At 42.1% G+C, this 57,671-nt stretch carries 50 protein-coding genes, 2 pseudogenes and 2 riboswitches (1 of these 54 cut by a window edge); of the genes and pseudogenes, 42 read left to right on the forward strand and 10 right to left on the reverse strand.

Translation table 11 applies throughout. The annotated features are described in order from the left end of the window. On the forward strand, positions 1–1,217 hold the 3' portion of the coding sequence (locus ACOMA8_RS03125) for a zinc-ribbon domain-containing protein (protein ID WP_421368430.1). Its footprint begins 133 nt before the window's first position; only the last 1,217 of its 1,350 coding nucleotides appear in the window; its start codon lies beyond the left edge, outside the window; its stop codon occupies positions 1,215–1,217. 282 nt (positions 1,218–1,499) lie between these two features. On the opposite strand, the gene ACOMA8_RS03130 is transcribed toward ACOMA8_RS03125, so the two are convergent. Together ACOMA8_RS03130 and ACOMA8_RS03135 are read right to left on the reverse strand one after the other, a co-directional pair. Beyond that, on the reverse strand, positions 1,500–3,254 hold the full coding sequence (locus ACOMA8_RS03130; protein WP_421368432.1) for an ABC transporter ATP-binding protein: 1,755 nt from the start codon (positions 3,252–3,254) through the stop codon (positions 1,500–1,502). Then, positions 3,251–5,005, reverse strand: a complete 1,755-nt coding sequence (locus tag ACOMA8_RS03135) for an ABC transporter ATP-binding protein (protein ID WP_421368434.1) — start codon at positions 5,003–5,005, stop codon at positions 3,251–3,253. Before ACOMA8_RS03135 ends, ACOMA8_RS03130 begins: the two co-directional genes overlap by 4 nt. 396 nt (positions 5,006–5,401) lie before the next feature. Here ACOMA8_RS03135 and ACOMA8_RS03140 point away from each other — a divergent pair, with 396 nt between their 5' ends. From ACOMA8_RS03140 to ACOMA8_RS03240, 21 genes and pseudogenes are all read left to right on the forward strand, one after another. Beyond that, positions 5,402–6,178: a putative ABC transporter permease gene (locus tag ACOMA8_RS03140; RefSeq protein ID WP_421368437.1), complete on the forward strand. Its 777-nt coding sequence runs from the start codon at positions 5,402–5,404 to the stop codon at positions 6,176–6,178. 259 nt (positions 6,179–6,437) lie between these two features. Next, entirely contained in the window at positions 6,438–7,670 is a 1,233-nt protein-coding gene (locus tag ACOMA8_RS03145) for a 3D domain-containing protein (protein ID WP_421368439.1), read from the forward strand. A 523-nt stretch (positions 7,671–8,193) separates the two neighbouring features. Then, entirely contained in the window at positions 8,194–9,132 is a 939-nt protein-coding gene (locus tag ACOMA8_RS03150) for an LCP family glycopolymer transferase (protein ID WP_421368442.1), read from the forward strand. Positions 9,133–9,139: 7 nt separating this feature from the next. Further along, positions 9,140–10,456, forward strand: coding sequence for a CDP-glycerol glycerophosphotransferase family protein (locus ACOMA8_RS03155; protein ID WP_421368444.1), 1,317 nt, complete (start codon positions 9,140–9,142; stop codon positions 10,454–10,456). A gap of 80 nt (positions 10,457–10,536) precedes the next feature. Further along, positions 10,537–11,349, forward strand: a complete 813-nt coding sequence (locus tag ACOMA8_RS03160) for a WecB/TagA/CpsF family glycosyltransferase (protein WP_421368447.1) — start codon at positions 10,537–10,539, stop codon at positions 11,347–11,349. A 304-nt stretch (positions 11,350–11,653) separates the two neighbouring features. Then, positions 11,654–12,520 (forward strand): annotated as a pseudogene (gene galU, locus ACOMA8_RS03165) (UTP--glucose-1-phosphate uridylyltransferase GalU); the annotation flags it as partial. A gap of 611 nt (positions 12,521–13,131) precedes the next feature. Then, a complete protein-coding gene (locus tag ACOMA8_RS03170) occupies positions 13,132–14,520 on the forward strand; it encodes a sugar transferase (RefSeq protein ID WP_421368449.1) in 1,389 nt (462 codons plus the stop codon). Between the two features lie 15 nt (positions 14,521–14,535). Further along, positions 14,536–15,573, forward strand: a complete 1,038-nt coding sequence (locus tag ACOMA8_RS03175; protein WP_421368452.1) for a glycosyltransferase family 2 protein — start codon at positions 14,536–14,538, stop codon at positions 15,571–15,573. Positions 15,574–15,653: 80 nt separating this feature from the next. Further along, a complete protein-coding gene (locus ACOMA8_RS03180; protein ID WP_421368454.1) occupies positions 15,654–16,475 on the forward strand; it encodes a LicD family protein in 822 nt (273 codons plus the stop codon). A gap of 774 nt (positions 16,476–17,249) precedes the next feature. Continuing rightward, positions 17,250–17,951, forward strand: coding sequence for an IspD/TarI family cytidylyltransferase (locus ACOMA8_RS03185; protein ID WP_421368457.1), 702 nt, complete (start codon positions 17,250–17,252; stop codon positions 17,949–17,951). A gap of 10 nt (positions 17,952–17,961) precedes the next feature. Next, entirely contained in the window at positions 17,962–19,023 is a 1,062-nt protein-coding gene (locus ACOMA8_RS03190; protein ID WP_421368460.1) for an NAD-dependent epimerase/dehydratase family protein, read from the forward strand. Beyond that, positions 19,016–19,993, forward strand: coding sequence for a glycosyltransferase family 2 protein (locus ACOMA8_RS03195; RefSeq protein ID WP_421368462.1), 978 nt, complete (start codon positions 19,016–19,018; stop codon positions 19,991–19,993). Before ACOMA8_RS03190 ends, ACOMA8_RS03195 begins: the two co-directional genes overlap by 8 nt. 198 nt (positions 19,994–20,191) lie before the next feature. Beyond that, positions 20,192–21,703: an O-antigen polysaccharide polymerase Wzy family protein gene (locus ACOMA8_RS03200; protein ID WP_421368463.1), complete on the forward strand. Its 1,512-nt coding sequence runs from the start codon at positions 20,192–20,194 to the stop codon at positions 21,701–21,703. After that, on the forward strand, positions 21,700–23,109 hold the full coding sequence (locus tag ACOMA8_RS03205; protein WP_421368466.1) for a lipopolysaccharide biosynthesis protein: 1,410 nt from the start codon (positions 21,700–21,702) through the stop codon (positions 23,107–23,109). The genes ACOMA8_RS03200 and ACOMA8_RS03205 overlap by 4 nt, the downstream gene beginning before the upstream one ends. A 21-nt stretch (positions 23,110–23,130) precedes the next feature. Then, complete coding sequence (locus tag ACOMA8_RS03210) at positions 23,131–24,003, forward strand: hypothetical protein (protein WP_421368468.1); 873 nt, start codon at positions 23,131–23,133, stop codon at positions 24,001–24,003. Positions 24,004–24,009: 6 nt separating this feature from the next. After that, the gene (locus tag ACOMA8_RS03215) at positions 24,010–24,834 is read left to right on the forward strand and encodes a LicD family protein (protein ID WP_421368470.1); all 825 of its coding nucleotides are present in this window, start codon (positions 24,010–24,012) and stop codon (positions 24,832–24,834) included. A gap of 124 nt (positions 24,835–24,958) precedes the next feature. Next, complete coding sequence (locus tag ACOMA8_RS03220; RefSeq protein WP_421368472.1) at positions 24,959–26,776, forward strand: aminotransferase class I/II-fold pyridoxal phosphate-dependent enzyme; 1,818 nt, start codon at positions 24,959–24,961, stop codon at positions 26,774–26,776. A gap of 332 nt (positions 26,777–27,108) precedes the next feature. Then, positions 27,109–28,179, forward strand: a complete 1,071-nt coding sequence (locus tag ACOMA8_RS03225; RefSeq protein WP_421368474.1) for a DUF1015 family protein — start codon at positions 27,109–27,111, stop codon at positions 28,177–28,179. Beyond that, a complete protein-coding gene (locus ACOMA8_RS03230; protein WP_421368477.1) occupies positions 28,176–29,300 on the forward strand; it encodes an NAD/NADP octopine/nopaline dehydrogenase family protein in 1,125 nt (374 codons plus the stop codon). The genes ACOMA8_RS03225 and ACOMA8_RS03230 overlap by 4 nt, the downstream gene beginning before the upstream one ends. A 31-nt stretch (positions 29,301–29,331) precedes the next feature. Further along, entirely contained in the window at positions 29,332–30,291 is a 960-nt protein-coding gene (locus tag ACOMA8_RS03235) for an NAD-dependent epimerase/dehydratase family protein (RefSeq protein WP_421368479.1), read from the forward strand. A gap of 41 nt (positions 30,292–30,332) precedes the next feature. Next, positions 30,333–30,806 carry a GtrA family protein gene (locus ACOMA8_RS03240; protein WP_421368481.1) on the forward strand — a complete coding sequence of 158 codons (474 nt, stop codon included), beginning with the start codon at positions 30,333–30,335 and terminating at the stop codon, positions 30,804–30,806. A gap of 146 nt (positions 30,807–30,952) precedes the next feature. Here the strand turns inward: ACOMA8_RS03240 and ACOMA8_RS03245 are convergent, their stop codons facing one another. Then, positions 30,953–31,783, reverse strand: coding sequence for a hypothetical protein (locus ACOMA8_RS03245; RefSeq protein WP_421368483.1), 831 nt, complete (start codon positions 31,781–31,783; stop codon positions 30,953–30,955). A 1,123-nt stretch (positions 31,784–32,906) separates the two neighbouring features. Here ACOMA8_RS03245 and ACOMA8_RS03250 point away from each other — a divergent pair. From ACOMA8_RS03250 to ACOMA8_RS03280, 7 genes are all read left to right on the forward strand, one after another. Beyond that, positions 32,907–33,398 carry a hypothetical protein gene (locus ACOMA8_RS03250; protein ID WP_421368485.1) on the forward strand — a complete coding sequence of 164 codons (492 nt, stop codon included), beginning with the start codon at positions 32,907–32,909 and terminating at the stop codon, positions 33,396–33,398. A 140-nt stretch (positions 33,399–33,538) separates the two neighbouring features. Beyond that, entirely contained in the window at positions 33,539–33,745 is a 207-nt protein-coding gene (locus tag ACOMA8_RS03255; protein ID WP_161898943.1) for a hypothetical protein, read from the forward strand. Between the two features lie 50 nt (positions 33,746–33,795). Further along, a complete protein-coding gene (locus ACOMA8_RS03260; RefSeq protein WP_421368487.1) occupies positions 33,796–34,014 on the forward strand; it encodes a DUF2922 domain-containing protein in 219 nt (72 codons plus the stop codon). A 368-nt stretch (positions 34,015–34,382) separates the two neighbouring features. Beyond that, entirely contained in the window at positions 34,383–34,628 is a 246-nt protein-coding gene (locus ACOMA8_RS03265) for a GlsB/YeaQ/YmgE family stress response membrane protein (protein ID WP_161898945.1), read from the forward strand. Positions 34,629–34,660: 32 nt separating this feature from the next. Continuing rightward, on the forward strand, positions 34,661–35,221 hold the full coding sequence (gene amaP / locus ACOMA8_RS03270; RefSeq protein ID WP_421368490.1) for an alkaline shock response membrane anchor protein AmaP: 561 nt from the start codon (positions 34,661–34,663) through the stop codon (positions 35,219–35,221). Between the two features lie 12 nt (positions 35,222–35,233). Next, entirely contained in the window at positions 35,234–35,425 is a 192-nt protein-coding gene (locus ACOMA8_RS03275; protein ID WP_010730999.1) for a DUF2273 domain-containing protein, read from the forward strand. Positions 35,426–35,455: 30 nt separating this feature from the next. Then, positions 35,456–36,073 (forward strand): Asp23/Gls24 family envelope stress response protein, encoded by a 618-nt coding sequence (locus tag ACOMA8_RS03280; RefSeq protein WP_161898946.1) that lies wholly within the window; start codon positions 35,456–35,458, stop codon positions 36,071–36,073. Positions 36,074–36,457: 384 nt separating this feature from the next. On the opposite strand, the gene ACOMA8_RS03285 is transcribed toward ACOMA8_RS03280, so the two are convergent. Further along, on the reverse strand, positions 36,458–37,765 hold the full coding sequence (locus ACOMA8_RS03285; protein ID WP_421368494.1) for a PTS sugar transporter subunit IIC: 1,308 nt from the start codon (positions 37,763–37,765) through the stop codon (positions 36,458–36,460). Between the two features lie 225 nt (positions 37,766–37,990). Then, the gene (locus ACOMA8_RS03290) at positions 37,991–38,608 is read right to left on the reverse strand and encodes an AAA family ATPase (RefSeq protein WP_421368496.1); all 618 of its coding nucleotides are present in this window, start codon (positions 38,606–38,608) and stop codon (positions 37,991–37,993) included. A gap of 41 nt (positions 38,609–38,649) precedes the next feature. Here ACOMA8_RS03290 and ACOMA8_RS03295 point away from each other — a divergent pair, with 41 nt between their 5' ends. From ACOMA8_RS03295 to ACOMA8_RS03340, 10 genes and pseudogenes are all read left to right on the forward strand, one after another. Further along, positions 38,650–39,342, forward strand: coding sequence for a MurR/RpiR family transcriptional regulator (locus ACOMA8_RS03295; RefSeq protein WP_421368498.1), 693 nt, complete (start codon positions 38,650–38,652; stop codon positions 39,340–39,342). 692 nt (positions 39,343–40,034) lie between these two features. Next, complete coding sequence (locus ACOMA8_RS03300; RefSeq protein ID WP_421368500.1) at positions 40,035–41,228, forward strand: trans-sulfuration enzyme family protein; 1,194 nt, start codon at positions 40,035–40,037, stop codon at positions 41,226–41,228. 254 nt (positions 41,229–41,482) lie between these two features. Beyond that, positions 41,483–42,871, forward strand: coding sequence for an L-cystine transporter (locus ACOMA8_RS03305; RefSeq protein WP_161898951.1), 1,389 nt, complete (start codon positions 41,483–41,485; stop codon positions 42,869–42,871). Between the two features lie 135 nt (positions 42,872–43,006). Beyond that, positions 43,007–44,398 carry a CoA-disulfide reductase gene (locus ACOMA8_RS03310; RefSeq protein ID WP_421368502.1) on the forward strand — a complete coding sequence of 464 codons (1,392 nt, stop codon included), beginning with the start codon at positions 43,007–43,009 and terminating at the stop codon, positions 44,396–44,398. A 337-nt stretch (positions 44,399–44,735) separates the two neighbouring features. After that, positions 44,736–46,025, forward strand: a pseudogene (wecB, locus tag ACOMA8_RS03315) (non-hydrolyzing UDP-N-acetylglucosamine 2-epimerase). Between the two features lie 531 nt (positions 46,026–46,556). Next, a complete protein-coding gene (locus ACOMA8_RS03320; protein WP_421368505.1) occupies positions 46,557–47,180 on the forward strand; it encodes an alpha/beta hydrolase in 624 nt (207 codons plus the stop codon). Between the two features lie 308 nt (positions 47,181–47,488). Next, positions 47,489–47,908 (forward strand): MarR family winged helix-turn-helix transcriptional regulator, encoded by a 420-nt coding sequence (locus ACOMA8_RS03325; RefSeq protein WP_421368507.1) that lies wholly within the window; start codon positions 47,489–47,491, stop codon positions 47,906–47,908. A 19-nt stretch (positions 47,909–47,927) separates the two neighbouring features. After that, positions 47,928–48,497 (forward strand): hypothetical protein, encoded by a 570-nt coding sequence (locus ACOMA8_RS03330; RefSeq protein ID WP_161900029.1) that lies wholly within the window; start codon positions 47,928–47,930, stop codon positions 48,495–48,497. A 13-nt stretch (positions 48,498–48,510) separates the two neighbouring features. Beyond that, on the forward strand, positions 48,511–48,720 hold the full coding sequence (locus ACOMA8_RS03335) for a hypothetical protein (protein ID WP_421368509.1): 210 nt from the start codon (positions 48,511–48,513) through the stop codon (positions 48,718–48,720). Between the two features lie 313 nt (positions 48,721–49,033). Beyond that, positions 49,034–50,089, forward strand: coding sequence for an LPXTG cell wall anchor domain-containing protein (locus ACOMA8_RS03340; RefSeq protein ID WP_421368511.1), 1,056 nt, complete (start codon positions 49,034–49,036; stop codon positions 50,087–50,089). A 312-nt stretch (positions 50,090–50,401) separates the two neighbouring features. Here the strand turns inward: ACOMA8_RS03340 and ACOMA8_RS03345 are convergent, their stop codons facing one another. The 5 genes from ACOMA8_RS03345 to ACOMA8_RS03365 all read right to left on the reverse strand — a co-directional run bounded on the left by ACOMA8_RS03345 (position 50,402) and on the right by ACOMA8_RS03365 (position 55,380). Beyond that, positions 50,402–50,596 carry a hypothetical protein gene (locus ACOMA8_RS03345; RefSeq protein ID WP_161900026.1) on the reverse strand — a complete coding sequence of 65 codons (195 nt, stop codon included), beginning with the start codon at positions 50,594–50,596 and terminating at the stop codon, positions 50,402–50,404. A gap of 30 nt (positions 50,597–50,626) precedes the next feature. Continuing rightward, entirely contained in the window at positions 50,627–51,901 is a 1,275-nt protein-coding gene (gene eno / locus ACOMA8_RS03350) for a phosphopyruvate hydratase (RefSeq protein ID WP_421368514.1), read from the reverse strand. Between the two features lie 107 nt (positions 51,902–52,008). After that, positions 52,009–52,068, reverse strand: a riboswitch (Fluoride riboswitch). Between the two features lie 181 nt (positions 52,069–52,249). Continuing rightward, on the reverse strand, positions 52,250–52,696 hold the full coding sequence (locus tag ACOMA8_RS03355) for a hypothetical protein (RefSeq protein WP_421368516.1): 447 nt from the start codon (positions 52,694–52,696) through the stop codon (positions 52,250–52,252). 1 nt (position 52,697) lies between these two features. After that, complete coding sequence (locus ACOMA8_RS03360) at positions 52,698–54,161, reverse strand: chloride channel protein (RefSeq protein WP_421368518.1); 1,464 nt, start codon at positions 54,159–54,161, stop codon at positions 52,698–52,700. Positions 54,162–54,291: 130 nt separating this feature from the next. After that, a riboswitch (Fluoride riboswitch) is annotated at positions 54,292–54,363 on the reverse strand. A gap of 141 nt (positions 54,364–54,504) precedes the next feature. Continuing rightward, on the reverse strand, positions 54,505–55,380 hold the full coding sequence (locus ACOMA8_RS03365; protein WP_421368520.1) for a LysR family transcriptional regulator: 876 nt from the start codon (positions 55,378–55,380) through the stop codon (positions 54,505–54,507). Between the two features lie 369 nt (positions 55,381–55,749). Here ACOMA8_RS03365 and ACOMA8_RS03370 point away from each other — a divergent pair, with 369 nt between their 5' ends. From ACOMA8_RS03370 to ACOMA8_RS03380, 3 genes are all read left to right on the forward strand, one after another. Further along, complete coding sequence (locus ACOMA8_RS03370; protein ID WP_421368522.1) at positions 55,750–56,316, forward strand: chromate transporter; 567 nt, start codon at positions 55,750–55,752, stop codon at positions 56,314–56,316. After that, positions 56,283–56,876 (forward strand): chromate transporter, encoded by a 594-nt coding sequence (locus ACOMA8_RS03375; RefSeq protein ID WP_421368524.1) that lies wholly within the window; start codon positions 56,283–56,285, stop codon positions 56,874–56,876. The genes ACOMA8_RS03370 and ACOMA8_RS03375 overlap by 34 nt, the downstream gene beginning before the upstream one ends. A gap of 206 nt (positions 56,877–57,082) precedes the next feature. Further along, the gene (locus ACOMA8_RS03380; protein WP_421368526.1) at positions 57,083–57,574 is read left to right on the forward strand and encodes a flavodoxin family protein; all 492 of its coding nucleotides are present in this window, start codon (positions 57,083–57,085) and stop codon (positions 57,572–57,574) included. The last annotated feature ends 97 nt before the right edge of the window (positions 57,575–57,671 follow it).

The raw sequence follows: 57,671 nt of genomic DNA on the forward strand, positions 1-57,671 counted from the left end.
CAGCGATTGAGGTTAGGCCCACTGACGACGAAACATCGTCAGAAATCAGCACTGCTACCTCAGAGACACCTAATGATTCCTCAAAGGCAGCAAAAATGGCGGGGGTTTCTGAAAGTGGGGAGCTGATTGATGCCACCGATTCCTCAGAATTACCAGTAGAAACTAAATTGACCGAGGAAAAAAGAGCGCCTGCCACTGATTCAACTCCACCAGTGCAAGCTGCATCGACGGTCACTTTTGCAGGCGACTCATCAGTAACGACAACCACGGCTGAGTTGGCAGAGATACCAAGTGACGAAAAACTATCAGAATCGGCTGCTACTGTCGAGCTGAAAGAAGGAGAACCCACGTCAGAAATTTCTACAAATTCCACAAAAGACACTGAACAGACGGCAACCACGGAATCCACTGAACCGAGGAATCAGGGGCAATCCGATACAGCTGCTGAACTAGACGGCCAACCCACTACCGAAGCGGTTGCCAACGCTAAGGAGGTGTCATCAGAAGAAGTCGCTACTCCTATATGGGGTTCCTTTGAGTATTTGAAAGGCTATCTGCGCTATTTAAAAGAGCATGTCAAAGAGCCGCGACTCAATCAGAAGTCGCAACAGCCGGGTTTTGCGGCGGCCAGTTTGGTGATCGTAATTTTGACCAATACGCTGGTTCTCAGCGGTTCTGCGACGGCAGCGCTACAGCAGATATTGGCACAATTGGATCTTTTCGGGCTTCACTATGTGTATGAAGGACCAGGCCTGGTGTTCTTTTTTGAAATTCTGTTGGCGCTGATTGCCGGTTTTGCCATCACATTTGGCGCGTACTATGTGGCAGCAACGCGAATCTATCAACGACCTCTGACTTGGTGGCAAGCTGTCGAAGAGCTCATGGCACCGGCTTCTTTAGCGGTCTGCACCAGTTTAGTTTCGGTCTTGTTGGCACCGGTTTTTGTACGCGTGCCGGCGGTGGGACTGATGGCGGTGATTATCAATCTGTTTTTAATGCTGGTTTCTTTTGTGGGCAATCTCTGGCACATGCCAAACCTCAGTGGCCGCGCCAACCGCTATTACACTGCGGGTGTGACGATGTTGGTCGTCTTGCTTTTACTGATTCTGGTGGGGCGGATTTTTGTAGCTGGCGTGTTGCCGGATTTGCCGATTCGCCAGCAACTACCTACCGGCTATGAAGATTTCTTCAATCAAAACAATGCACCATTTTATTGAAAAAGACCGCAGGAAAAATAATCTGTGCTGGGATACAAATCAAATTTCCATGATAAATGATGAGTACTTAAATCGAAAACGGCCGCTAAAAAACAGCCGCGACGATTGTTGACTCTGGGGCCACAAAAGAAAAAGACCTGATTTTCCTTGAGAGAATCAAAGTTAGTCAGGACTGTAATTTTTATAAAAAAACAGACAAGTAACCGCCACTAATCGTTAATGGAAGCTGCTTGTCTGTTTGTTTTATCCGCCATTTTCTGAAGGAATTTTTCATCTGTTGGTTTACTGTTCAAATTGGGCTCGATACAAACGGGTATAGTAGCCGTCTTTTGCCAATAATTCTTCATGGGTTCCTTGTTCTACGATAGCGCCGGCATCCATCACAAGAATGTGATCGGCTGCTTGGATTGTTGCCAACCGATGAGCGATGACAAAGCTAGTCCGACCTTTCATCATTTCCAGAAAGGCCGCTTGGATATTGCGCTCGGTGAGGGTATCCACGGAGCTGGTGGCTTCGTCTAAAATCAGCATAGCTGTCTTAGCAATCATCGTACGGGCAATCGTCAGCAACTGTCGCTGCCCATCAGAAATTTTGATGCCCTGCTCACCGATAACTGTGTTCAGTCTGTCCGGCAGGCGCATGACGTATTCATACATATAAGTCTTTTTCAAGGCAGTCCAGACTTCATCATCGGTAGCCGCCGGATTGCCGTAAGTGAGATTGTCCCGCAGTGTACTTTCAAAAAGCCAAGTGTCTTGAAGGACCATGCCAAAACTTTGGCGTAGGCTATCGCGAGTAATTTGCTGGATGTCGTGGCCGTCAACGGTAATCCGACCGCGGTCAGCATCGTAAAAACGCATCAGCAGATTTACCAGTGTCGATTTACCGGCACCAGTTTTGCCCACGATTGCTACGGTTTCGCCAGGTGCTGCTCGGAAGCTGAAATCAGTAATCAAAGGCTGTGCGGAATCATAAGCGAAGTCCACCTGTTCAAAAGCCACTGCCCCTTTGACTTGTTTCAAGACCACAGCATCTGGGCTATCCGGAGTTTCCGATGGTTGATCCAAAATTTCAAAGGCCCGTTTCATCCCAGCAATGGCGGTCTGGATTTGCGTAGTAATTCCAGACAGCTCAATGAAAGGCTTAGTAAACTGGCTGGCATAAATGGTGAAACTGGAAATCATTCCCACCGTCACCAGTGTACTGCCGCCAAGTAACAGCAAAGCACCGACAAATCCGACTGCTACATAGGCCAAATGGTCCACAAAACGCGACATGGGATTGGTAAGGGAAGAGGAGAATTGCGCTTTTTGTCCCCGCTGGTAAAGCTCTTGATTCAGAGCTTCAAAGGCCGCCTGATTGGCTGCTTCGTGACCAAAGGCTTTAACAATCTTTTGGTTTCCTACCATTTCGGTGACAAAGCCGGAAATCTGTCCGACGATTTCTTGTTGGGCGACGAAATCCGCCTGGGAGTTGCGGGCAACCCACCAACTCACTAAAAAGATTATCGGAGTTGCCAACAAAACGACCAGTGTCAGTACCGGACTCATCTTCAGCATGACAATCAATGCGATTATCACCACAGCCAATCCAGAGAAGACTTGATTAAAGACGGCTGACACCGCGACGGAGATGTTGTCCATGTCGTTGGTAAAACGGCTGACGATATTGCCGTGAGATGTCTGGTCGTAATAACGCAAAGGCAGTGTGTTCAAATGACGAAAAGCTTCCTGACGCAGGTCAGCCGCCGCCAGATAGGCCACCTTGTTTCCCAGCCGTTGAATGAATAGCTGACTGATTACCGTGAGCAACACGACACTGGCGAACTGTATCAGAACCTGATACAAAACGGCAAAATCGACCTGGCCGGCTCCTACCAGCTGATCAATTCCATGACCAATCTGCCATGTCATGAAGACAGAAGTCCCACCGGCCACCACGCCTAAAATCATAGCCAAGACAAAGTACACGGGGTAGGAAAGGAGATAAGGCATAAAACGCCGCAATGAGGGCCAATCCATTGATCTCGTTTTCATGAAAGACCACCTTCTTCCTGCGATGCCACAATCGCTTGATATTCGCGGCTGGTTGCCAACAGCGAATCATGAGTTCCGCTACCGACTAGCTGGCCTTCTTCCAACACGAGAATCTGTTGTGCTTCTTGAATGGAGCGCACCCGTTGAGAAATAATCAAAACCGTGCCTTGCAACTGTTGCCGCAGCGCTTGTCGTAGTTGCAGGTCCGTCTGGTAATCCAAAGCGCTTAGAGAATCATCTAAAATCAATAGTGATGGTTGGGCAATCACTGCACGGGCGATAGTCAAGCGCTGCTTTTGACCGCCGGAGAAATTTTTACCGCCTTCAAAAATAGGGGTATCGAGACCTTGGGGCAGTTGTTGGACGAAATCTGCAACTTGGGCTAAAGTCAGTGCTTGCCAACATTCTTCATCTGTAGCATCTGCTTTGCCCCAACGGAGATTGTCTCGAATTGTGCCGGTGAATAAAACCGCTGTCTGAGGCACTAGTGCGACTTGCTGCCGCAGTTGCTCAAGGGGCCAGTCCCGCACATCCACGCCGTCCATTTGCACACTGCCACCAGCGACGTCGTAGAAGCGGGGAATTAATTGGGTCAAGGCTGATTTGCCGCTGCCGGTGGGACCAATAATTCCCACAGTCGTGCCAGGTGTTATGGTGAAGTTTAAATCTTTTAGCACCAGCCCATAGTTATCCGCAAAGCGAAAATCTACATGAGAAAAGCGAATGTCAGCCCCGGCAGGATTCGTTTGTGGTAATGGGTGTTTAGTAGATGACGTGGAAGCACTTGTAAGCGGGGAGTCCGCAATCGCTGGGACTACATCTAAGACTTCGTTGATCCGTTGTGCGGAGGCTGCCGCCCGGGTGAAGATGATTACCAGATTGGAAACCACGATTAAGGCCAAGAGCATTTGGTTCATATAGTTGACCAATGCTAGAATTTGTCCCTGTTCCAGGCGGCCGGATTGGACTTTGAAGCCTCCCAGATAAAACAATACCAAAATCCCCAGATTCATAATCAAGGTAGTGGCCGGCGTCAGCAGTGCTGAAATGTTGGAGACCCGAATGTAAATCCTTGATAATTCATCGGTACTTTCGTCAAACTGGCCCACTTCCCGTTGGCGGCGGGCAAAGGCTCGAATCACTCGAACACCACTGAGATTTTGAGTCACCAGTTCATTTAAGCGATCGAGAGTTTGCTGCACTTTTTTATACAATGGTACTGTAGAGCGAATGATGAAAAATAATACGAGGCAGAAAACCGGTAACGTGATCAAAAAGACCACGCCTGCTTGCCAGTCGATCACAAAGGCCATGATGACTGCCCCGACACTGAGAAAGGGAGCTCGTACCACTAGCCGAATCAGCATCGCCAAAGCCAGCTGCAGTTGATTGATGTCGTTAGTGGTGCGGGTAATCAGCGTATCGGTACCAAATGTATTCAGTTCCCGGTGAGACAACTGGTTGATTTTTGCCATCAACTGGTTGCGGAGTTCGGTGCCGAAGCCTTGCGAAGCCACTGAAGCAAAATACTGACAGATGACAGCGCATATTAGCCCAACCACCGACAAAGCAAGCATGGCAGCCATCATACGCCAAACCTCGCCGGCGTCATTGGCCCGGATGCCCTGGTCTACTAATCGTGCCATCAAAAGCGGTAAAAATAACTCAAAGACCGCCTCGAGAAATTTAAAAAAAGGCCCTAAGATGATCTGCTTACGATAATCTTTGGCATAGTTCAACAATCGGATCATGTCGCCACTCCCTCATTTTGCGACTGATAGAAAACACCAGCCGTTTGTTATGATCTTCTTCATTCTAGCGGAAAAACGGGATAGAAAAAAGAGTGGCGTCCTTGAATTTTGCCAAGTTTGCTCAAAGAACGGCGCTTACAATCGCAAAAAAAGTGTCAGAAACCAGTGTCGTGGAAAAGTTGCATTCAAGAGGAGCACTGATTTTGAGAAAAAGCCTGTCTCAGTGTCTCTTGTCGGAAAAGTACGTTATACTGAAAGCAGTGCCGCTGTTTCTAATGGCAGAAGACTACTATATAATTATGATAATTATGCGAAACCGTCAGTTCTCACAACATAGCGCTTAGCTGGCTCATACTAGCAGGTTGTGAAAACTGACAGACAAGCGGGAGGGATTTTATGGAAGAATTTATTCGCGTCGTGCTCTTATTTTTTATCTATTCATTTATTGGCTGGTTGTGGGAGACGGTTTTTTGCTCCATCAAAGCCAAGCACTTCGTTTATCGAGGTTTTTTGGTGGGACCAATCACCCCTATCTACGGTTTCGGAATTTTAGCGGTGCTGTATTTTTTACGGCCATTTCATGACAATCTGGTGGTCTTGTATTTTGGTGCGGCTCTCTTGGTCACAGTTTTGGAATATATCACCAGCTTTGCATTGGAAAAACTGTTTCATGCATCCTGGTGGGACTACAAAGGCGTGCCACTGAATATCAATGGTCGCGTTGCCATTCCGGTATCGCTGTTTTGGGGATTGGGCTGTGTGTTGATCGTCAAAGTAGTGAATCCCTGGGTCTTGGGCATCGAAAGCTGGCTCTCGGCAAGCTTTGGTTTTTGGCTGCCGGTCCTGTTAATGTGCATCACTTCAATGGATCTAGGCTACACATTGGCCAATATGACTGCCTTCCAAGCAGCTGTCAAACGCTTGAATGGCACTGTCGAAAAACGCCGAGAGGATCTGAAGGAATCTCTAGAAAACTCAAAAGAAGAGGTGGCACGCCGCTTGGAATGGGTCAATTATTTCCGAGAGCATCCCGAAGAGCAAGAAAGCCTGCCACGACTGAATTTTAACCAGCGGCGACTTTTAAAAAACTTTCCCAGGTTGAAATTAGAGGATGTTAAGAGTGTGGACGACTTGCGGGGACTGGTAGAAGATCTTAAAAAGAAAAAACGGTAATGTTACGATTCTGTTACAACTTAAAAAAGTGGGGGAATGGGCGACCAATCCCCCACTTTTTTTGTTTTTTCTCAAAGCAATCCCCCCTTTTTTTCCACTGAGCACAGGACTTGTAACAAATTGTTAAGAAAATGAAACAATTTCGGCTTTTTCTATTTGTATAATGAGTCACGTTGGAGAAATCTCCGAATGGCAACAGATTAGGATGAAGCTGTTGCTGAAAAGGGATTTTGAAGTTATTTGAAGGGGTGTTGGATTTTTGAAGCAGAAATTGACTGTGGCAATTGTTGGACTCTTGTGTCTGAACCTTGTCGCGCCGGTTGCAGCCAGCGCAGATACGATGGATGAGCTGAACCGAAAAGAAAACGCCGTACTAAAGCAAAGTAATCAAATCTCTGGTGAAGTCCAGACCGCATTGACTGCGGCCAACGAGACCTACGCCAAAGTGACTGCCGCTCGTAAAGCTGTCGCTGAAAACCAGCAGGCCATCAAAAAGGCCCAAGCAGAGATTGTCACCACCGAAAAGACGATTGAAAAGCGTAAAGCCGCAGTTGGCCAACGTTTGAAATCAATCCAAGTCAACGGCGGCATGGAATATAGCTGGACGGCGCTGTTAGACGCCGAAAGCATCACTGATTTTATCAACCGTGCTGTAGCTATCAACCAGCTGCAAAGCTCGGAAAAAGAAAAAATCGACAGCCTTCACGCAGAAAAAGACAAGCTCGTTGCTCTGCAAACAGAGGTTGAAGAAAAGCAAGCGACCCTTAAGGAAAAAGAAGCTGATTTGGAAGATGAAGCCGCTGAATTGGAAGACCGCATCAGCGATCTGCAACAACAGTTGGCAAAAAATCAAGACACCTTGACGAACATTGCTGCTTCTAAAGAAGTGGAACAAGCTCGTCTAGCCGCTGAAAAAGAAGCTGCCGCAAAAGCCGCTGCCAAAAAGAAAGCTGCTGAAAAAGCCGCCGCCGAGCAAGCTGCCGCGAAAAAAGCTGAAGAAGAGGCTGCCAAGGAATCACAAGCCGCAACTGAAACACCAGCTTCAAGCACTGGCAATAGCAGCACCGGCAACACATCCGAAAGCACTGAGGATGCGCAAACACCGGAGAGTTCTGAAGAACCGCCAGCAACTGAAACACCGGATCCTGGCAACAGTGGTTCCGAAACTGGTGGCAACAATGGGAGCGGCTCTGAATCCAGTGATAATTACACCGTCATGACATTTGAGACCACCGCTTATTCATGGAAGGAAGCCGGTGCCTCACCATACACCGCTTCTGGTACTGATCTGCGCACCAATCCGCAGGCCGTTGCTGTGGATCCTAGCGTCATTCCATTGGGCACTGTTGTGGAAGTTGAAGGCTACGGAATCGCCGTGGCACTGGATACCGGCGGCGCCATCAAGGGTCACATCATGGACGTCCACATTACGGACCTGGATGCCATGCACGCTTGGGGTAGACGCAGTGTACAGGTGAAAGTGTTTAAATAAGAAAAAAACATTGGGCATCTACAAGCCGCTAATTTGATTACTCAACCAAAGCTCAGGCAGAAGTAAATCTTGTCTGAGCTTTTGCTGAGTCCACATTTTTAGTAGAAGTTATCATTTGATAAATCGGCTCTTTGTCAAATGGCGTTGTTTTGATCAAAACACACTTTAGGAAGTGCTTCGGCATTTTCTTTTTTTGCGTTATTAAATGATTTCACAGATGTTCTGCTGGATCAGGACACGTATCCCAAGATGACGAAAATCTTAATACTCAAATGCTGTTCGTTTCCGAAATTTGGTAATTGAAGGAATCGTATCAAAGCTAAATCATATGTGGCTAGGCGTACTGTCTTAATCATGATAGAATGAATCTGACCTATATGAATAAGTACATTTGTCCAAAAGTCTGATAATCAAGTTAAGTACAATTAAAAAAATCGTTGTTGTTTACAATTAGTCGTGATATCATTTGGCTGTTTAACAATTATTTTTGGAGTCTGAAAATTAATGGAATTGAGGGAAATGTATGTCAAAGGGTAAGAAAATCATTTTAGGAATTGTAAGCGTAATTTTACTGCTAACAGTAGTTATTGTTGGTGTTGGCGTGAAAGTTTATTTTGATGTAAGCCGATCAGCACAACGGACATATGAATCTGTTGAACGTAATCAAGGAAAAACGCCAGGCTCAGCTCAGCGTAAAACTCAGTTGGACTTAAAAAAACAAGAGCCGTTCTCAATCTTGCTCTTAGGAATCGATACTGGTGATTTAGGCCGAACTGATAGAGGCCGGTCTGACACGATGATGGTTGTAACCGTTAATCCTGGCCAAAAAAAGACGACTATAGTCTCTATTGCGCGAGATACATATGTTCCGATTGTCGGCTACGGAAAGAACGATAAAATAAATCACGCGTATGCTTTCGGAGGAGCGGCAATGTCTATGGATACAGTCCAGAGCTATTTGGATATTCCTATTGATCATTATGCCGCAGTTAATATGGCAGGGTTAAAACAATTAGTAGATGCAGTTGGGGGTATCACTATTGGGAATAATATGGAATTTACGCAAGACGATTTTACATTTAGACACGGGTTGATTTCATTGACGGGTGAGTCTGCACTTGCCTACTCTCGAATGCGACATGAAGATCCAAGAGGGGATTACGGACGACAAGAGCGCCAAAGAAATATTGTTATCGGTGTTGTGAAAAAGCTTTTGACAATGGATGGTATTACAAAATACCAAGAGGTTTTAAAGGCAGTCGAAGCTAATCTTAAAACGGATCTTTCTTTTGAGGATATGAAAGAAATTGCTCTGAACTATCGGGACTCTTTTGGAACTACAATGACTGATCAGCTTAGTGGAGAGGGATTTATGCAAGATAATATTAGCTATCAAAGAGTTTCCGAAGAAGAGTTGAAACGGGTTCAAAATGAACTAGACGATCAGTTGGGTTCTAAGTGAGTTAGCTATGAAAAAAGAAATTTACATGGGATTGTTAAAACTTTTACCTGATATCAAAGAACAATATTCTCCAAGTAAAAACGTTAGGTCTGACCTTTATAAAACGCCAAGAGTGGCTTATATTTTGAGTTTTTCTGAAAATGATGGTGGATTAATTGTTGAGTTGGCTAAACGTTATGGGGAAGACTTTTTGTTGTGTTATACGCCGCAAATGGCGAATGAGATAGAAAGAATAAAAAATCTTGTTGGAAAAAATTTGCGTTTGGCAGAATATTCTCACAAAACTTTATTTTTGGGAATGACATTTCGGTTATTAAAAAATACACCAGTAATTATTACAGATAACTATTTTCCTGAATTAGCTGCACTTCCGAAGAAAATTTTAACACCTGAAAAAATTAGTGAACATAATAGAGATTCCTCGGCGTTTAGCGAAAATAGTAGATTTATGAAACTACTCAAATCTAAGAAAAAAAAATCCCGTTCCATTATTCAAATTTGGCATGCGACTGGGGCAATCAAATGTTTTGGTTGGATGGATCCCAAAACAATCCAACGAAGTAGTGCAGATCAGAATCGGTTCCAACAAGTATACGACACGTTTACTGACATTGTAGTTGGATCGGAAGCAATGGCTGAAGTATTCAAAAAAAGTTGGCTCGTGCCGGACAAAGTTATACGTCGTATTGGGGTGCCACGCACAGATCAACTCGGAATGAAGTTTCTAGAAAACAAACGTTATAATTGTGGTCAGCAAACTTCAAATAATGTACAGAAGCGGATATTGTATGCACCCACATATCGTGATAATATTAGTGAATCAGAGCAGATATTTGAAAAAGTTTTTTCTGCTTTTTCAAAGCAAAAGGCAGATTTACATCTATTGGTAAAATTGCATCCCTATACGCGGATGCAATTAGAAAAGGTGAAAGATAATTTTATTGTCAGTTTTGATAATGCTCTGTTAACAGAGGAACCCTTGAATGATCTGCTTGAAAGTTGTGATGTGTTTATTACCGACTATTCGTCTAGTGTCTTTGACTTCATGTTAAAAAGGCCGAATAGCCCATACCTATTTTTTTGTCCGGACTTGGAAAACTATTCTCATGAGACGGGGATTCAAGAAGAATTTTTACAGGATGTAGATGGTCGGATAGCCAAAAATGAAGATCAGTTAATCACGTTATTAAAAAATATCGAATCGTCTACATTTGAAGAGACGATTAAGGACTCCAGCAGTGAGATTAGAAATCATTGGCATAGCTATAATGACGGTCATGCTGTTCAACGATTGCTGGATCTGGTTTCAGCCCGCTTGCTTTGAGCAACGAGGCTGGATACATAACTCTAATGTGTTGTTGGTATGAGGTTGGTTTTGTGGTATTTTTGGAGGGAATAATACAAATGGAGACAGAGTATATTAGTGGGCTACCAGTGGATAATTTGTCGAGAGAGACTATTTTAAATGATCTGCCTATTTTTCTAGCTTCTAACAAGAAAATGATTATAACAAGTGTGAACCCTCAAATTACACTTCAGGCAGAACGATATCCAAAAGTCAAATCGTATATTGAACGGGCAAGTCACCGAATCCCTGATGGGGTAGGCGTTGTCAAAATGTCGAAATATCTTGGTGGAAATATTAAGCAACGTGTTACTGGGATAGATGTTATGGACGACTGCTTGCGATTCGCGGATGATAAGGGGTATCGAATCTTTTTATATGGTGCGAAAGAGGATGTTGTAGAGAAGGCAGTTTCCAATATTACTTCTAACTATCCAAATTTGATAGTAGCAGGGGCAATTCATGGCTATACTAGTCATTCACAAAAACAAATAATCAAGCAAATTAACGATGTCCATCCAACATTCCTTTTTGTGGCGCTGGGTTCTCCAAAACAAGAACTTTTTTTGGAAGAATCAATAGATCAACTAAATGCTAGTGTATATCTGGATGTAGGTGGAACTTTCGACGTATTAGCAGGCGTAGTAAAACGAGCTCCAGAAATTTTTATTAAAATGAATTTGGAATGGTTGTATCGTTCACTTAAATATCATCGTCCTGAAAGATTACGTCAAATTCCACAGTATGTGGTTAAAAGTTGGCAATTGCGTAAACATACTTTTGAAATGAGAAATAAAGAAGAATCTTTAAAAATTGATCGCAATATCAAAGTAAAGGAGTCTCTCGCGAATAAAGGGCATGAAAACCATTGATAAATCACTGCTTATGATAGAGGGGTGACTGAATTAGCAAGTTTGGTTTTGTCGAAGATGAGGCCAATGCCACCCTAGTCTATCTGCCACGAACGCCAGAAATTTCTACTTCGCAGATTAAAAAGGATCTGGAAGCACAAAAGAAGTCACAAGAACACGGCGAGTGATAAATCACATCAACTTCGATGAGTATACCAATAGTGTCCTGTCTATCTAAATGGCAGGCACTTTTTTTAGAATACATCAGGTAATTAGAGTATGTTACTCTGATTAATCAAAAATATGGGGGAGTTTATAATGAAAAAAAGTACGTAAAGCGGTCATACCAGCTGCAGGTTTAGGCACTCGATTTTTACCAGCTACTAAGGCGATTGCTAAAGAAATGCTGCCGATTGTGGATAAGCCAACAATCCAGTTTATTGTAGAAGAAGCCTTGTCTTCGGGTATTGAAGATATTTTGATTGTGACAGGAAAAGGCAAACGGCCAATTGAAGATCACTTTGATTCTAACTTAGAACTTGAACAAAATTTATCTTCAAAAGGCAAAAAGGAATTACTAGCATTAGTGGAAGAAACCACTGGGATTAACTTACATTTCATTCGTCAAAAGCACCCGCTTGGACTGGGACATGCAGTCTTATGTGCCAAAGCTTTTGTGGGAGACGAACCGTTTGTTGTGATGTTGGGTGATGATATCATGGAGGATTGTATTCCGCTGACAAAGCAATTGATTGATGACTACGAAGAAACCAATGCTTCCACGTTGGCGGTCATGAAAGTTCCTCATAAAGATACCTCTAAATACGGAATTATCAATCCAATCTCTGAAGTGAAAAAGGGTCTTTATGATGTGAAGAACTTTGTTGAGAAACCTAACCCAGATGATGCTCCAAGTGATTTGGCAATCATTGGACGTTACTTGCTACGTCCAGAGATCTTCGAAATCTTGGAAACACAAAAACCGGGTGCCGGTGGCGAGATTCAATTAACGGATGCGATTGATACTTTGAATAACTATCAGCGTGTCTTTGCTCATGAATATACCGGAAAACGGTACGATGTCGGTGATAAACTAGGGATGGTTGAGGCTAATATCGAATATGGTTTAAAACATCCGGAGATCAAGGTAGCGTTGAAAGATTATTTGAAGCAGTTAGTAGGAACGTTTTAGACAATTTTTCATATATGTCATTGGTGCTAATAGAGTCCATTTAGTTGAAAATTGTATCTATCACAACCTAATCGACTGAAACTGTAAATGACTCATTATCCGATAACTGGCTGCCAAATAGCTCAGATTCTCTTTTCGAAGAATCGGGCTATTTGGCATTTTTTTGTAGTCCCTTTATCCAAGTGGTCAAATTGAATATTTTAGAATTTTTCGGATAGCAAAAACTTTTCAAAGTTAAACTGTTAAATGTGATAGATTATCGGAGTGGTCCTGTGAGGAGATAATGAATAATTACAAACATAGTGTAAAAGTAATTAATAGTTGGATTTTTTGCTGCAATCTGCAGGTTTACCTTATTCGAATTTTTAAGATTGGTATTCTTGGAAGATTTCTAATCCAAAGTACCGGACAATCAAGAAAGGCCTATTTTGGGTGAAAGTATCGGTATGCTTTTGTGAAAAGATATTGACCAGAAAATACTAACATGTACTTGAAAACTTCCGTATGGTATTATAACTGTTGATTGATAGTTTTCAGCGATAATAAATAAGGGGCCTACACGTCTATTGCGTGCGTTGGAAAGAGTCTCTTACATTTAAGGAGTTCTAACAATGAAACAAAAAAAACAATGGAATAATACACGACGGATAGTCATTATTTTACTGGATGTTTTGGTCTTCCAATTTTCGATTTACTTGAGCTTTTTGATCAAGTTTAGTGGGGATATCCCAGAACGAAACTTTTACACATTTGAACAGTCATCAATTTATATCTCAATTGCGTTTGTACTATTAAACTTCTTGTTGGGATCATATGTTTTTTATAATCGGCTCAAGGGTGATATTTTATTCAACACAGTGATTAGCCAGATTTTGATCAGCCTAGCGATTATGATTATTACTTTTTTCGGACGCTGGTTTGCGTTCCCAAGATCTGTGCTAGCCCTCTCATTTTTGATTAGCGTTGTCTTTTTGAGCTTGTTTCGAATCATAGTTTACCAATTGTATCTGAAATTTAGTGCCACAAAAAAAGTGGCAGTTGTTGGCGGCGAAGAGAAAGTTGCTTCTGCTATCCGAAACTTTGATAGTGATAAGAATAATAGGCATAAAGTTGTTTGTGGTATTGTTGGTGATTTCACACGAAATGTTTCAAAGATAGTGGATGATGTGGATATCGTCTATCTTGCCGATGAATTGCCGGAAAATGAAAAAATAGCCATTTACGAGTTAGTAACCCGCAAAGAGAAAAAGCTTTTTCTGCCTACGACCTTTGAGAATTTGGTCATGATTCGACCAAATATGATGAACTTTGAAGATGAAAGTATCATCGAGGCTTCTGAATTCAGAATCAATGAAGAAGAAGACTTTTTAAAGCGAATTTTTGATATTGTGATCTCTTTAATCTTGTTGGTTATTGCTTCTCCTTTTATGTTGGTCACGGCGGCCTTGATTAAGGTGACTTCTCCAGGTCCTATCATTTACAAACAGACACGAATTACTCTTAATCAAAGAGAATTTTCTATTCTAAAATTTCGCTCTATGTCGGCAACTGCAGAAGCCAAATCGGGGCCCGTATTAGCTAGTTCAAATGATGCCCGGGTAACCACAGTTGGAAAATATATACGTGCTCTGAGGATTGATGAATTGCCACAGCTAATCAATGTTTTACGAGGAGATATGTCAATTGTCGGTCCACGACCAGAGCGGCCATTTTTTGTGGATCAGTTTAAAGCAGAAAATGCTCACTACTATTTGCGTCATAATGTACGAGCCGGGATTACTGGATATGCGCAAGTTTACGGGAAATACGCGTCTGATTACAACAGTAAATTGAACTTTGATCTTTTGTATATCAAAAATTATTCATTGCTTTTGGATATGAAGATTCTATTGCAAACAATCAAAATCTTATTTGATAAAGTATCATCAAAAGGGGTAGACGAAACAGAAGATGTTGATTCTGATATTTCAGAAATCGGGGATATTGAAATTTATCGATAAGTAGAGGTGAAAAAAGTGAATATTCGGTATTCAATTATTGTCCCTGTGTTTAATGCGGAGGACACAATAGACGAATCATTGGAAAGAATAGCTAAGCTACAATCCGATTCTTATGAGTGCATTGTAGTTAATGATGGATCAACAGATCGAACTGCAGCTGTTGTTCAAAGTTTTGTCGCAACACACCCACATTTTTCTCTTATTTCGGTTGAAAATGGTGGTCCAGGCATTGCAAGAAATCATGGAATCACGCGGGCAAAAGGTGACTATCTCCTTTTTTTTGATGCGGACGATTTTCCATCTGATAAAATTCTTTCAATGTACGATCGCATTATTGCTGACGAACCTACTCTTGATTTAATAATCAGCTCATTTGAATTTATTGAGATTGAAGATGGAAAAATAATAAACTGTAGGCCTTATACGGTTGAGAACAGCATCTATGATTCAAACGAAACTTTCGTTGATGATTTGTATGACCTGATGAATCGACAACTGATGTATGTTGTTTGGAACAAATGCTACCGTACTAAAATTATTCGTGAAAATGAAATAAGATTCAGGCCTTATCGTAGTTGTGAAGATCGGATATTTAATCTGGATTATGCGCAATTTTGTAACAAGGTCGTTTTGAATTCACAAGTAGCTTATCACTATAATTTTGATTCTAAATCAGGCTTAACAAATAGATATTCACCGGAAAAATTTTTTACTTTTACTGAATTTTATAAACGAGCTGAACAAGTTAGTGATGGCAAAAACAAAGATGGACTAGCTTCACTATTTTTAAAGGGTGTCATATCGACATGCTTTTCAATAATGGAGACAACTGAATTATCTTTTGGCGAGAAAAATAGACAAATTAGAGAAATTCAAAAGAGTGATGAAGTCACTGCAGCAAAGAAAGTTGCTCGAAAAGACAGCATATCTAAACGATTAACCAAGTTATTCTTTTATCTTCCGACAGTCTGTTTTCTTTTCGTTATATGGTGGGGTAGTGTGATTGAAGTTAAGACACCGAAACTAATGGGATTTTTTAAGAGAGTATATTAATTTCTTTAAAGTAAAGTGGGGAATGGGTAGTGTTCAGTAAAGATCAAAAGCTGAAAAAGGTGCAGGAGCGAACGCTTGCAATGGCAGAAGAGATTGTTGCTTTTTGTAAAAAACACGATCTTTTGTGCTATTTTTGCGGAGGAGGTGCTATCGGCGCAATCCGTGAAAAAGGATTTATTCCATGGGATGATGATTTGGATTTTTTCATGCCACGCGAAGATTATGAACGGTTTGCCAAACTGTGGCCTCAAAAAGCAAATATAAGTCGGTATCCAATGCAAAAACCTTCGCGAGAGTATAATGATCACAATTCGTTTATTACCATCAGAGACGCCGAGACAACGTTCGTCAAAGTGTATCAACGAGACCTGGATATTACACACGGTATTGCCATTGATATTTTTCCACTGGATACGGCGCCTGATCAGGCTTGGAAGCGAAAAGTTCAGAAGTTTTGGGCTATGGTCTATGCAGTCTACTGTACACAAGTTATACCGGAAAATCATGGGAAGTTTATTGGAATGACGGGCAAAATTTTACTTGGAATCGTCCCAACGGCAGGTTTGAAGTATAAAGTGTGGCGGTTTGCTGAAAAGAGAATGACCCGATACAACGGTCGGCCCTCAACACACGTTACTGAACTTTGCGTAGGACCAAAATATATGGGGAATTTATATCCACGAAAGGATTTCAAGACGGCAGTTTTTGTGCCTTTTGAATCTACTCAAATGCCTTTACCAGTTGGGTATGATGACTATCTTAAGCGAGCGTTTGGAGATTATATGACGCCACCACCTCGCAATCAGCAGAAAACAATCCATGATGCAGTTGTGATAGACCCGGATAATTCTTATTTGAGCTATAAAGGTAAGTCTTATTTAGAAACACAGAAGATCAAATGAAACTTTTTAGACTAATAATATGATGATAGTAGATATTGGTTATAATTCTGCAATCTGATTGAAAAACATTGACTATTATGGGAAGCTTCTCTGACCATGAAAGTTGGTGTTTTTTATATACTTGAAAATACGCATTACATACGTCCATCAATTGAATGTAAGCAGAAAGTAACCGCATATATTTGCTAATGAATAATATTCAAGATGTTGTTTCGGTGGACATCAAACCGAGGCAATAAAAAAATATGAGCCAGAACTTACTTACTCATCTAACAAAAACGAAAGTAGGCTTGTACCTAAAACGTGGTAATCTAGATTAGGCATTCTGTAATGCTGTGACAAATACATTTTATACACTCTATTGAAAATGCTAAATGACCATGAGCATTGATTGCACCAGAATAAAACAGATTTGTATTGTTATGGAAAAACTGATACGTGCCGGAGTATTGATGGTTTCGCTGGAATCATCATAGATCAATGTGATTCAGATGCAGGCTCTTATTTTGTGAGGGCATTCTATATTGGTATATTAGGAGCTTAGCGGCTTTCTGTTGCTTCCCAATCACGATAAAAGCACTTAATCGCTTTGGAAATTTGATAGTTTTCTATGTAGTATTTTAAATTTTTACTATTAGAAATAAGCGAGTTTTTAGGAAACGTTGAAAAATATGTTTGCTTATGAGAAAATGGGAAAGATAATTGGCTAGATTAAGCATGATAGTAGGATGCTTGATTCATTAAAAATGGCAAGCAAAGGAGCGTATGTCAATCATGATCACAGCAATAATCATCGCCGGTGGTGTTGGAAAGCGGATGGGACAGGATATTCCCAAACAGTTTATCATTATAGAGGGAAAGCCTATTATTATTTACACGCTAGAATCATTTCAAAAGCATCCTCAGATTGATAGAATTTTAGTAGTGTGCAAAGAAGGATGGGAAGAGACGCTCTGGGCGTATGTTAAAGAGTTCAATCTTTCTAAAGTTCAGTGGATCATTCAAGGTGGACGTATTGGTCAAGAATCAATTAATAATGGAGTACAGTTTTTAAAAGAGCATAGTTCTCTTGAGGATACGATTATCATTCACGACGGCATTCGTCCGCTAGTTGATGAGTTAGTTCTTTCGGATGTTATTGTGAAGTGCAAGGAGCATGGAAATGCAGTGACCTCGCTTCCTTATAATGAGCAAATTTTTATCAAGACAACAGATGAAACTACTAATCAATACGTTGATCGTAATACGCTGCGCCGAGTATCGACACCCCAAGCCTATACTTATGGAAAATTGCTAGAAGCATACAATCGGGCAATCACTGAAAATATCGGGATGACAGACTCCTCATATACGAACACGATGATGGTGGATCTCGGGGAAACGTTGTACTTTGCCGCGGGATCAGATAAGAACATAAAACTGACAACTACCGATGATTTGGAACTGTTTAAGGCTTATTTGAAAATGAAAGATTAGGAGAGCTGATATGCTGCAGAATAGCTTGTATCAAAAAGACCTACAAAAGGTTATCGAAAATTATCCTGACTGGGAGAAATTGTCTGGGAAATCATTATTGATGATTGGTGCATCAGGAATGATAGGTTCTTTTTTGGTCGATGTATTGATGCTGGCTAATCAACAAAAGCGTACCTCAGTCAACGTATATGCAATGGGTCGTAATCGCAGGCGGTTAGAGCAATATTTTGCGGATTACTTGCCAGCAAGAAAGTTTCAAATTATTGAAGGAGATGTGACCACGCCACTTCCGAAAGAATTGAAAGCTGATTACTTGATCCACGGTGCCAGCAATACACATCCTAAGGCCTATGCCACAGATCCAATTGGGACGATTATGACTAATTTGATGGGGACAGAGCAAGTACTAAAGCATGCAGCAGCGACTAACGCTGAACGGACGCTATTTTTGTCAACGGTAGAAATTTATGGAGAAAATCGTAGTGATACTGAGTATTTTGACGAAGCATACTGCGGATACATTGATTGTAATACATTGAGAGCTGGCTATCCGGAAGGAAAACGGGTTAGCGAGTCTCTTTGTCAAGCCTATATTTCCAAATATGGAATCGACATCGTAATACCTCGATTGAGCCGCGTGTTTGGTCCCACGATGCTTACGAGTGATACAAAAGCTTCCTCGCAATTTATTTTGAATGCTGCTCGTAATGAAGACATTGTTTTAAAGAGCGAGGGTACACAGCATTTTTCATACGTTTATGTTGGAGATGCTGTGCTGGCACTGCTCCATTTACTGACAAACGGCTCGTCAGGAGAAGCCTATAATGTTGCTGGCGGTAAAGATTACGATTTACGATTAAAGGATCTTGCTGCTAAAATTGCCGCAGTTGGAAAAGGTCGGATAGTTTTTCAACTTCCGGATGAACTGGAGCAAAAAGGTTTTTCAAAGGCTAATAAAGCTTTATTAGATATCACAAAAATTCAAAAAAATGGTTTTGCATCGATTTTTGACTTGAACACAGCCTTGAGTCATACGGTAAAAATTGTGAAGGATGAGCTAAAAAATGTGTGAAATCAGTATTATCGTACCTGTCTATAAGGTAGAAAAGTATTTAAAAAAGTGTGTTGATTCGATTTTGAACCAAACATTCTCAGATATTGAAGTGATTTTAGTGGATGACGGATCTCCTGATCGCTCTGGTATAATATGTGACGAGTATGCCAAAAATGATACACGAGTAAAGGTGATTCATAAAGAAAATGGCGGATTGAGTAGTGCTCGTAACGCAGGTATCGAAGTTGCTCAGGGACGCTTTATCGGTTTTGTGGATAGCGATGATTATATCGCGACAGATATGTATCAGCTTTTGTATGAGGATATCACGCGAGAAGAAGCAGATATGGCAATCTGTGGAATTGTGGATATATACAGTGGTGATATGAAGCGAACGAAGCCTGTAATTCAAGAAGTTCTTTCAAAAAAAGAAGCTATTCAAGCAATTTTAGAGGCTAAAATTGTTTCTGTTCATGCCGTAAACAAATTGTATGATTCACGACTGTTTTCACAAATTAGATACCCTGAAGGAATAATAACAGAAGATGCAGCAGTAATCTTGGATATCCTGAATCTCACTAACAGGGTAGTAATTGATACACAGCCAAGTTACTTCTATTATCATCGAGATGAAAGTATTTCGAGCAAAGCGTTTAGCTCAAGAGATATGGATACAATCAAGGTGTGGTCTGAAAATGAGACTTGGTTGAATGTAAATTACCCTGATTTGTCTGAACTGGCGCATACTAGAGTTTGTTGGGCATATTTTATTGTGTTAGATAAAATAATGTTAACGAAAAATTATACAAGAGTTGAATATTTACCTCAAATTGTCAGTTACCTTAGAAGAAATTTTAAATTTATAATTGAAAATAAGGTTTTTTTGAAGCAAAGAAAAATTGCAATGATATTTTTGATGATGAACGTAAGATTTTACAAGATATTGTCCCTTACTCATGAAAAATTTATTTTGAAAAAAAATAAATGAGGTGGGCTCATTAAAATGCCTACTACAACTCACAACTGACTATCACAGTATTATCAGCTAAAGCAGATTTTGATGTCTATCTTTCTACAGGTTTATTGGATGTTGTGACGTGAGTTTAGTAATGGAATCTTATTTAGGCTAAAATATTCGTTTTAGTAAAAACGGACAACCAAAAAATATAAAGTGGGGAAACTAAAGTTGAGTAAATTGAAACAATTGACTGATAAAGCAGCTCACTATTTTTCAGTTCAGAAAGTTAATTTGTGGATGCAAATAGCTCTAATTATTGGTGGAGTACTTCTCTTTTTTCTTGGACAAAATTTTAATCAGCAATTTTTAGGAATAGTTTTGTTTGGGGTAGCTAATTTATGCTATGCTCTAAGAAATTTGGGCGAGCGCATCCTACTTTTTTTCTTTATGGTAATGTTGTTTACTTTTATGTATAGTCGACCACTAATTAGTATACTGCGTGGAAATATTTGGTGGTATTTCGAACCAGAGAGCATTCGATTTTCTCTTGCTGCTCTTTTTCTGACAACTGTTTTTCTCTTTTTAGGTAGCATGTTATATAGCTTTGCTTTTGGAAAAAGCAAGCGATTTAGAGAAGAACATTCTGTTTATTCGATTGATAATGACAAAAAGAGTGTGTTGTTTGTAGTGACGGGATGCTTTTTGTTGGTGACGTGGGTATGTAGTGTACTTTTAGATGTTGAAAAGCTTTTCTTTGTTAGAGCTCATACTTATGAAGAATTCTACGTAAGTTTTTCTACAAAAGCACCACTTCCTATTACAGCATTTGCGACTATGCTTCCGTTTGCTCTATGTTTCTTTTTAGCTTTAAAACCTAGAAAGAAGGTAGTGTTTTTCACATTGGCATCATACGTCATTGGGGGGGTACCAACTCTTGTGATGGGACAAAGGAATACCTTTGTTTTGCGCTTATTGTTTACTCTCGTGTATTATGTTATACAAAATCGCTATGATAATCGAGACATTTGGATGGGAAAATTTGAAAAATATTTATTGGCACTTGGAACTCCGATAATGCTCGCTCTTTTAGGTGCTTATAATTATTTAAGAGCTGGAACAAATGTTGGAACCACAAATGTATTTTCTATAATTTCAGATTTTTTTTATAAGCAGGGTACACAATTTGATACATTGACTTCAGGGTATGAATACTATCCAAAGATGGCATTTACAGAGTATAAGAATTATACGTTTGGCGGATTTATTGACTCCATAAGACACGGATTCATCGCCCAAAAACTTTTTGGAGTACCTGGTTTGGGTACAGGAAATAATCCTTACCGAGGTATGGTAAGTAACTCATATGCGCATAACCTGGCATATGTTTATCGTAGAGATGCTTATTTGGCTGGGAATGGAAATGGTGGGTCTTACCTATTAGATTTGAATGCTGATTTTGGATATTTCGGTATAGCTATCTATAGCCTACTCTTAGGTGTTTTATTAATTTACTTTGTTCGGTTGTTTGTAAATAATGGTTATTTTTCATCACTGTTTGTTTTATGCTGTTTACAAGATATTTTTTGGACACCTCGTGGAGGAGCGACAGAGTTCCTATTATTCCTAATCAAGCCGTCTTTTTGGCTAAGTGTTATAGGAGTTACATTTGGATATTTGCTTTTTTCTAAGCTGTTTCCTAAAAAATGGCTTACTCTTTTGGAAGGAAAAGATTTGATTTGAAAGACTTAATCAGATTTATAAAATCAACTGGTATATATTTATTGGGAAACGTTTTGAGTAAGTCACTTACTTTTTTGTTGTTGCCCCTCTATACATCCTATTTATCACCTACTGAATATGGTGTATATGATCTTTCGGTTGCATACAATACTTTTCTAATCTCAATACTCTTTTTAGATATATGGGAAGGCACAATGCGTTTTATGTTTGATTTTTCAGATGAGGATAAAAATAAACCTATTACTGTAGGGATTTTGATGTTCTCCGTATCCACTGTTTTATATGCTATTGTTCTGTTAGTTTTTGGAAATGTTGTTGGATTGCAGTATTTGGGATTACTTTTTCTCATGGGGGTAGTTAACAATTTCCAACAAGTAACTGGCTATATTGCCCGTGGTTTGGGTAAGAATACAGCATTTGTTCTCTGTGGATTAATAGGATCGTTGGTTACTCTTTTATTGAATATTTTATTACTCACTGTTTTTCACATGGATTTTAGCGCTCTGTATATTAGTTCTATTGTTGGGCTAGGAGTCAATGCTTTGGGACTTGCGTCTGTCGTTGGCCTAGGAAGTAGGGTCAAAAGAGCTTTTTTTGATTCCGCCTTGTTTAGAGAGATGTTACGATATTCGCTACCACTTTGCCTAAATTCTGCCGCTTGGTGGTTTTTAAATGGATTTAATAGAGTAATGATATCAGAAACTCTTTCTAATGCAGATAATGGACTCTATGCTGTCGCTACAAGGTTCAGTTCAATGCTAATGTTGATAACTACTGGATTCCAGATGGCATGGCAGGAATTATCTTATTCAAAAGTGGATGCTACAGACGATGAAAAAGTCCGATTGTATTCTCGTGCACTCAATGAATACTCTAGATTCTTGTATATTGGCTTGATTGCACTTCTCCCAGTTATTAAATTCATTTTTCCATACTTTATTGATGCGCAATATGCTGCAGCAGCTTCAGTTGTTCCTATAGCCTTATATGCAACTTTCTTTTCAAGTCAAACTTCTTTTCTAGCTAGTATTATAAATATTTTAAAAAAGAATCAATTTATTTTCTTTACTACTCTTTTATCGGCTATTACAAACGTAGTAATTTTAATCATACTAATTCATTCGTTAGGAGTTCAGGCTGCAAGTATTTCATTGTGTGCTGGGTACGCTGTGAGTTTTATAGCACGTATAAGATTAGTTAAACGTTTTGTAAATATATCGGTTAACTATAAACAGTTCCTATTTTACACTGTTTTATTTTTTATGACTGTATTCGTTTATAACTATGGAAGTATTTTAATGAATGGTATTGCTTTCATTGTAATCATTGGGATCTTTATCGTGTCTTATAGACAACACGCAGCTAAACTTATTTTTGCTTTAAAAAATAGAAAGAGTCAGTCTTAATAATTCTTTGGGGGGATCGCTATGAAAAAGAAATCAATACTATCGGTTCTTCTATTCGGTATTTCTATTTCCCTTGTCGGATGTGCTTATAATCGAACCGATGCAGCAATTACATTTTCTCAAAAAGAGTTTACCGTTAGCGAAGGCGGGTTGCTAAATATTTCTGGACATACCACAGGTTTAAAAAATGGATATTACGAGGCAAACATAGATCGTGAAAATAGAAAGTTGTATATTGATAAAGAGGGAAATTTTTCCATTGATTCATATATTATTGATGATAAACAGCAATCTTTTCCAATTGGAATTGCATTAACTTCGGGAGAAATTATCGTAAATAGTGCACAACTAGATACCTCATTATTTACTAAATCGTTAGAAAATCGTGCTTATGTATCTCCTGAAAAAGTTGTTGGACTATTCAAAAGAGCAACACTATCAGTCTTTGATGAACAGAAAATTAGTGAAGAAACGCTTCCCTTTAAATTTAGAGAGGGAATTTCATTTAATGATGGAAGCGGTAATAAAAATAATTTGATTCGAGTGTTTTCCTTTAAAAATCATTCAGACTTTAATGATGCAAAAAACTATTTTATTAATTTGTCCAAATCAGTTTTAGAGAAAAGTATGTTTGAGTCTGAAACTGACTCTTCACAAAAAATGGGACTCACCAATGGTTTTCAGAATCAAAAGATGAAGTTTGAAGATCCGGTGGGTCAACTTAAACAGCATCTTTTGCTGTACAAACTATATCCATTATATGGGTCGAGACTTGCAAGCGATCGAGATTACAAAGTTATTGTTGTGTCAGAAAATGGTATACAGGATCCGCAGTTTGAAATGTATCGGCGTATAATAGAGACCCTTGGAAATTACTATGAACTAAAGGAGTAATAAGTCATGAAGGAATTGGCTTTAGAAGAAGTTAAAGAAAGAGCTTTGAAAATCTTGATATACGTCCATGATCTTTGTGAAGAAAATCATTTAAGATATTCTATTTATTATGGAACACTCTTGGGTGCTGTTCGGCATGGCGGCTATATTCCTTGGGATGACGATATTGATATTGTAATGCCGAGAAATGATTATGACAGTCTCATCAACATACTTAAAAATAGGGAGGATTACCTACTTTTAGATTACCAAACAAGGGAACATTGTAGATATACCTTCGCAAAAGTAGTCGATAAAGAAACTCGGGCAAAATCTTCACAATACTTCGGAAGTGAAGATCCAAATTTTGGTGTCTTTATTGATATTTTTCCACTTGATGGTGTTCCGGTAAACACGTCTGAAAGACTGTCTTTTTGGAAAGAGTGTGAAACATATCGATTAAATATGTTAGATACGTTACAGTGCTCGTATGCCCGCTCCTACTCCTTGATGAAAGGCCTGGTGAAGCTGATAGCTAGGTATCCGCGACATCAAAAATTATTAAGTCAGGGAAATGATCATTTCTGGCGAGAACGCTATGAAGATATAGCGAGACGCTACAAATTTGACGAATCGAAATACTGTGGCTTTTTGGAAACTATGAATAATGACTGGGGATTATTTCCAGTCCAATGGTTTGACGAATTTGAACTGATAAATTTTGAGGGAGCACAGGTTCGAACTATAAGTGCTAAAAAGGCTTTTCTTGAAACTAGATATGGGAACTACATGGAATTGCCGCCTGAAAAAGATAGAATTACTCATCATCCCTATAAATTTTACCTTAAATGAACAGTGAGTTTCAAAGCTAGGGTTATTTTTCATTAAAAATGAGTATTACAGAATTGGCTACAGTAGCATAATAGTCTAAGATGCAAAATTGGGTATTATAAGTCAAAATTGAGGTGGAGATAAGATGCAAGGATTGATTTTAGCGGCAGGCCTTGGTAGCCGAATGAAGGAACTTACTAAAAACTCTACAAAAAGTATGGTTGAAGTGAATGGCAGATCGTTAATCGAGCGTATGCTCACGCAACTTGATTTATTGAATTTGAATCGAATTATTGTGGTAGATGGATATCAAAGTGAAGTAATGGAAAGGTATATCGACTCTTTAAGTATAAAGACACCAATCAAATATGTAACAAATCGAGATTTTGATAAAACAAATAATATCTTTTCAGTGTATTTGGCAAAAGAATATTTCTTCGAAGATGATACAGTCATGATAGAGTCGGATTTGATTTTTGCTGACGAAGTGCTAGAGAGAGTTGTAGAATCAGACTTTGAAAATTTAGCCGTAGTATCAAAATTTGAATCTTGGATGGATGGGACAGTTGTAAAATTTGACAAGAATAAAAATATTGTTGACTTTATAGATAAAAATGCATTTGATTTTGAACAAACCGAATTTTACTATAAAACGGTGAATATCTATAAATTTAGCAAGCAATTTTCCCAAAATGTCTATTTTCCTTTTTTGGAAGCTCAAATGCATGCATTCGGGAAAAATGAATATTATGAAACTATTTTAAAAACAATTTCTCAGTTAGATTCAACTATTATTAAAGCATTGGATATTGAGGATGTTCCATGGTATGAGATTGATGATGCACAGGATCTTGACGTAGCTAGCTCATTGTTCAACACAACTCCAGAAAAGAAGTTTGATGATCTGTCGAGTAGATTCGGCGGGTATTGGCGATATCCTAAAATTATTGATTTTTGCTATTTAGTAAATCCATTTTATCCTCCAAAAAAAATGCTTTCTGAAATTAAATCGAACTTATCACGTTTAGTGATTGACTACCCATCTGGCTTGAATGTAAACTCGTCATTAGTCGCAAAATATTACAACATTCCAACTCATCAGATTATAGTAGGGAATGGAGCGGCAGAATTGATCAAGTCATTAATGGGCTATTTAACTGGTAGGTTTGGTGTCATTGCTCCTACTTTTGAAGAGTATCCAAATCGATTGAAACCGATTGAAATTATTAAGTATTATCCAACTACAAAATTCTTTGAATATTCCGTAGATGATATTATTTCATTTTATGAAAATGAAGACATCCAAAACCTAGTTTTGATAAACCCTGACAACCCAACTGGTAACTATATTCCTAAAAATGAGTTGTTTAAATTATTAAATTGGACTAAACAAAGAGATATTACACTAATTTTGGATGAATCCTTTGGTGATTTTGTCAATCTAGAAAAAGATGCATCTTTGATCGATCGCAGCATTGTTAACAAGTTTTCAAATTTGATAATTGTGAAGAGTATTTCAAAATCATTTGGAGTTCCAGGTGTGAGACTTGGATTTTTGGTAACGTCTATGCCAGATTTAATTGAATTCATGAAAAAAGATGTTTCTATCTGGAATATCAATTCTTTTGGAGAGTTTTTCCTCCAAATTTTTGAGAAATACAAAAAGGACTATAAAGTTGGTTTGGACCTGTTTTATGAAGTTAGAAATGAGCTATATCGAGAACTAAGTAATATATCCGGTATCACTGTCATTCCGTCACAGGCAAACTACTTTACTTGTAGATTAGAAGGAGATATTTCATCTAGAAAATTAGCGATTAAATTGTTAGATGAACATAAAGTATTGATTAAGGATCTTTCAAAAAAAGATGGATTTAATGGGGAAGACTATATTCGTGTTGCGGTTAAAAAGAGTGAAGAAAATCGAATTCTTATTAACGCATTGAAAATGTATTTAGGCTAAAAAGCAAACCGTGAATGATTAGAAAAATAGAAATGATTGAGTTTGGTTTTTGGATGTTTTTTTGAAAGTCTTCGGATTTTGATTAATCAAATCTATATAAAATTTCGACATGAATGCTAATAAACTGTTTAGAGACAACTTGATCGTTGAAAATATGTATCAACGTTTTATCTAAGCTGTACTTATGCTTTACAAGCTTTTGTTTAAAACTGTTATAGATCAGGGATTTAGGACTTCAATTTACAAGAATAGAAGTTCTAAATCATAAGATTCTTATTTAAAGATTCGATTTAAATAGTTTAAGGTATGCCGTGGAAGGAGTTGAAATAAAGGTGAAAATACAAAGCCTAGGAGCTAGCTATTTAAATGTCAGTGGTGAAATCTATGGTCCAGAGTTTATTAATTTGGCACACATTGAAGATGACAAGATACGATTCGATGACAGGACCCTTTTTTTATCTAATGAGGAAAAAGAGAGACTGAACAGACAGCCGATAAAACGATATGACGATGCTGTTTATGTATTTAATTACAGTGGTAGATGGGGGATTTTAGCCAACTTACCTATTGATGAGTACAAAAAGGGACACGTGAAGAGCCACGAACTTGTTTTACCAAATGTGATTCAAGGTATGCTAAGTAATTTACATGGATATAATGCTGAGGCCGCACCAGTTCTGCTAGCGCATGAAAAAAAGATTGATTTTGAAAGGATAGTTGCAAAGGGGCAATATAGTGCTTCCCATCTTGTTGGACCAGTGACTTTGTATGTCTATCAAAAAGATTATGCGAGCGAATTATTAGGTATTTTTCAGGAAATTGATGAATTGTATATTGGAGATGGGCATCATCGTTTATACGTTTCATCATTATCAGAATTTAAGTCGAATGTCTTCTCATGCTTAATAAGTTTTGCCGATTTGAACATTCTTTCAATCAATCGCAGAATAGGAAATATTTCTAACGCAAAATTTAGTAAATCGTTGGACTTTTTAGAGCAGAAATTTGAAGTTTCTGAAACTGCGCCTTATACGCTAATTCCGAAAGGGTTTGTTCGTATGACTTATTTGAATAAATCGTATCTTATCAAATTGATTGATCTGATAGGAGATTCCTTTTGGAACAATGATATTTATCGACTTAATACGCAAATTATCTCGCAGGCTTTTCGCGTCTTTTCTGATGATCGTATCAGCTACCTATCTCCACAGGATACGATTGAAGAGAAGAAACATATGAACTTAAACCAGGTCTTACTTGAAACCGCACCTTTAGAAAAAGATGATTTTATCAATGCTGCAAGAAGTGGAACTATTCTACCACCTAAATCGACATGGATGGATCCCAAATTCCCTTCATTTTTGGTCATGAGCATTTATCAGTTTGGAGATGTACACGAATGAGAATAGGAATTATTGGCTTTGGAAATATTGGTTCAACACTTGCGGCAGATCTTTCTTCAAGAAATCATGAGGTCAGTGTTTATTCTTCTGCTAATTTGGGCCACGGTGTGAATTACCAATTGACTGATATGGACTCTGGATATACCATAAATAGTGAAATTTATTTAATTACAGATGATTTTAAACTTGCGGTATCTGATCGAGAACTAATTTTCGTAACTTATCCTTCTTTCATGTTACATGAACTATCGCAGTGGTTGATAAAAAATTTAGATAATAAAACGAGTGTTTGTGTGGTGCCGGGCACTGGCGGGGCAGAATACTTGATGAAGGATCTTATTGATAATGGTCATGAACTATACGGATTAGGTAGAGTTCCCTATATTGCAAGAATTGCAGAGAGGAATAGGAAGACTCTGTATTCTAGAAAGTCGTCGATTACTGCAGCGCCTATTTCTGGAGGAGACTCTACTCAATTTATTAATTGTTTATCCAATCTATTAAAGATGGAGGTAATTGAATTAGGAAACTATCTAGCAATTGCTCTTACTCCTTCCAATGCAATTTTGCACACCTCTCGATTATATAGTTTGTTTAAAAATTACCAAGTAGGTGCGTACTATTCTTCAGTGCCTCTTTTTTATGAACAGTGGGATAACGACTCTTCAAATTGGTTAATCACATTAGATAAAGAAGTAGAAGAACTTGTTTATCATTTACCCAAAGAATTAGATATGTCCGATTTTAAAACGATTCGGAAGCACTATGAAAGCTGGACAAGTAACGAAATAACTGCTAAGATTTCATCTATTGATTCCTTTAAAGGAATACTAACCCCTATGATCAAAAAGGATGAAGGATTTATTCCCAACTTTAAATCCAGATACTTTACAGAAGACTTTCCCTATGGCTTGCTTTTGCTAAAGGCATTTTCTTTGATTGTTGGCACTGATACGCCTGGAATGAATAGAGTTCTTAGTTGGTATCAAGATAATATGCAAAAACACTATCTTACCAAGGACGGGATGCCAGGAAAAGACTTTCTTGCTGCAGATGTACCACAAGCACATGGAATCCAGAATATGACTGATTTACTCCAGTATTACAGAGAAAATCAGTAAGCGCGCTATTATTGTAAAGGAGATGGAAAACGTGGACTATTTAATCACAGGTGGTGCCGGCTTTATTGGCTCTACATTAATCAATAGATTAGCTGAAGACTTGAATAATAATATTTTTGTTGTGGATGATCTTTCTATGGGAGAACTTGGCAACATTGATAATATGGAAGAGCGCAATATCAATTTTATTAAAGCCTCAGTGACGGATAGCGAAGTGATGGAGAAGCTCCTTGTTGAAAATAATTTTGACTATATTTTTCATTTAGCTGCTGTAGCAAGTGTAGCCGATTCAGTTGCACGCCCATTAGAAACTCATGAGGTGAACTTTAAGAGCGTTTTGCAATTGTTGGAATTATGTAGAAACTATCAGACTGGTTTAAAACGCTTAGTGTTTGCCTCCTCCGCAGCTGTTTATGGTGATGAGCCGACACTTCCAAAGCAAGAAGAGTCCATCATTCGTCCGTTAACACCGTACGCTGTAGATAAGTTTGCTGCTGAACGTTATGTGCTCAATCACTATTCATTATATGGTGTCCCAACAAGTGCTGTACGCTTTTTTAATGTGTATGGCCCTAATCAGAACCCAAATTCTCCATACTCTGGTGTTCTTTCGATTCTGACAGATCGCTTTCAAAAGATGATTGATCAACATGAGTCTCAATTCACTGTATTTGGCGATGGCGAACAGACAAGAGATTTCATTTTTGTAGAGGATGTTGTAGATGCCTTGCTGTTAGTTTCAAAGTCAGAATCCTCTTTAGGAAACGTCTACAATGTCGGAACTGGAACGGCTACATCATTGAACGATGTTATCACATTATATAAAAAAATTATTGAAGTAGATATTCCAGTGGTTTATACAGAAGCTCGAGAGGGTGATATTCCGCGTTCCTTTGCAGATAATCGACGGTTAGTTGACTTAGGATTTATCCCCAAATATACAATTGAGAGTGGCATTCAAACTTATTTGGAGTCAGTGTTGAAGAAATGATGTACTGTTAGTAAAACTAGCGAGTTAAGCGAGGAAACTTTTTGAAACTCTACAATCGATTCCGTACCGAACTGGAAAAACGACACCTATGGGAGGTCTTTATCTACCTGTTCTTTGGTGGGCTGACGACAGTGGTAAACTTTGTCGTGTTCTTTCTTGCGAAGGACTTGGCTCATCTCAGTCTAGTGCCTTCCAACACTCTGGCTTGGATAGGGGCGGTACTATTCGCCTTTGTCACCAATAAATTATGGGTTTTTCACTCAAAGACGGAGACGCCCGCAGAGCTGGCTGTTGAGTTCGGGAAGTTTATTTTCTATCGTCTATTGTCTTATGCTATCGATATGGGCGCGATGCTGCTCCTAGTGAATGTGCTGCATATGGGCGACTTCTGGTCGAAGATGGTGACGCAAGTGCTAGTGGTGGTTGCCAATTATGTTTTCAGCAAGTTGTTTATCTTTAAAAACAAGTCTGAGGTGGTCATCTTGGAGGAAAACAACGAGCAATCCCACAAATGATTGACTGTGGGACGAATCTCACGTAACAAATAAAACTATCGGTAAATTAAAAAGAACGCGGCTTCGCTTTTATTGGCGAGTTCGCGTTCTTTTTGCCTTGTGGAGTGATTTGTCTAGAGGACGTAGTGTATCAAATGTCGACTGATTCACTTTCTCCTAGCAAGGGCTCGTTCTTCAGCGTCGATGAAGTCTTGGACAGCTTGTTTGGTGGCTAGTTTTTTATAACAGGTCATGAGCTCTTCTCGTTGGCCGGGGATGTGGCGAAACTCCAGTTTTTCCAAGACACGATTGACCAGTGGGAGACTGGGGTAGCCTAGGAAGGTCTGGAGTTTGTCGGAGTTGCGAGGCAGGCGGGTCTTATGCATTCGCAAAAGGAGACCGTGACAGAGGCAGGCCTGTTTTAGGTTGCTGCGCAGTGTCTCAGGAGTGACTGGCGAGATGAGGGAGAGGCCGAGAAGGGTGCGTAGGACTTGAGTGCCGTCGTTTTCTTTAGTATTTTCTACCAGAATCTCGGGGCTGAGCCAGATGCGGTTGCCGGCCCATAGTCTGGATGCTTTCAGGGACATCAAGACATAACGCCAGGTGGGCATTGGCGCATTGTAGGTCTTGTTTTGTTTGTTTAGCACCTGACTAAGAGCTTGCTTGAAGAGCTGATTGTAAGGGACGTGTTCATGAAACAGAAAAGCCTGATTCAATATGTATTCTTGAGAACGATCCACCAGATAGAGGTTCTCCTCGGTAATGACCAGCTGGTGTAGGCACTTGGAGGTGTCTGCGAGAGGCAACAGAGCCAAGATCTTCTCGCTGTAGGGAAAGTCATGCATGATAGCGAGTTTGGCAGTCAGCTGTGATAGGCTCTGGCTATCAAAAAGCTGCTGATCAAGGGTTGGAAGCAAGGTACGTAGGCGAGTGACAGGCTTGTAAAGCGGAGTGCCAGGTACTGGGAGAGACGGAGGTGCAAATGCTGAGTAGGTCATGAAAAATTCTCCTTTAGGTTTGGTGTGTAGCTACCGAAAAACTGAGCCAATAATTGGGGAGAGCTGAACTTGCCGCAGCCAGCCAAGAGGACTGTGATCCGGGAATTTGCAGGTAAATCATTTTTTGTTATGGTCGTGTCCTATGCAGAGCATCACTGGATTTTTGGCAGTCCAGAGACTATTTTTGGGCAGCTGCTTGACCGAGTGTAGCATGAAATGAAAGCGGTGTATATCTCGTGTTAGATCTGGTTCCAAAGGGAAATGAGAATATGTCAAGACAGTTCTTGCTGAATTTTCATCTGGCAACGAGGAAGGGAGCGGCAACTGCAAAAGAGTATAACGAAGAACTGTGAACTCCATGTAGGACTACAACATTTCAGAGAATTTGTTGCCACAAGGCGGAGCGATTTTTGGCGGTAAGAATCCATAAATGAAAGGTCGCCATAGGAAAGACAAACCGTAAAAAGAGCTTGATGGAATTTCAACGGAGGGTTCATAGTTGAATAATACGACAAGAAAATATTCTTATAAAAATAAAATTATTTAATTTTTTATGTTTATATGAGAAATGGATAAAATTTCACCGAGCCGGCAAACTATTTGTTGGCTTTTTTGCACTTCTGATTCAAACGAAAAATAACATTTTTTAGAGGTGTGGAACTGGCTTGAGGGGCAAATTAAGGTTGGAATATTTCTGACCGGAAATAGCTTTTTTTCTCGATAAACAAACTCGTTGGGAGCCTCAAATGATGACGATACAGGGTATTAAACGATGAAAAAAGCAGAAAAAAGGAAAAATTTCCACCAACAATTTGTCTTTTTCTTAAATAAAATACGCAAAAAGAAGTAGCTCTGTCTGTCTTTTTTTCGAGCATTAAAGACTAATAAGGGGACAAGGTACTCCGTAGATAAGGCAGCCTTTTTCGTTGCTTAGAGCAGCAATAAAAAAGATCTCGATGTTATTTGAGTAATAAAAGAAAGTACTGTCGAGATTTTGGGGCTGGATTTTAATTTGCATGGTGTGAATTTCTGCCACTGAAGAAGTTTTCTTTCATTTGGGAGAGAATGAGGATTTTGTATGCTTGAATCACCGGCCGGAAAAATGTGCAAAAGAGGTTTTTTTATGAGTCCAGAGGAGATCGAAGTGTTATTTGAAGAGGCAGAATATGAGTTGCTGATTGAAAAGGTCTTGATGCGTTGTGGGGTGTTTGCCAGCCACAACGATTATGAGGACTATCGGCAGGAGTTGTGTTTGGCACTGCTTGAGAAAATGGGACAGGCGACTAGTCGACAGGTATTTTTAGCAGATCATCACGGCAGTCGGCTTTTCGGTTGGTTGGTCTGGCGAATGAAGGATTTTTTCCGCAAAGGTCAGTGTCAGCAGGAGTCTTGCCAAGGTGCCGATGAAGCACTATTTCAGGTGGCTTCCCGGGAGCGGAGTCCCGAAGCACAGGTGGAAGAAGCACAGCGAACACAAGACTTTTGGGTGTGTTTGTCAGAAGGGGAGCGGGACAAGCTGGCACAACTGCTGGCAGATCAAAAGGAAGGCAAGCTGGATCGCCGGGTCCGTTATAAACTTCGCAAAGCGTTAGAAAAGAAGTTGAAGTTATTTTAAAACAGTTGGGGACATTACGGATGTTATTCTCGTTATAGATATGCAAGGCTTGCAACGACACTTGAATAACATCTGCTAAAAGCGGAGCGACTGTGCACAAGTCGTTTAGCATTTGCAGAAATACAAAGGAGGACAAAAAAATGAAAACACATTTAGAGACTGGACTGGGGATTATGCTGCAAGAACCAGGGAAGAAGAACCGTACTAAGCAAACATTGAACAACTGTATCCAGAACCCGGAAGAAGCAAAAGTGGTCTCATTGATTGATCTGTGGGCGCCATTGATGCCGCAGGATACGGACGTGATTTCTGTACAAGAAACTGTCAAATCTGAATATGTAAAATAACCGATGGCAGAAGTAGTTACACGGATACTTTTTGAATGGAGGAAATAATTATGAAAAAATTGCGTATGACTTTTCTGAATGGAGAGGGCAAAAAGCATAGTCTGGATCCGATCGTTGCCGCTACGAATCTAGAAGCACCGACAGTCCGAACGGTGATGGAAGACTTGCGAGATCTGGAACTTTTTGAAAAAGACGGCATCCGGCTATACGCTGAAGTGCAAGGAGCTAAATATATTGAGACTATCGAAACCCCGTTGTTTGAGGACTAAAGTCTGATATGATGCGCCCTCTTTTGGAAAAAAAGCCGCAGGATCTTGAAATGGAACTTCAAAAATAATAGCAAAAAAGCAGCAGGTCGTCTCTTACCGAGTCACCAGCTGCTTTTTTTGTCAAAATTATCCTATAGCCTCTTTCATATAGAATATCAAAACGAAAAATTCACGAGTAGTTAGGCACTAAACTAGAACTTAGAGAAACGTAAAGTGGTTTTATAGCTTACGAAATTCGCTTCTTTTGCTGAGAGACTGTCAAAAGAAAGCAAAATATTTCAATTTTTTTTAGACAAGTGGTAACGTTGTTCTTGTAAGAGTTTTCAAACGTTTGTGATTTCAAACTAAAGTAAAAGGAGGAATTTATTATGGGTTTGATTTGGTCATTAATCGTAGGAGGCGTGATTGGAGCAATTGCTGGAGCCCTCACAAATAAGGGTGGTTCTATGGGAATCATCGCCAATGTGGTAGCTGGTCTCGTAGGTTCAGCGATTGGCCAGTCGCTGTTAGGTCATTGGGGTCCAACATTGGCAGGAATGGCAATTATTCCATCAATTGTTGGCGCAGTTATCTTGGTAGCGGTGGTGTCCTTCTTTTTCGGGCGCCGGGCTTAGTTGAGCTGATATCATGAAAAAGAGGTGACGACATGCAAAAAAGCACGAAAGCCTTGTTCATCATCGCCTTGGTGCTGCTGGCAATTCCGCTGTTTTATACCTTAGTAGCCAATCAGTTCGTCGCAGCCAGGTTACCTGCGCTGCTGCCGCTGACTGATTATCCACTAGTAGGGAGTTACATGCCGCAGCTGCTATTTTGGGTTAGTGTCGGCTTTTTGATATTGGCAGTAGTGGGAATCATCGTGATTTTGTTGTTCCCTAGTCAGTATTCTGCTTTTCATATCGAAAAGGATTCTGGCAATATGACAATCCAAAAGCGCGCGCTAGAAAGTTATGTATTGGAGACAGTAAAAGAAGAGCCCTTTATACGGGACCCTTCTGTCAGCATCAAAGTAAAGAAGGAAACGATTGATGTGTTGATAACAGGCAAGATGCGTAAGGTATTTTTACTGACTGACAAGCAAGACCAGTTGGCTAGTGCCATCAAGCATAATCTGGCAATGCTAGTGGGACCGAACATGAAAATAGAAACCAATGTCAGATTCAAGGATTATCAAAAAAGAGAACCTGCAGGAACGTCTCGAGTAGAGTAAGGAGGAGGACCGATGAAAGAGATATGGGAAGCGTATAAAATTCCAATCATTTTCGCCGGAGCCGGTCTATTGTTGGCCATTCTCCTTATTACGATTGGATTTTTAAAGACGTTGCTATTATTAGTATTTACGTGTTTAGGAGCCTACTTAGGCTTTTACTTGCTGGGAATCGGTTTTTTTGACCGTTTTACCATGCGAAGGTAAAGTAAGAATCAAAATCAGGAGGGAATTTCAATGGAAAAAGACATGTCAATGCAACCGGGAAAACTTGAAAAGAACGTGAACGATCCTGTCGGCAAACCACCTAAGCCACCAGTTCCCAACCAAGGAATCAAGGGAGATTTGACCTTTGATGACAAGGTCATTCAAAAAATTGTAGGAATCGCGTTGGAAGAAATCGATGGTCTGTTGACTGTCGATGGCGGCTTCTTCTCAAATTTGGCGGGTAAAATTGTCAACACTGATGATGTAACTTCCGGTATTGATGTGGAAGTAGGTAAAAAACAAGTAGCAGTTGATTTGGATATTGTGGCTGAATACGGCAAGGATATTACAAACATCTACGACCGCATCAAAGAAGTGGTTAGTCGTGAAGTTCGCAACATGACCGGCTTAGATGTCATCGAGGTTAATGTCAACGTAGTGGATGTTAAAACGAAAAAAGAACAAGAAGACGACTCAGTAACCTTACAAGATCGAGTTTCCAGTGCTGCTGAAAGTACCGGTGAATTTGCATCTAAGCAGACTGAAAAAGCAAAAAATGCCCTTTCAAAAGGTGGCGAAAAGATCAGCGAGAAGACAGATGATCTGAAAGACACAATCAAAGATGGACAAGAACCAAGAGTCTATTAAGTGTTGGCTTGATGTAAAAAGAAGAGAGAAACTGTCTAACCTGCGGCGGCTGATGAAACTTAGTAAAAAGGGCGCTGTGACGACAGTCTAGTCAATGTTCTCCGAAGCAACCACTACCAAACGTAAATTACAAGTAAAAGCCAAGCGACTTCCATTAAAAACAGTGGAAGTCGCTTGGCTTTTTATTGCTAAAAATTCAAATGCTGAATATCTTTGATTTCATCAAGTTAAGTCAACTTAATTCGCTTTCTCTCTTTACATGTAAGGTCATGCATTTTCTGCGAATCAAGATATAAGGATTGTAGCAACCATTTTTAGCGTATATTTTCTTTCTTAATATGATAAAACATTTGCAATTACCCTTTAAAAAAATTATATCGATTATCAGAGACTTTGATCCACCAGTTTAGTTTTGTTGCTTTCCATTACTCGGAAGAAAGGATAGTAGATAAGCACGCTGATGGCAATCAGCACCAGACAAAAGAGCACATTGCGCCAGTCCATGCTGGAGAGGTAGGCTTGGGCAAAAAATGGTGTGAAGGAAGGATCCACGATAAAGCCCAGTCCAATGAGACCCAATTTTTGAGCGAAATAAGTCAAAAGTAAGGAGACCACCGGTGTCACCATAAAGGGAATAGCTAAGATCGGATTAAAGACGATGGGAAGTCCAAAAATGACCGGTTCATTGATGGAACAAATACCTGGAATCAAGGAGAGCTTTCCAATGGTGCGGTATTCCGGTACCCGACTGCGCATCATCAAAAGCACTAAGCCTAAGGTTCCACCTGCGCCGCCCATAACAGAGATCCGAAACATCTGCAGGTTCATCAGGTGTGTCATAGTTTCGCCATTAGTCAGCTGTTCAGCATTCAACCCGGTTTGAGCCATGCCCAAAGTAAAGACGATGGGAAAAATAATGGAAGAGCCATTGATGCCAAAGAGCCACAACAGATTTCCCAACGTAACGATCAACAGAAAGCCACCGAGGGAACCGGCGATTGTGGTGGCTGGTGTCAAGATGGTCATCACAGCTTCCGGAAAAATCTGTTTAGTGGTAGCTAAAAAGATCAAGTTGATGCCGTAAAATATTACGATATTGGTCAATAAAGGCAGTAGTGTGTTGATGAAAGTAGCAACCATCGGCGGGACACTATCTGGCAATTTCAGCTTGATATTTCTGACCTCAAAAATGCGGCAGATTTCTACGACTAAAAGGCCCACTAGAATCGCTACGAAAAGCCCATTGGTACCTAAAAAATTCAGCTCGATCCGACCTTCAGTGACAGGCGTACAAATCATCAGGTACACAACGGCTGCTACCATTCCGTTCATGGAAGGATTGAGCCTGTATTCATTAGCCAGAGAATAAGCAATACCAAAGACTGATATCAGCCCGATGATCCCCATGGTTAGATTGTAAGGGGCAGTAATCACATCGTAATTGGCAACGGCGAAGTCCTTCCAACCTGCTAGAAACTTCATGAAGAAATTGGCAGTAGCCGCGTCATATTGGTCCATATTGATGGGGGGATTGGCAAAAATCAGGAAAAAAGACCCGATTACGATAAAGGGCAGCCCGAACATCATCCCACTAGAGATTGCTTTCAAATGTCGCTGATTACCGATTTTAGCAGCAAAAGGACTCAATACATCATTGAGCTTAGTGACCATCGAAGACTTTTGATTATCCATGAGAAAATTCCTCCTTCAGTGTATTTTGCTTGGTGAGTCAGGTAGTTTATGTGGTTTATCTGTTTTCAAGGGAAAGCGTCTTGAAAACTCAATGAGTTGCTTAGGGCGCTTGGTAAGCGTAGACGCGGTGCCAAGCAAAATACCAAAATAGTGCTTGGTGAGTCAGGTAGTTTGTGTGGTTTATCTGTTTTCAAGAGAACGCATCGCTCTAATTCTTTTGCGATTTTAGACTTGCCACGGGTTAAATTCGAAGGCGCTGTCTACTACATTTTGAGGATCGTAGGTTTTCAGGATTTCGGCATAGTCTTCCTTATAGTGGTTATCTACCGCAGCTTGAGGCACGACTTTACTTGCTTCGTGCAGGAAGTGCTCTGAGCCGCGACCCATTTCCTTGCCACGGGTGGTATGTTTATCCAAAGCAATATCGGGAATCTCCGGCACGTAGCCCATGGCGAAGCTTTTGATGACGATGTTTTTTAAGAGATCTGACGAACGATCTTTTTCGGAGTTGCAGAGGTAGCGAATCGCATGAATAAAAAACATAGCCCGATCAGATTCGTTATATTGGAACTCTTTGCGCATCGTATTTAGGTTGTTGACCATGATAGCTGCCAACGGGTTGCCCATGCCGATATCCTCGACGCTGATGGCCAAGAGTCTGCGCCACAGTTTCTCCTCAAACTGCGGGGAGGTGATGTACATTTCATAGGCAAACTCACAGGCGGCCTTTTCATTGCCTCGGCGGATCGATTTTTGCAGAGCAGAAATTACTTCGTCTCCCGCCAGATTGTTGCGGGTCTTGATTTTTGCCCAAGGATCTTGGATGAATTGATTTTCAGTCATGTTATAATACTCCTAACTATAAAAGATGGCAGGTGCAGCAGATGGATGTAGAAATGCTGATCGATAAATACCAATTGAACGATTCCGAGGCACAAGTCCTGCGATTGATGGCTCAAAAACGTGGTGTGCTCAAGCAGATGGGGATTCGTGATGTAGCCAAAGAAGGCTTTATCTCCACTGCTACTATCATCAACATGGCCAAAAAAATTGGCTTTTCGGGATATAGCGAGCTGGTTTTTGCTTTGGAAAACGCCTATGCTCATCCAGCAGCACCACATTCTTTCACCCCAGAGCAAGAACAACAGTTTATTACGCTTATGAAAAAGTTCAAGGATAAGCGAATGATGGTGCTGGGTTCCGGTTTTTCCCAGAATCTTGCCAATTACTTTTCTGAGTATTTGAATCTTTATGGTTTGCGAGCAACAGCTAATAGTCACTTGGAGTATTTGCGAGAAAACAAAGAAGAGGAAATTTTACTGTTTATTATTTCCAATTCTGGAGATACCCAGCGTCTGACTGAGTTAGCAACCACTGCTTGCGAGCATCGTTTACCTTTAATTGCTTTTGTTGGTAACGAGCAATCCAAGATTGGTCGGCTGGCAACATTAACCATCAGCACGGAAACTTATGCGCCTCAAGTAACGGAGGCTTTTGCTCCTAAGTTGTTTTTCGGTACTGCCCTCAACCAGTTTGAACTCTTGATGAGCAGTGCGTTAAAGGAAATTTATCGATAGAAGATGATGCGGCCGCTCTCTTCACTTCCAGTATACGGAGTCACGCCTGAGATGAAAGGGGTTTGCTAGGATTGTGAACATGTTTAAAAGAGAAAAAACATGTTTGGGAAAATGAGCAAAAAGACGGCAAGCAGGAGTGTTTGAAAAGCGTAGAACTCCCGCAATCATACGAATAGCAGACAAACAGAACAGCGGGGTGCCGGTGTTCTGTTTTTTTCATGACTACAATCCAGCTAAGCATAAAATGCTGTGCAATCTGAAATCAGAGCACAGTAAAAATCTAAAAAGAAAAAGGTTTGGTACAATTTGACAGATAGTTGGAAAATTTTAATTGGAACTCTCATTTTCCCCACCTTTTTTACACACTCCCAGAAATGTTGCTCAATATTTCACAAATTATGAAAGTGTTATAAGGATTCTATTATATTGTCTTTGTTATCATTCTGTTATTGAAAACGTTTGCTATTATGTTTTTATAACCACTTCCGAAAACAGCAAAAGTAAGCGAAGTTGGTTGAAAAAACGAGGGCGACCACGGCTGTGGAAAGTCGTTTGTTACTTACGGGAATATTTGTTGGCAGCTGTTGTTGAGTCAGTCTGTCAGTGTATATTGCGGCAAGTATCGGGGAAGCCGGACTCTTTTTTTCGAAGAATAAGATTTGCAGCAACTAGAGAAGGGAGGTACATAACACATGGACATTAACACGAAACTGATCCACGGTTATCCGGTTTTCGATCAGCAGACGGGTGCTTCATCAATCCCTTTGTATCAGGCATCCACCTTCCAGCAAGGGGCGATTGATCAGCCACAGGATTTCACCTACAGTCGTTTTGGCAACCCGACACGGCAGGCTTTGGAAGAAGCCATTGCAGCCATAGAAGGGGGCCGCTGTGGTTTTGCTTTTGCATCGGGGATGGCAGCAATTTCCAGTGTGCTGCTGTTATTTGAAGCTGGCGATCATCTGGTTTTTTGTAAGAGTATCTACGGGGGGACATTTACCTTGGCAGAAACCGTGCTCAAGCGTTTTGGCATCAAGGTGAGCTATGTGGATGAGACAGATCCGGCAGCCTGGGAGCAGGCAATCTGTCCAGAGACCAAGGCACTATACATGGAAACACCGTCAAATCCGCTGTTGAAAATCACGGATATTCGCAAGGTTGCCGCGCTGGCTAAAAAGCGAGGACTCTTGAGTATCATTGATAACACCTTTATGACACCGCAGTTTCAATCGCCGTTATCTTTAGGTGTAGATATTGTTATTCACAGTGCCACGAAATTTTTGAATGGTCACAGCGATGTTGTAGCGGGACTGGTGGTTACCAATAATCTGACCTTAGCTGATCAGATTCGTCAACAGCAGACGGTTCTAGGGAGCATTCTTGGGGTGGAAGATTGTTGGCTGGTGTTGCGGGGAATGAAAACGATGGGGCTGCGGATGGCGCAATCAGCCGCTTCGGCTCAAAAAATTGCTGAATTTTTGGAACAGTCGCCGCAGGTTACAGCCGTGCATTATCCAGGATTGCCCGCTCATCCAGGGGCCGAAATTCACGCCAAACAAGCAACGAGTGGTGGAGCGGTGTTATCCTTTGAGCTGGAAAATCGTGAAGCAGTGTTATCCTTTGCCGCGGCAGTGAAGCTGCCGATTACAGCGGTGAGCTTAGGCGGTGTGGAGTCGATTTTGTCGTATCCGGCGACTATGAGTCACGCTTGCGTACCAGCTGAAGAACGGGCCAAACAAGGAATCACTGAAGGGCTGTTGCGATTATCGGTGGGCATCGAAGACACGGAGGATTTGCTGGTAGATCTTCAGCAAGCGTTAGCGCAGATACCGAATGCTTCGTCAAAAAAGGCGGACAATCTTCTTCACACCGCCTCGGGAACTTGATGGCAGCGTGGACCGAATGAGGAAAACAGTATCAAAGGACTAAAGCTAAGTAACCACTTAAGCCCTCATCTTGACTCAGCTCTAAAGCCAAAGCTAAAGAACTGTCAGTGGCTGCTGGGGGGGAAGAGTCCCGACCATAACGCAAAGGATACTAGACTCTTTTTTGAAGGTATCAGTAGGTAACAAAAAGTTCTACAGCATTTATTTACGTTATTTCTATCAATTATAAAATGACAAAGTGAGGTCAACTACACATGGACTTATTTCTTATTATAGCCAATATCGCGGTGATGTTGGTGATGCTAGCAGTCTTAAATCGCATGGCGAAAAAATATGTTTCCTTCTCCAAACGGGTTTTTGCCGGTTTGGGAATGGGGATTGTCTTCGGAACAATCTTGCAAGTTGCTTTTGGTTCGACTAGTGAAGTAGTAGCCGAGTCCACCAACTGGTTTGGCATTGTCGGAAACGGCTATGTCGCGTTATTGAAAATGATTGTTATGCCTTTGGTGATGGTTTCTATCGTCAGTGCGATTAACAACCTTAGTTCGACAAAAGGTCTTGGTAAACTAGCGGGAACAATCATTGGTTTCCTGATTTTTACTACCCTAATTGCGGGTACACTGGGTGTGGTCAGTGCCAATCTCTTCCATCTGGATGCAGATTCGATTCAAGCTGGTCAATCAGAAGCGGATCGGGCAGCCTATCTGGAAGAAAATCTGGCCAATGTGGAAGAACTATCCATTCCTCAAAAAGTGGTGGAGTTCATCCCTACCAACCCTTTTGAAGACATGACAGGTGCACGTAGTACGTCTACGATTGCTATTGTTATTTTCTCAGCCTTTGTCGGTGTCGCGGCGCTACAGATTAAGAAAAAGAAAAAAGAAGAAGCAGAGATGTTCACGAAAATTGTCAATGCCGCTTACGCCGTAGTGATGCGCATGGTGACATTGATCCTGCGTATGACACCTTATGGAGTAGCAGCGCTGATGACTTCAACTATCGCTAAGACCAACGTAGAAGGGATCCTGAATTTGGGAACCTTTGTACTGGCTTCTTATACGGCAATTCTCTTGATGTTCCTTGTGCATTTGGTGTTATTGATGGTCTTTGGTTTGAATCCAATCATGTTCTTGAAAAAAGCTTGGACCACGCTGGTCTTCGCCTTCACTTCCCGGACGTCTGCGGGGGCAATTCCGATGAACATCGAAGCGCAAACACAAAAAATGGGTGTCTCTGAAAAAGTAGCCAACTTTGCGGCAACTTTTGGTGCAACGATCGGCCAAAATGGTTGTGCCGGGATTTATCCGGCGATGCTGGCGGTAATGATTGCACCAACTGTCGGAATTGACCCATTGTCACCAGGCTTCATCGTTCAGCTGGTAATCATTGTAGCGATTTCATCCTTTGGGGTGGCGGGTGTCGGCGGCGGGGCAACGTTTGCTGCATTGATCGTTTTGAGTTCCATGAACTTGCCGGTGGGATTGGCCGGGTTGTTGATTTCCATCGAGCCGATGATTGATATGGGACGGACTGCGTTGAACGTTTCCGGTTCCATGACGGCAGGTCTGTGCTCGGCTAAAATGCTGGGTGAGATCGACATGAGCGTCTACAACGATGCCGATGTACGGGTACGGGAAGTCTGAGTCGATTGCCCAATCTGGCAGTTGTTAAAAAAAACAGCAGTACCCACTAACATGAAAACACAGCGGGGCGGCGGCTAGTCCGCACTCCGCTCTCTTTTTGAAGATGTAGTAAAATCCAACGAGCAGGTGACAAATATGAAAACAATCATTATCGGCGGGACCGCAGCAGGCATGAGCGGAGCCGTAAAAATCCAAAAAATGGCAGAAAATCCAGAAGTTGTGGTCTATGAAAAAGGTGAAGTAGTCAGCTTTGGCGCTTGCGGGTTACCTTATTATGTCGGTGATCAGTTTCACGACAGTCGGCAGATGATTGCCCGTGAACAAGCAGCTTTTGAAAAGATGGGGATCAAGGTTAAGCTTTTCCATGAGGTGACTGCAGTCGATACCCTCAACAAAACCGTTACAGTGTGGGATAGCCAAGAAGGGCAGAGCTTCACTGATACATATGACCGGCTGCTGATTGCCTGTGGCGCGTACCCACTCACGCCGTCGTTAAAGACACCAGATGCCGCAAAATATGAAAATCTTTTCCATCTAAAGACGATTGGTGACGGCCGTGCCCTGAAAACCTACCTGCGAGTAGAAGAGGTGCAACATGTTACGGTGATTGGCGGTGGCTTTATCGGTGTCGAGTGTGCTGAGGCGCTTTTGCATCAGGGCAAACAAGTGCGGCTGATTCAATTGGATGAGCATCTATTGGCGGATTCCTTCGATTCTGAAATCAGTGAAGTGTTAGAATACAAACTGCGGACAGCCGGAGTGGCGCTTCATTTGGGAGAAAAGGTTCAGGATTTAGCAGGGGGCGTAGACGAAGAAAGTATTGCCCGAGTTCACAGCGTAGTCACCAATCAAGGGGAATACGCTACAGATCTAGTAGTGATGGCAATTGGTGTACGGCCCGCGACGCAGATGTTAGGCTCAGAGTTTGATAAACTTGCCAATGGGGCCTTAATCGTAGACAATCAGGGACGCACCAACGTGGCAGATGTCTGGGGGGCGGGCGACTGTGCGACTGTGCCTCATCTAGTGACTGGCGATAATCGTTATATTCCGCTGGCTACAGGTGCCAACAAACTGGGACGGGTTGCCGGTGAAGTGATTGCCGGAGCAGATAGCTATTATCCAGGATCATTGGGAACTGCCGGCGTGAAATTCTTAGCATTGGAAGCTGCCCGCACCGGCATTACGGAAGCGGATGCTCTCAAATTGGGGCTGAGTTTCAAAACGGTGGTGATCAACGACAAGAACCAGACGGATTATTATCCGGGGCAAAAAGATATTCGGGTCAAACTGATTTATGACGATCAAACCCTGGTGATTTTGGGGGCGCAGATTGTCGGAGAAAATGGTGCCGCGCTGCGGATTGATACTTTGGCGGCAGCCATTACTATGGGGATGACTACCAAGCAGTTGGGAATGTTGGATTTGCTGTACGCACCGCCTTTTGCCCGTACGTGGGATGTTCTGAATGTGGCTGGTAACGTCGCAAAACCAGGTAGAAAACCGGCGGCACAGCCGGTGGGCTAACTTATGAAATTAACTCGTTGTTGAAATTGATTACGAGTCACAGAAAATTGCGAGCCCAATTGTCTTGTCGCAGATTTGTCCGTAGCCGCAACGCTTCTACCGCGACAGCAATGAATAGGGAAAACCGGCTGAACAAGCACCATACGCTCAGCCGGTTTTGTGCGTGATTTGCCAAGAGCTGATTTCTCTTCAGTCTGTGGCTTACCTTGCGTTTCCCGGTTGCCATTTTTGTTTCTTTCCCGTATTCTTGAGACAGCAGAAACCTACAAAAACAAGGGCTGAATCCTCGCCACTAGTGGACAGCCGTGTTTTTTGAGAGCAGAATGGAGAGCAGGACATGGAGAAGTTGAAGGTGATGACGGTTTTCGGCACGCGGCCGGAAGCTATCAAGATGGCTCCTTTAGTAAAAGAGTTGGAGCAGGCGGACTGGTGTGAGGCGCAGGTGGTGGTTACCGGTCAGCATCGCGAAATGCTGGATCAGGTATTGACCGTGTTTGATATTGTGCCGGATCACGATTTGGCCATCATGAAGCAGGGGCAGACGATTGAAGAAATCACGACGCGGGTTTTGACCGGCTTTGGCAATGTATTAGAAACCGAGGCGCCGGCTGTGGTCTTAGTCCACGGAGACACCACCACGACTTTTGCCGCCGCACTGGCCGCTTTTTATCGACAAATTCCGGTGGGACATGTGGAAGCTGGTCTCAGAACATGGAACATGGCACAGCCGTTTCCGGAAGAAGCCAACCGTCAGCTGACCGATGTGCTGGCATAGCTGTACTTTGCCCCTACCAGCCAAAGCCGAGACAACTTGCTGACAGAAGGCAAAGCCGCAGACAAAATCTTCGTCACCGGCAATACCGCTATCGATGCTATGCGGTTCACTGTGACTGATCGCCAACGTCTGGATGGTCGTCCCCACTGGCTACCGCAAGCCGAGCAAGACAATCAAAGAACGCAAACTAAGACGGGAACAGCAACTGGGGCAAATCAGCAAGAAAAAGAGTCTACTTTGACAGCTTTTGAGACTTTCGCAGATCAGCAAGCCACAGCTGCCACTACGCCGAGTTCACCAGCAGCTGGTCCCCAGATTTTGGTGACCATGCACCGCCGTGAAAATCTCGGAGAACCGATGGCGCAGGTCTTTCGTGCGCTGCGACGAGTAATTACTGAACAGCCGCAAGCCCGCTTGATTTTTCCAATGCACAAAAATCCGGCAGTGCGGCAATTGGCCCAAGAAATTTTAGGCGAGTTGCCACAAGTTGAATTGATTGAGCCGCTGGATGTCGTGGCTTTTCAAAATCTGATGGCGGACTGCCAACTGGTTTTGACGGATTCCGGCGGCTTGCAAGAAGAAGCGCCGGGGCTAGGGGTACCAGTTTTGGTGCTACGGGAGACCACGGAGCGGCCAGAAGGGGTTGCAGCGGGAACGGTACGATTAGTGGGTACTGATGAAGCCGTGGTTTATCAGGAAGTGACCCGGCTATTGACTGATCGCGCTGCTTATCAAGCGATGGCTCATGCCGCCAACCCATATGGAGACGGTCAAGCTAGTCTCCGTATCGTTGAAGCGATCGCCTATCATTTCGGCATCACCCAGCAGCGACCGGTTGATTTTCAAGTGTAAGAATATGACAGCATAAACCCGAAGTTGCAGCCAGATCAGGTTATAACTTCGGGTTTTTCCTGTCGTCGCTTTTTGGACGGAACAATGAGTGGTTCACCAAGCGGCAACACAAATTTTAGCGGCAAGAATTGCAACAGTAAACTTATTAATTTTAGCCTTTTGTAGGACTGAAAAGGGCACAAATTTCCTCAATCGGTTGTAAAAGGGCGGCCTAAACTTGTTTAGGAGTCTTCTATTGGAAGACACAAAAAATCCGCAGGTTGGTTAGGCCTGCGGAATTAAGAAGTGATGTGTAGAGGGATTCAGAATTCCTTACACGTTGATGCGAGAATCTTCCCCAAAATTCTCTTCGCGTTTAGTATAACGTATATATTATAAAAAGTGAAACGATGTGCATAGCCCGCCGAATCAAGGTTTTTGCCGAAATACCTCCTTTATGGTAAAATACTTACAAAAAGTTAGCTGATTGAGTGAAGTCACAAGGAAATCATCGCAAGCAGCTCTTCGGTGCCTAGAAAGGAAGTGTGGGAAATGGAATTTTATTTTGACGCTGGCCAAGCAGGTGGCAAGAATCTATTGCTGTTGCATGGGACTGGTGGTGATGAGCGTTCACTGGTGGATATCGCTCGTTTTTTGGATGGGAGCTGTCGTATCTTGTCTTTTCGGGGCGAGGTGGAAGAAGAGGGAATGAATCGCTTTTTCAAACGCAACGGCTTGAACCAGTTTGATATCGACAGTCTGGAGGTGGAAACTGACCGACTGTACGAGGAAATCAAGCGGTTGAGTGCCGAAAAAGGTGTCGTCGAAGAGGACTGGGTACTGGTGGGTTATTCCAATGGAGCGAATATTGGGCTGCATCTGCTGTTGGAGCGGCAAACCAAGCTGTCTGGTGGGATCTTTTTTCACCCGATGTCGCTAGGTGTCCATACTCACGAAGAACCGCTGACGGACAAAAGGGTTTGGCTTTCCCAAGGCAACGACGATCCTATCGTATCCCAAGCGGCTTTCGCTGAATTGGTGGCACCGCTGCAACAACGGGGAGCAGATGTCACGCTATTCACCTCTGAGCAAGGCCATGCCATCACCATGCCGGAGCTTAACAGCGCTCGTGCCTGGTTGTACACGCCAGCTTCTAAAAAAGATCAGGAACAATAGGGCTCAAAAATTGGCACAAATTATCAATAAACGATGAAAAAACCGCAGAAGAAGGCAAGTCACAGCCGTCTTCTGCGGTTTTTATAGGGAGACTAAGCCAAGTTTTGCATAAAAGGATAACTACAGTTGGCAGCAGGCAATTCTAATTTTTGAGCGAAAACCAAATACGTCCACCCTCTATACGCCCAGCTGGTCTATAGTTCCCCCTAAATGACCCTCTAAGTCCATGAGGCGAAAAATTTGACGAAGAAAGAAATTCAGCATATTATTTGCTTGCGCAAGCAAATAATAATTAGGAGGGATGGCCAATGTCGCAGGGGACAAATGAAAGTGACAGTTTGAAAAAACTACCTGCTGTCAGTCGTAAATATGTCAAGTTGATTGATGATTATCTTGCTCCTTATCAACTGAATTCCAGCGTGTACTACTACCTGTTGAAATTGCATGATTTTGGCGATTTGCCTCAGGAACAATTGGTGCAGCTGACCGGCGTCAATGCCAGCAACGTGACTCGGGGAATCCAAAAGTTAGTGGAGAATCAGTACGTGGAGCGAAAAGAAAATCCCCACGATCGCCGGGGCCATCTGCTTTCTTTGACAAAAGCAGGACACGACATGTACGAGGTGATCACTGAGGCATTGCAAAAAGCCAATCGGGACTTTTTTGCACCATTGTCCCCGGCTGAACAAATCACATTTATCGAAACCATCAATAAACTCAGTCAATAAATTCAAAGGAAGTCTGAATATGAAAAAAGAAGAACTGTTGAAACGCTTTGTGACCTTTCCTGAAGACTACCAGCTTGTAGAAATGACAGACGAGACTAGAAACAATCAAAAAGTAACAATCTTGCGCTTCCAAAAAGACGGTCTATTTCGCAAAAATGGTCCCCGAATTATTGGCATTTTTGCAGGAACAACGTTGGTCAGCTTAAAAAACCTTACCAGCGTCCCAGTGGGGAAATTGACTTCAACTGTGCGCTCAGAAGCCGTAGCGGAGGCGCTCTTTTTCAAAGCCAATCCTGACTATGCAGCGGGTTTGTCCTTTATTCGTACCGAGCACCAACAGCGTCAATTAATTACTGATGACGGACAGCTCCGGCAATTTCCTGTCCTCTGGGTCAAGTTTGCTCACGATAACGGCAGTTACAATTGGGTCACACTGGGGGCAGAAAACCAGCTGATTGAACTGGAAATCGATTCACGATGGGACTATTTTCGTGGTCGCCGCCAGACCGAGATGTGGGACAATGACGACTGGGTCTTGGCACGAGCTGGCAAAGGTCCACAATTAGCCAGCCCTAATGCATTAGCCTAGAGGAGAAATAAAAATGAATGAAACAACTTATGAAAAAGAGCTGATCCGTTTGGGCGAATTACGTGATCGGTTGCAAAGTTTGGAAGAAACCGATTATATGACAGCTTATTACAAAGGCTACAGCAGAAGCGGGGCGACTTTAGAGGAAATCAAAGAAGAAATACAGTTTTTAGAAGAACAAATCCACGAACTGGAAGAGCGCTTGTCTGATTTTGAGTGGTAACTGCCGTATAGTTAAAAGATAAGTAAAAAACGATAATTGCTTAAGAAAGCACCTCTCCAAAGTTAGCGTAAAACAGACTTTTGGGAGGTGTTGTTTTTAATTAAATTCCTTAAGCCAGTACAATTTCTTGCGTTTTTGTAATGAAAAATCGATTTTCTGAAAGAAAGCTTTCTTTTTTGTAATAATTGACGCTATTTTATATACAATTAAAACAATTTGGTGTAAGGTAAGTGCTGGAATTGGACTAGATCACTGCCAAAATAATGGTAGTGGCTCTTGTTTTGAGCAAATTATCAATAATGGAGGGTTTTTTATGAAAATCGCAAGTATCATCTCAACTGTCGCTTTGGCTTGTTTGCCGATAGCCGGCTTGGCAACCAACGCAGGAAGCGCGCCGCAAAAATCAGGGGTGGCAGTCAGCCAAAATTTAGAAGAGGCCAGCAGTTATGCCAATGTCAACAAGATTGAATTTGGTGGTGACTTTTCTTCCTTCAATTCTGGTGAGATGAAACTTGAAGTTGGAAAGGCATATACAATCCCGGTCACAGTCAGCTTTTCCGGCGATTCGGCAGCGATTTTGCAGGCACAGGTGTTGTTTGAAAATGTCGATCCCAGGTTGAAGATTGAGTATGATGATAATCTGGTGATCAGCGGATCTCAGGGGAGCTTTAGTTTTTCTGTGACCCTATTGGAGGGTAGTGATAAGCCGGCACAGTTCACTGTCAAGGTGACGGACAGCCAGCCGGATGACGCCAATCATCTGACTCCGTACTCTCAGCGTCAGACTGTCTATCCCGGTGATACAACAGACACCACGGATAGTACCGACACAACAAGTACAACCGATTCAACAGATACCACTGACACAACAAGTACAACCGATTCAACAGATACCACTGACACCACGAGTACTACGGATACCACGGACAGTACCGACACAACAAGCACAACAGATACCACGGATACCACGAGCACAACGGACTCAACGGATAGTACGGACACAACAGATACCACCGACACACCGGATACGGTGCCGACTACTGATTCCGACAGCAGTTCTTCAGAAACAGTTTCTTCAACAACTGTGGACAGTAGCGAATCTTCTTTGGAGTCAACGAGTAGTACGGCCACCGAAAAAACCGCTGACAGCAGCAGTACTACGAGGGATAACAGTAACCAGAAAAAGCTGATTCCGACAGAAAACAGTAGTCAGACACCACCAACTAACAGCAGCTCGTCGGGACATTTGCCAAAAACGGGTGAAAAAGTCACCAACAGCACTTGGGTGGGTGTCGGCTTGGTCTTGCTGGCAGCAGCGGGTCTGCTTTGGCGCTTTGCCGGTAATCAACAGAATCCTCGCCGTAAATAATCGCTAGAAAAGTGTGGTCAGTGACGGATATCTAGGTAACTTGAACAAACATAAAGTAAAGAAAACGACAACAAATGCATCAAAAACGGTCCCTGCTATGGAGTGAAGCACTCAAAAGCGGGGACCGTTTGTTTGTCTGTAAAGGCTGCCGCCAAAAGATCAAGCAAGCACTTCTTTAAAAAAAGCTACCAAAAAACTCAGACAGGAAGTCTTCCCATCTGAGTTTTTTCAACCGTTGTCTGAGCTTTGTAAAGTACGCTCGTGGGATTAACCTGCTACGCCAACAATCTGAGGACAATGTCTCATTATAGTTCAGTCTTCAACAACTATCTGAAAGCTTGCCTTGTATTCCGTGATAAAGGCGGTTTCGAAAGCTGTAAAGTCGGCATAGTGGAGAGGAACCTCATTGCGGTCGTCTTCCCACTTTTGCAGCGCTAGGCGTTTGGCATCAGCAATCAGATCCGCTTCTTCCAAAATGCGGGTGCCGTTTTTTTCTTGATAGAGCATGGCAATCACCTCGTTTAAGCAAGTTGCGGCTTATTTTTTAGGAAAACGAGCCAAGCTGGCGTAGCCTTCCAGTTCTTCTTCAATCCGTAAGAACTGATTGTATTTTTCGACCCGTTCACTGCGGGCCATAGAACCTGTCTTGATTTGGCCAGCATTCATTGCTACTGCAAAGTCAGCGATAAAGGTATCGCCAGTTTCACCGGAACGGTGGGAAATCATCGTGCTGTAGCCATTTTTACGAGCCATTTTGATGGCAGCAATGGATTCAGAAACTGTCCCGATTTGGTTCAATTTGATCAAGATGGAGTTAGCAACCCCGCGGTCAATCCCTTCTTGGAAGATGGCAGGATTGGTAACAAAGATATCGTCACCTACCAATTGGATGTCGTTGCCCATTGCATCAGTCATCGCTTTAAAGCCATCCCAGTCATGTTCAGAGAAGCCGTCTTCAATGGAGATGATGGCTGGATATTTTTTAACCAGTTCTTGATAGTAGGTCAGCATTTCGGCAGAAGTCATTTCTTTGCCTTCAAAGTTGTAATGTTTGCTTTCATCAGACCAGAATTCGCTGGAAGCAGGGTCCAAGGCAATCGCAATTTCTTCACCTGGAATATAGCCAGCTGTTTTGATTGCTTCGTACAAGATTTCGATAGCTGCTTCTGTGCTGCCTAGTTTTGGAGCAAAGCCGCCTTCATCACCAACAGCTGTTTCCAACCCTTTTTTAGCAAGAATGCTTTTTAGTGTGTGGTAGATGTTGGCAATTTTTTCTACGCCGTCGCGGAAAGATGTCCGTTTTACTGGTGTGATCAAAAATTCTTGTACGTCGATGCCGCTGTCAGCATGAACCCCACCGTTGATTACGTTGAAGAAAGGTTGCGGCAATTCCAAATCAACGCCACCAAGGTAACGGTACAGTGGCACTTTTTTGCTTGCAGCTGCAGCACGAGCCACCGCCATGGAAACACCTAAAATAGCATTGGCACCCAGACGGCCTTTATTGGCAGTGCCATCCAAGTCAATCATGATTTGGTCAATTTTTTGTTGATCAAAAGGACTTTGACCTACCAAAGCATCTTTAATTTCAGTGTTGACGTTAGTGACAGCTTTCATAACGCCTTTGCCTTGCAGACGATCGCCGCCGTCCCGCAATTCAACTGCTTCACGATCACCGGTAGAGGCACCAGATGGCACTTCTGCACGGCCTAATGTGCCGTCAGATAACAAAACATCGGCTTCGACAGTGGGATTACCGCGGGAGTCGAATACCTCCCGGGCTTTGATATTTTCGATAGTAACTTGTGACATGATGATTCCTCCAATTTCAGTTGATTTTTTTGGGAGGTGTCTAGAAATAAAAATGACACCTGTTGACGAAAATGCTCCTCCAGGCTGCAAGGCAACACAAAGAAACTTCGGCAACAGGCGTCATCAGCTTTTCAGCGGTTATAGGGAACACCATCCCTGATTCATGTATTATGCTAGCACGATTTGTGATTGGTGACAAACAAGAACGCTTGAAGTCAGTATTGGTCAAAAAAACCTTCTAGATTCTGTTGCTAGTTTGCTCGTGGGCACTGGTTGAGAAAATGTGAGCTTGACCGATTCTGTAAATCGTCTGGACAGCGAAACACTCTTGCTATTTAATTGTCAATTTTAAGACTCCGTTTTCTGCTGGTCGTTAGTTTGGATTGGGGTTGCCGGAACATCTTCAATCACCCGCAGCTCTAAAACGGCTTTTTGCCAGATGGCGCCGTTCATCAGGAAGACCTTATCCAAGTGTTGATGAACATAGCCAATGTCATATTCCAATAAGGCTTTTTCACCGGCAAACACTTGATGACGATGATGATAGTCGCCCTTGCGCCGGGGCGTGTCAATCCAGTTGGCTGAATCAGCACTGTAGCTGGCATGAAGAATCTTGACACTGCCTTCCAGAACCTTGAGCTCCAGCTGATGATGACCGGGAGTGGAAAAGTGTAAGGTATGGAGACGTTTTTTGCCAAAGAAGGGTTCCAGTAAGATAGTTTCAGCTGTGCTCTTTTCAGTTAAGTGTGATTCAGGCGTTTGTTTCGATGTGTGTTCTGTCGTATGTTCGGACATATCAGTGTTCCTCCTGTTTGGTAGCAGCAGAAGTTTTGGCAATTTCTGAGAGACGTAGACCGGCGTGGTGTTGCAGCCGTACTGTTTTCGGATGAACGATCAGCTGGGAAGTATAGATGCCTTCGTGACCAGAAACGTAGTAACTGATGAAAGCAGCCGCAACATAATAAGGCAGTGCAGTGGCCCCAAAGAGATCGATTCCCAACATAATCGTGGTTAATGGCGCATTTGCCGCACAACCGAAGACAGCAATCAGCCCCATCGCAGCAAATAGTGCCGGTGATTGGTGGAAAAGTTGTGCGATACCCGAGCCCAATGTTGAGCCAATATCAAACAACGGCGTCACTTCGCCCCCTTGGAAACCGGCTCCCAGACTGAGACTAGTGAACAAGAGCTTGGCTACTGGATCCAGCAGACTGGAAGTTCCTTTGAAAGCATCATCCATCATCCACAAGCTCAAGCCTTCAAAACGCTGGCCGCTGACAACTAACATCAGTACCACCACGATTCCAGCACTCACAAAGGCCCGCAAGAATGGCTGAGTAATGGTCTTTTTGTAAAAAGCTTTGAAAAAATGAGTCAATGCGGCAAATGCGCGACCAAACAATCCAAAAGCAATCGCGGCGACAATGACTGCTAACAACAATTGCCCAGTGACTTCTGGCAGCTGTCCGATTGCGTGGCCTTCGTGAACAGTCCCCAGCGACAAAGCAACAAAATTACTCAAGTAAGCAGCGGTGAAACAAGGAATTAACGCTTTTCGTTCCAGACGGCCAATATAAGCCATTTCCATACCGAAAAAAGCCCCCGCCAATGGGGTACCAAAAATAGAAGCAAAGCCCGCACTGATACCGGCATGAACTACAATCTTACGGGCATCTTTGTTCAGCGGGAACAGGCGACCTAATTTGTTGGCAACCACGCCGCCAATTTGAACGGCGCTGCCTTCGCGACCGACAGAAGCGCCAAATAAATGGGACAAAATAGTGAAAATAAAGGTCATGATTCCCATGCGTACCGGGACGTGGGCCTCAGTCTGGATGCTTTCGATAATCAGATTGTTTCCTTTGTCAGAACCTTTACCGAACTGTTGGTAGCTAAATGCTGTGGCTACTCCCAGCACCGGCAACAAGTACAAGAGCCAGTTGTGGCCATCGCGATAGGTACCCACCCAATGAAGTGCTGCCAGTAAATAATGAGAGAAAATACCGGTAAGAACAGCTGTCAGCAGGATGGCAGCATACATCACGAGTAGGTTTTTTAAAGCGGCTGTAGTAGTCAGTGCTGCTGAATCGCCAGTAGCAGTGGACTTGTGATGGTGGTGAGTTCCAGTATCCGGCTGAGGCTCTTTCTTAGTCCGGTTGCTGTAGGACTGTCCAGTAGACGGAGTATCCGCAACTGATGCAGCCGTTGAGGGCGGCGGAGTTTCTTGCGTGTGGTGCAGGTTGTGTTTTTCTGGTTCCATTTAAATTCCTCCTGAAAAATCGGTGAACGAGGCTGCGGCGCTGCGGTGGCCATTTTGATCCGCTGCCAGCTCCCAGCTGGCTGTTGCGCTGATTGGTTTGAAAATGAAAAAAAGCCAATGATCCCTGCAAAAGTTTGCAGAAGTCATCAGCTGTATCAGCGGTTTTGGCTGCCCAAGGGAGACGTTCATTCCCATATAAAGTTGCTTGTTTATGATACCACGCTTTCCTTGAAAGTCAAGTAGGACAAGCGTCTGTGGTAAAAAAAACGGAAATTGGAGCTGGCAGGTGACGCCCAAAGCACCATACCCATCTCTTCGTAAACACCTTGCGAACACGCGTTACTTACAAAAAATCCCATAATGTCCGCAGCAGCGGAGAAGAATAACTTTCTCGGCGGCAGACTAGCGTGATATCGTTTGATAACTTCAGCTGCGGAACTGTTAAAGAGACTAAGGTTCCGGCTGTCAGCTGTGCTGTTACTAGTGGTTCTGGCAAAAACGCAATACCGAAGCCAGCGAGGCAGGCAGCAATCAAGGTCTGGGAATCCACGCTTTCCCATTGGGGTTGAACCGTATAGCCGGCTAGTTGTAGGGCCGCAACGAATGTTTCCCGCACGGCACTGCCGCGTTCTCGTAATAACAGGGGCTGCTGTAGTAGACGATTGAGAGACAGACGATAATCGGGAAAAGAGGCTGCCACAGAGGGTGTAGCCACGGGAATAATGGCATAGTTGGCAATCTTTTTAGTGCGGAGATTCTGACGGACAAGCTGGCCTTCAATTACTGCCAAATCGACTTTTCGCTGTTCGAGCAACGCCAACGATTGTTGGGCAGGGTAGATTTGTACCGAAAAGGCTGCTTCAGTGAAGGCAGAGGCCGCCTGGCGAAAATCCTGCAGTCTACCAGCCAGACAAGTTTCACCATACGTGATACAAGCAGCGATATTCAAAGGGCTTTCGGCTTCTAAGTGGGGCAGCTGTTGGTTCAAGGCTGTAAAATCTTGCATCACTGGTCCGAGCCGCGCTGCTAAAATTTCTCCGGTTGTAGTGAGGCGCACGCTGCGATGTAGGCGATGAAATAACGGCGTTTGACATTCTTCTTCCAGCTCCTTGACAGCATGGGAGACTGCCGATTGGGTGAGGTAAAGATTTTCGGCGGCCTTGGTGAAATTATTTGTTGCTACGACTTCCAGAAAGATATGTGCTTGTTTGAAATTCATAAGCTGCCTCCTGACAGATTTTTTTATACGTCTTATCAAGCAGGCCTCTTAAAGATAAAGATTGCCAAGGCGAAAAAGACGTGATAGCTACCCCTTGATGGGACCAGGCTATTTAGAACCGGTATTATATGTTAGTGATTCGAGAGTAAAGAGCTATGTTTCCTGAATACCTTGTTGATTAGAAAAGTTGACATGAATAAAATTCATCTTTAGACCATTATACTATTATTTCACAGATGGTAAAACAGCTTCTATACTAGATAGAGTAACAACAGTTGAGCATAACAGAAATATAGATAATGCTAGTTTTTGCTCGCTATCATCTGGCCGATTTGGTGCCGCAGATTATATATTATGGAGGAGTTTGTTATGGAAAAAGGGAAATTGTATTTGTGGCTAATCTATGTCAATTTGTTTATCTCCACCTTCACTTTTGGCGGCGGCTATGTGGTGGTACCTATGATTCGTAAATATTACGTAGAAGAAAAAGAGCTTTTTGACGAAGATACCTTGATGGAAATGGCAGCCATTGCTCAGTCTTCTCCTGGGGCTATCGCTATCAATTTAGCTGTCTTGGCTGGCAAAGAGGCGGCCGGCTATCCGGGAGCGTTGATCAGCGGACTTTGTGGAATTACGCCTCCCATTATTATTTTGGGCTTGATTGCCGGCTGGTACCAAGAATTTGCCCAAAATCGGACTATCATGGCAGTTTTAGCAGGGATGCAGGCTTGCGTGACAGCGATGATTGTAGATCTTGTGATTGATATGTGCCAGCTGATTTTCAAAGAAAAAAATCCGCTACTTTTGGGTTTAATTCCCTTTGCATTTATTGCCAACAGCTTTTTCGGTATTAATGTCGTAGCTATTTTAGCAATCAGTGGTGTGCTATGTGTCGCTTCTTTGTGGTGGAAAAAAGATCGTGGGGTGCTGAACTGATGGGGATGCTTTTTATACGCTTTTTTAAGATTGGTTTGCTGAGTATCGGTGGTGGGTACGCAATCATTCCTTTGATTCAAGCAGAAGTCGTGACTCGTGAAGGATGGTTAACGGAAAGGACCTTCACTGACATTATCACCATCTCTCAGATGACACCGGGTCCGCTAGCTGTAAATACCTCGACTTTTGTCGGGATGCAGCTGGAAGGATACGGCGGAGCTATCGCAGCCACGGTAGGCTGTGTCTTGGGCGGTATTTTGATTTCTTTGACCTTACTGGTCTTTTTTAAAAGGTATCAGGAATCTAAGGCGGTTTTTGCCATTTTAAATGGCTTAAAGGCTTCTTCTGTAGGACTAATCATGTCCGCTGGCTTCACGATTATCTTGCTGACCTTCTTTGGTTCAGGGACTACAATACATTGGCACAGCTGGTGGACTCAAATCGATTGGCTAGCTGTGGGACTATTTGGGAGTAGCTTAGTGATTCTACGCAAGACAAAGATCAATCCGATTTGGGTAATGATGGCCGCTGGCTTTGTTGGCTTTTTGTTGTATAGATGAGAAAGAATTTAGTTTTAGCTGTACTAAGAAATAGTGTTCGGTCAGCATTTTTCAAAGCATCACCGTACCTGTATCACAAGGATTATCGGACTGACGTGTTCGGTGCGATCAGTTGAAAACCCAGCGACTCTTGCTTTCTATAAACAGAGTGATAGACTCGAAGTGAGAAAACGTTTTATTTTATAGAACAAAATGGAGGCAATCATATGAAATTTACTGTATTGTACTACTCTCGTACCGGTAATACCGCAGCGATGGCAGAAGAAGTGGCGCGAGGGATTCATCAAGTGCCGGGCGCTGAGGTTAAAGTCAGCTCGCTGGAGAATCTTGACGAAGATTGGCTCAACGCGAGTTCCTGTGTAATTCTGGGATCTCCTACTTATATGGCAGATCTGGCAGGAGTCGTGAAATGTTGGCTAGAAACTGCTGGTCACATCTATCAGTTATCAGGGAAGCTTGGAGGTGCTTTTGCAACGGCCCATTTCCCTCATGGTGGCGGGGACATTGGTATCCAGTCAATCTTGCATCATCTGTTGGTAGCAGGCATGATGGTCTATTCCGGCGGAGATTCCCTGGGAGACCCGGTAATCCATCTGGGACCGGTGGCACTTTCCGAAGACATCCACGCTGCCGACGAACTGTTTTGGATATACGGCCGTCGTATGGCTGAACAAGCGATGCGGCTATTTGAAAAATAGTTGGTGTACGGGTAAGGAAAAAGGTTCGGAAATTATTGCTTTCTTAGAAGGATTCTTCGCAAAAAGACGGTCCATAAGAGTATTGGATACGTTGGTT

The organism is Enterococcus infantis, from assembly GCF_049166715.1.
Taxonomy (GTDB): domain Bacteria; phylum Bacillota; class Bacilli; order Lactobacillales; family Enterococcaceae; genus Enterococcus_C; species Enterococcus_C leclercqii.

Bases quoted from the DNA above. Each gene is read 5' to 3' on its own strand.
- ACOMA8_RS03260 (WP_421368487.1), top strand. From the start codon at position 33,796: ATGAAAAAATTGCGTATGACTTTTCTGAATGGAGAGGGCAAAAAGCAT.
- ACOMA8_RS03255 (WP_161898943.1), top strand. From the start codon at position 33,539: ATGAAAACACATTTAGAGACTGGACTGGGGATTATGCTGCAAGAACCA.
- ACOMA8_RS03150 (WP_421368442.1), top strand. From the start codon at position 8,194: ATGTCAAAGGGTAAGAAAATCATTTTAGGAATTGTAAGCGTAATTTTA.
- ACOMA8_RS03335 (WP_421368509.1), top strand. From the start codon at position 48,511: ATGAATGAAACAACTTATGAAAAAGAGCTGATCCGTTTGGGCGAATTA.
- ACOMA8_RS03245 (WP_421368483.1), bottom strand. From the start codon at position 31,783: ATGACCTACTCAGCATTTGCACCTCCGTCTCTCCCAGTACCTGGCACT.
- ACOMA8_RS03355 (WP_421368516.1), bottom strand. From the start codon at position 52,696: ATGTCCGAACATACGACAGAACACACATCGAAACAAACGCCTGAATCA.
- ACOMA8_RS03195 (WP_421368462.1), top strand. From the start codon at position 19,016: ATGTGTGAAATCAGTATTATCGTACCTGTCTATAAGGTAGAAAAGTAT.
- ACOMA8_RS03360 (WP_421368518.1), bottom strand. From the start codon at position 54,161: ATGGAACCAGAAAAACACAACCTGCACCACACGCAAGAAACTCCGCCG.
- ACOMA8_RS03185 (WP_421368457.1), top strand. From the start codon at position 17,250: ATGATCACAGCAATAATCATCGCCGGTGGTGTTGGAAAGCGGATGGGA.
- ACOMA8_RS03230 (WP_421368477.1), top strand. From the start codon at position 28,176: ATGAGAATAGGAATTATTGGCTTTGGAAATATTGGTTCAACACTTGCG.
- ACOMA8_RS03310 (WP_421368502.1), top strand. From the start codon at position 43,007: ATGAAAACAATCATTATCGGCGGGACCGCAGCAGGCATGAGCGGAGCC.
- ACOMA8_RS03285 (WP_421368494.1), bottom strand. From the start codon at position 37,765: ATGGATAATCAAAAGTCTTCGATGGTCACTAAGCTCAATGATGTATTG.
- ACOMA8_RS03345 (WP_161900026.1), bottom strand. From the start codon at position 50,596: ATGCTCTATCAAGAAAAAAACGGCACCCGCATTTTGGAAGAAGCGGAT.
- ACOMA8_RS03305 (WP_161898951.1), top strand. From the start codon at position 41,483: ATGGACTTATTTCTTATTATAGCCAATATCGCGGTGATGTTGGTGATG.
- ACOMA8_RS03180 (WP_421368454.1), top strand. From the start codon at position 15,654: ATGGCAGAAGAGATTGTTGCTTTTTGTAAAAAACACGATCTTTTGTGC.
- ACOMA8_RS03220 (WP_421368472.1), top strand. From the start codon at position 24,959: ATGCAAGGATTGATTTTAGCGGCAGGCCTTGGTAGCCGAATGAAGGAA.
- ACOMA8_RS03170 (WP_421368449.1), top strand. From the start codon at position 13,132: ATGAAACAAAAAAAACAATGGAATAATACACGACGGATAGTCATTATT.
- ACOMA8_RS03280 (WP_161898946.1), top strand. From the start codon at position 35,456: ATGGAAAAAGACATGTCAATGCAACCGGGAAAACTTGAAAAGAACGTG.
- ACOMA8_RS03370 (WP_421368522.1), top strand. From the start codon at position 55,750: ATGGAAAAAGGGAAATTGTATTTGTGGCTAATCTATGTCAATTTGTTT.
- ACOMA8_RS03300 (WP_421368500.1), top strand. From the start codon at position 40,035: ATGGACATTAACACGAAACTGATCCACGGTTATCCGGTTTTCGATCAG.
- ACOMA8_RS03210 (WP_421368468.1), top strand. From the start codon at position 23,131: ATGAAAAAGAAATCAATACTATCGGTTCTTCTATTCGGTATTTCTATT.
- ACOMA8_RS03160 (WP_421368447.1), top strand. From the start codon at position 10,537: ATGGAGACAGAGTATATTAGTGGGCTACCAGTGGATAATTTGTCGAGA.
- ACOMA8_RS03130 (WP_421368432.1), bottom strand. From the start codon at position 3,254: ATGAAAACGAGATCAATGGATTGGCCCTCATTGCGGCGTTTTATGCCT.
- ACOMA8_RS03330 (WP_161900029.1), top strand. From the start codon at position 47,928: ATGAAAAAAGAAGAACTGTTGAAACGCTTTGTGACCTTTCCTGAAGAC.
- ACOMA8_RS03275 (WP_010730999.1), top strand. From the start codon at position 35,234: ATGAAAGAGATATGGGAAGCGTATAAAATTCCAATCATTTTCGCCGGA.
- ACOMA8_RS03320 (WP_421368505.1), top strand. From the start codon at position 46,557: ATGGAATTTTATTTTGACGCTGGCCAAGCAGGTGGCAAGAATCTATTG.
- eno (WP_421368514.1), bottom strand. From the start codon at position 51,901: ATGTCACAAGTTACTATCGAAAATATCAAAGCCCGGGAGGTATTCGAC.
- ACOMA8_RS03190 (WP_421368460.1), top strand. From the start codon at position 17,962: ATGCTGCAGAATAGCTTGTATCAAAAAGACCTACAAAAGGTTATCGAA.
- ACOMA8_RS03155 (WP_421368444.1), top strand. From the start codon at position 9,140: ATGAAAAAAGAAATTTACATGGGATTGTTAAAACTTTTACCTGATATC.
- ACOMA8_RS03295 (WP_421368498.1), top strand. From the start codon at position 38,650: ATGGATGTAGAAATGCTGATCGATAAATACCAATTGAACGATTCCGAG.
- ACOMA8_RS03135 (WP_421368434.1), bottom strand. From the start codon at position 5,005: ATGATCCGATTGTTGAACTATGCCAAAGATTATCGTAAGCAGATCATC.
- ACOMA8_RS03325 (WP_421368507.1), top strand. From the start codon at position 47,489: ATGTCGCAGGGGACAAATGAAAGTGACAGTTTGAAAAAACTACCTGCT.
- ACOMA8_RS03250 (WP_421368485.1), top strand. From the start codon at position 32,907: ATGAGTCCAGAGGAGATCGAAGTGTTATTTGAAGAGGCAGAATATGAG.
- ACOMA8_RS03265 (WP_161898945.1), top strand. From the start codon at position 34,383: ATGGGTTTGATTTGGTCATTAATCGTAGGAGGCGTGATTGGAGCAATT.
- ACOMA8_RS03380 (WP_421368526.1), top strand. From the start codon at position 57,083: ATGAAATTTACTGTATTGTACTACTCTCGTACCGGTAATACCGCAGCG.
- ACOMA8_RS03290 (WP_421368496.1), bottom strand. From the start codon at position 38,608: ATGACTGAAAATCAATTCATCCAAGATCCTTGGGCAAAAATCAAGACC.
- ACOMA8_RS03215 (WP_421368470.1), top strand. From the start codon at position 24,010: ATGAAGGAATTGGCTTTAGAAGAAGTTAAAGAAAGAGCTTTGAAAATC.
- ACOMA8_RS03340 (WP_421368511.1), top strand. From the start codon at position 49,034: ATGAAAATCGCAAGTATCATCTCAACTGTCGCTTTGGCTTGTTTGCCG.
- ACOMA8_RS03140 (WP_421368437.1), top strand. From the start codon at position 5,402: ATGGAAGAATTTATTCGCGTCGTGCTCTTATTTTTTATCTATTCATTT.
- ACOMA8_RS03365 (WP_421368520.1), bottom strand. From the start codon at position 55,380: ATGAATTTCAAACAAGCACATATCTTTCTGGAAGTCGTAGCAACAAAT.
- amaP (WP_421368490.1), top strand. From the start codon at position 34,661: ATGCAAAAAAGCACGAAAGCCTTGTTCATCATCGCCTTGGTGCTGCTG.